The organism is Micromonospora sp. NPDC004551 (assembly GCF_040609975.1).
Taxonomy (GTDB): Bacteria; Actinomycetota; Actinomycetes; order Mycobacteriales; family Micromonosporaceae; genus Micromonospora.
Window position 1 is genome coordinate 1 of sequence record NZ_JBEXLM010000043.1, and the last position, 47,464, is coordinate 47,464.

The 47,464-nt window shown below is 72.8% G+C and carries 39 protein-coding genes; 21 read left to right on the forward strand and 18 right to left on the reverse strand.

The genetic code is table 11. From position 1 onward, the window contains the following. Positions 1-188: 188 nt before the first annotated feature. Positions 189-722 carry a sigma-70 family RNA polymerase sigma factor gene (locus ABZW14_RS31335; protein ID WP_355353823.1) on the reverse strand — a complete coding sequence of 178 codons (534 nt, stop codon included), beginning with the start codon at positions 720-722 and terminating at the stop codon, positions 189-191. 467 nt (positions 723-1,189) lie between these two features. Between ABZW14_RS31335 and ABZW14_RS31340 the strand changes: the two genes are divergently transcribed. Next, the gene (locus ABZW14_RS31340; protein ID WP_355353826.1) at positions 1,190-1,753 is read left to right on the forward strand and encodes a helix-turn-helix domain-containing protein; all 564 of its coding nucleotides are present in this window, start codon (positions 1,190-1,192) and stop codon (positions 1,751-1,753) included. Between the two features lie 32 nt (positions 1,754-1,785). Here ABZW14_RS31340 and ABZW14_RS31345 read toward each other — a convergent pair whose 3' ends face one another. The 3 genes from ABZW14_RS31345 to ABZW14_RS31355 all read right to left on the reverse strand — a co-directional run bounded on the left by ABZW14_RS31345 (position 1,786) and on the right by ABZW14_RS31355 (position 7,468). After that, the gene (locus ABZW14_RS31345; RefSeq protein WP_355353829.1) at positions 1,786-5,058 is read right to left on the reverse strand and encodes a lamin tail domain-containing protein; all 3,273 of its coding nucleotides are present in this window, start codon (positions 5,056-5,058) and stop codon (positions 1,786-1,788) included. Positions 5,059-5,152: 94 nt separating this feature from the next. Then, positions 5,153-6,169: a GNAT family N-acetyltransferase gene (locus ABZW14_RS31350; protein WP_355353920.1), complete on the reverse strand. Its 1,017-nt coding sequence runs from the start codon at positions 6,167-6,169 to the stop codon at positions 5,153-5,155. Positions 6,170-6,241: 72 nt separating this feature from the next. Next, positions 6,242-7,468: a lytic murein transglycosylase gene (locus tag ABZW14_RS31355; RefSeq protein WP_355353922.1), complete on the reverse strand. Its 1,227-nt coding sequence runs from the start codon at positions 7,466-7,468 to the stop codon at positions 6,242-6,244. 56 nt (positions 7,469-7,524) lie between these two features. Between ABZW14_RS31355 and ABZW14_RS31360 the strand changes: the two genes are divergently transcribed. Beyond that, on the forward strand, positions 7,525-7,746 hold the full coding sequence (locus tag ABZW14_RS31360; protein ID WP_355353832.1) for a zinc ribbon domain-containing protein: 222 nt from the start codon (positions 7,525-7,527) through the stop codon (positions 7,744-7,746). Between the two features lie 148 nt (positions 7,747-7,894). Then, a complete protein-coding gene (locus ABZW14_RS31365; RefSeq protein ID WP_355353835.1) occupies positions 7,895-10,693 on the forward strand; it encodes an adenylate/guanylate cyclase domain-containing protein in 2,799 nt (932 codons plus the stop codon). An 80-nt stretch (positions 10,694-10,773) separates the two neighbouring features. Here ABZW14_RS31365 and ABZW14_RS31370 read toward each other — a convergent pair whose 3' ends face one another. Continuing rightward, positions 10,774-11,313 carry a phospholipase gene (locus ABZW14_RS31370; protein WP_355353838.1) on the reverse strand — a complete coding sequence of 180 codons (540 nt, stop codon included), beginning with the start codon at positions 11,311-11,313 and terminating at the stop codon, positions 10,774-10,776. A 176-nt stretch (positions 11,314-11,489) separates the two neighbouring features. On the opposite strand from ABZW14_RS31370, the gene ABZW14_RS31375 reads away from it, so the two are divergent. Further along, positions 11,490-12,146 carry a PadR family transcriptional regulator gene (locus ABZW14_RS31375; protein WP_355353841.1) on the forward strand — a complete coding sequence of 219 codons (657 nt, stop codon included), beginning with the start codon at positions 11,490-11,492 and terminating at the stop codon, positions 12,144-12,146. Positions 12,147-12,312: 166 nt separating this feature from the next. Continuing rightward, positions 12,313-12,999, forward strand: coding sequence for a class I SAM-dependent methyltransferase (locus tag ABZW14_RS31380; protein WP_355353844.1), 687 nt, complete (start codon positions 12,313-12,315; stop codon positions 12,997-12,999). 51 nt (positions 13,000-13,050) lie between these two features. Here ABZW14_RS31380 and ABZW14_RS31385 read toward each other — a convergent pair whose 3' ends face one another. Then, entirely contained in the window at positions 13,051-14,706 is a 1,656-nt protein-coding gene (locus ABZW14_RS31385) for a family 10 glycosylhydrolase (protein WP_355353847.1), read from the reverse strand. 307 nt (positions 14,707-15,013) lie between these two features. Between ABZW14_RS31385 and ABZW14_RS31390 the strand changes: the two genes are divergently transcribed. After that, entirely contained in the window at positions 15,014-16,507 is a 1,494-nt protein-coding gene (locus tag ABZW14_RS31390) for an amino acid permease (RefSeq protein WP_355353850.1), read from the forward strand. A 47-nt stretch (positions 16,508-16,554) separates the two neighbouring features. Here the strand turns inward: ABZW14_RS31390 and ABZW14_RS31395 are convergent, their stop codons facing one another. Genes ABZW14_RS31395 through ABZW14_RS31415 form a run of 5 tightly spaced genes read right to left on the reverse strand, consistent with a single transcriptional unit; the run spans position 16,555 to position 22,250 of the window. Continuing rightward, positions 16,555-17,568 (reverse strand): glycoside hydrolase family 43 protein, encoded by a 1,014-nt coding sequence (locus ABZW14_RS31395; RefSeq protein ID WP_355353853.1) that lies wholly within the window; start codon positions 17,566-17,568, stop codon positions 16,555-16,557. Continuing rightward, positions 17,565-18,389, reverse strand: coding sequence for a carbohydrate ABC transporter permease (locus ABZW14_RS31400; RefSeq protein WP_355353856.1), 825 nt, complete (start codon positions 18,387-18,389; stop codon positions 17,565-17,567). The genes ABZW14_RS31395 and ABZW14_RS31400 overlap by 4 nt, the downstream gene beginning before the upstream one ends. A gap of 10 nt (positions 18,390-18,399) precedes the next feature. Next, entirely contained in the window at positions 18,400-19,362 is a 963-nt protein-coding gene (locus tag ABZW14_RS31405; protein WP_355353859.1) for a sugar ABC transporter permease, read from the reverse strand. A 6-nt stretch (positions 19,363-19,368) separates the two neighbouring features. Continuing rightward, a complete protein-coding gene (locus ABZW14_RS31410) occupies positions 19,369-20,700 on the reverse strand; it encodes an ABC transporter substrate-binding protein (RefSeq protein ID WP_355353862.1) in 1,332 nt (443 codons plus the stop codon). A 38-nt stretch (positions 20,701-20,738) separates the two neighbouring features. Continuing rightward, a complete protein-coding gene (locus ABZW14_RS31415) occupies positions 20,739-22,250 on the reverse strand; it encodes an alpha-N-arabinofuranosidase (protein ID WP_355353865.1) in 1,512 nt (503 codons plus the stop codon). 152 nt (positions 22,251-22,402) lie between these two features. Between ABZW14_RS31415 and ABZW14_RS31420 the strand changes: the two genes are divergently transcribed. After that, a complete protein-coding gene (locus tag ABZW14_RS31420) occupies positions 22,403-23,410 on the forward strand; it encodes a LacI family DNA-binding transcriptional regulator (protein ID WP_355353868.1) in 1,008 nt (335 codons plus the stop codon). A 72-nt stretch (positions 23,411-23,482) separates the two neighbouring features. Here the strand turns inward: ABZW14_RS31420 and ABZW14_RS31425 are convergent, their stop codons facing one another. The 3 genes from ABZW14_RS31425 to ABZW14_RS31435 all read right to left on the reverse strand — a co-directional run bounded on the left by ABZW14_RS31425 (position 23,483) and on the right by ABZW14_RS31435 (position 26,315). Next, on the reverse strand, positions 23,483-24,208 hold the full coding sequence (locus ABZW14_RS31425; RefSeq protein WP_355353871.1) for a methyltransferase domain-containing protein: 726 nt from the start codon (positions 24,206-24,208) through the stop codon (positions 23,483-23,485). A gap of 113 nt (positions 24,209-24,321) precedes the next feature. Continuing rightward, positions 24,322-24,639, reverse strand: a complete 318-nt coding sequence (locus tag ABZW14_RS31430; RefSeq protein WP_091317692.1) for a hypothetical protein — start codon at positions 24,637-24,639, stop codon at positions 24,322-24,324. 38 nt (positions 24,640-24,677) lie between these two features. Beyond that, the gene (locus tag ABZW14_RS31435) at positions 24,678-26,315 is read right to left on the reverse strand and encodes an ABC-F family ATP-binding cassette domain-containing protein (protein ID WP_355353874.1); all 1,638 of its coding nucleotides are present in this window, start codon (positions 26,313-26,315) and stop codon (positions 24,678-24,680) included. 79 nt (positions 26,316-26,394) lie between these two features. Here ABZW14_RS31435 and ABZW14_RS31440 point away from each other — a divergent pair, with 79 nt between their 5' ends. From ABZW14_RS31440 to ABZW14_RS31460, 5 genes are all read left to right on the forward strand, one after another. Beyond that, positions 26,395-27,165 (forward strand): ROK family protein, encoded by a 771-nt coding sequence (locus tag ABZW14_RS31440; RefSeq protein ID WP_355353877.1) that lies wholly within the window; start codon positions 26,395-26,397, stop codon positions 27,163-27,165. A gap of 91 nt (positions 27,166-27,256) precedes the next feature. Further along, the gene (locus ABZW14_RS31445) at positions 27,257-27,622 is read left to right on the forward strand and encodes a tetratricopeptide repeat protein (RefSeq protein WP_091262954.1); all 366 of its coding nucleotides are present in this window, start codon (positions 27,257-27,259) and stop codon (positions 27,620-27,622) included. Positions 27,623-27,681: 59 nt separating this feature from the next. Next, positions 27,682-27,936: a Smr/MutS family protein gene (locus ABZW14_RS31450; protein ID WP_212831464.1), complete on the forward strand. Its 255-nt coding sequence runs from the start codon at positions 27,682-27,684 to the stop codon at positions 27,934-27,936. A gap of 61 nt (positions 27,937-27,997) precedes the next feature. Further along, positions 27,998-28,873, forward strand: a complete 876-nt coding sequence (locus ABZW14_RS31455) for an alpha/beta hydrolase (RefSeq protein ID WP_355353881.1) — start codon at positions 27,998-28,000, stop codon at positions 28,871-28,873. Between the two features lie 117 nt (positions 28,874-28,990). Continuing rightward, positions 28,991-30,166, forward strand: a complete 1,176-nt coding sequence (locus ABZW14_RS31460; RefSeq protein WP_355353884.1) for a low temperature requirement protein A — start codon at positions 28,991-28,993, stop codon at positions 30,164-30,166. Between the two features lie 26 nt (positions 30,167-30,192). On the opposite strand, the gene ABZW14_RS31465 is transcribed toward ABZW14_RS31460, so the two are convergent. Together ABZW14_RS31465 and ABZW14_RS31470 are read right to left on the reverse strand one after the other, a co-directional pair. Beyond that, positions 30,193-30,795, reverse strand: coding sequence for a dihydrofolate reductase family protein (locus tag ABZW14_RS31465; RefSeq protein ID WP_355353887.1), 603 nt, complete (start codon positions 30,793-30,795; stop codon positions 30,193-30,195). A 95-nt stretch (positions 30,796-30,890) separates the two neighbouring features. Further along, positions 30,891-33,305: a M28 family peptidase gene (locus ABZW14_RS31470; RefSeq protein ID WP_355353890.1), complete on the reverse strand. Its 2,415-nt coding sequence runs from the start codon at positions 33,303-33,305 to the stop codon at positions 30,891-30,893. 268 nt (positions 33,306-33,573) lie between these two features. On the opposite strand from ABZW14_RS31470, the gene ABZW14_RS31475 reads away from it, so the two are divergent. The 7 genes from ABZW14_RS31475 (at position 33,574) to ABZW14_RS31505 (ending at position 42,436) form a co-directional block, all read left to right on the forward strand. Next, positions 33,574-34,812, forward strand: coding sequence for a fused response regulator/phosphatase (locus ABZW14_RS31475; protein ID WP_355353893.1), 1,239 nt, complete (start codon positions 33,574-33,576; stop codon positions 34,810-34,812). A gap of 114 nt (positions 34,813-34,926) precedes the next feature. Continuing rightward, a complete protein-coding gene (locus ABZW14_RS31480; protein ID WP_355353896.1) occupies positions 34,927-36,672 on the forward strand; it encodes an ATP-binding protein in 1,746 nt (581 codons plus the stop codon). Further along, complete coding sequence (locus ABZW14_RS31485; protein ID WP_091262935.1) at positions 36,669-37,121, forward strand: response regulator; 453 nt, start codon at positions 36,669-36,671, stop codon at positions 37,119-37,121. The genes ABZW14_RS31480 and ABZW14_RS31485 overlap by 4 nt, the downstream gene beginning before the upstream one ends. Then, positions 37,114-37,923 carry an inositol monophosphatase family protein gene (locus tag ABZW14_RS31490; protein WP_355353899.1) on the forward strand — a complete coding sequence of 270 codons (810 nt, stop codon included), beginning with the start codon at positions 37,114-37,116 and terminating at the stop codon, positions 37,921-37,923. Before ABZW14_RS31485 ends, ABZW14_RS31490 begins: the two co-directional genes overlap by 8 nt. A gap of 191 nt (positions 37,924-38,114) precedes the next feature. Next, positions 38,115-39,155 carry a hypothetical protein gene (locus ABZW14_RS31495; protein ID WP_355353902.1) on the forward strand — a complete coding sequence of 347 codons (1,041 nt, stop codon included), beginning with the start codon at positions 38,115-38,117 and terminating at the stop codon, positions 39,153-39,155. Positions 39,156-39,191: 36 nt separating this feature from the next. Then, positions 39,192-40,745, forward strand: a complete 1,554-nt coding sequence (locus ABZW14_RS31500) for a fused MFS/spermidine synthase (RefSeq protein WP_355353905.1) — start codon at positions 39,192-39,194, stop codon at positions 40,743-40,745. A 71-nt stretch (positions 40,746-40,816) separates the two neighbouring features. Continuing rightward, positions 40,817-42,436, forward strand: a complete 1,620-nt coding sequence (locus ABZW14_RS31505) for a serine/threonine-protein kinase (protein WP_355353908.1) — start codon at positions 40,817-40,819, stop codon at positions 42,434-42,436. 50 nt (positions 42,437-42,486) lie between these two features. Here ABZW14_RS31505 and ABZW14_RS31510 read toward each other — a convergent pair whose 3' ends face one another. Together ABZW14_RS31510 and ABZW14_RS31515 are read right to left on the reverse strand one after the other, a co-directional pair. Next, a complete protein-coding gene (locus ABZW14_RS31510; protein WP_355353911.1) occupies positions 42,487-43,155 on the reverse strand; it encodes a TrkA family potassium uptake protein in 669 nt (222 codons plus the stop codon). After that, positions 43,145-44,479 (reverse strand): potassium transporter TrkG, encoded by a 1,335-nt coding sequence (locus ABZW14_RS31515; RefSeq protein WP_355353913.1) that lies wholly within the window; start codon positions 44,477-44,479, stop codon positions 43,145-43,147. Before ABZW14_RS31515 ends, ABZW14_RS31510 begins: the two co-directional genes overlap by 11 nt. Positions 44,480-44,585: 106 nt before the next feature. Here ABZW14_RS31515 and ABZW14_RS31520 point away from each other — a divergent pair, with 106 nt between their 5' ends. After that, complete coding sequence (locus ABZW14_RS31520; protein WP_355353916.1) at positions 44,586-45,701, forward strand: glycerophosphodiester phosphodiesterase; 1,116 nt, start codon at positions 44,586-44,588, stop codon at positions 45,699-45,701. A gap of 586 nt (positions 45,702-46,287) precedes the next feature. Then, positions 46,288-47,367: an LPXTG cell wall anchor domain-containing protein gene (locus tag ABZW14_RS31525; RefSeq protein WP_355353918.1), complete on the forward strand. Its 1,080-nt coding sequence runs from the start codon at positions 46,288-46,290 to the stop codon at positions 47,365-47,367. Positions 47,368-47,464 lie beyond the last annotated feature (97 nt).

Genomic DNA, 47,464 nt, shown 5'->3' on the forward strand with positions numbered 1-47,464 from the left:
CCCCGGGCAACCACCCCTCTTCCCCACCCCCCCCCTCTCCCTACCCCCCCCCGGGCCCGGCGGGGCCGGTGGGCCCCGCCGGGCCCGGGCCCGGCGGCGCAACGCCGGCAGATCCGCCGGGTACGGTGCGGTCGCGCGTGCGGCGCGGTGGACCAGTTCGGCCAGACCGTCGGGTACGACGTCCACGGTCACTCCTCCTCGGCGAGCACGGCCCGCAGTTCGGCCAGTCCTCGCGAGAGGCGGCTCCGGACGGTGCCTTCGGTCAGGTCCAGCACGGCGGCGGTCTCGGCGGTGGAGAGGTCCAGCAGCACCCGGCAGATGATCACGGTGCGCTGGCCGGTGGGCAGCCGCTCCAGGGCCGACCGGGCGGCCATCCCGGCCGGGTCGGGTGCGGCCGTCGCCGGGTGCCGGTCGTCGGCCGGTGGCCGCTCCCGGCGCACCTTCCGCCACCAGGAGGTGGCCCAGTTCAGCCCGACCCGGAACACCCAGCCGCCCGGGTTGTCCAGACGGCGCACCCGGTCCCAGCGGGCGTACGCCCGGGCCATTGCCTCGTCGGTCGCCTCCCGGGCCACCGCGGTGTCCCCGACGGCCAGCGCGAGCGCACGGTGGATGCGATCCACGTGGTCCCGGTAGAACTGCTCGAACGGCAGGTGCGAGGACGTGGCGCGGTCGCGCGGCAGCACGTCCGGCGGACCGGGCGGTGCCGACGGGTGGCTTCCCATGTCCGGTACACGTTCCGGAGGCGGGTTTCGTTCCCGTGTAATCGCGGTGATGGAACGGCTGGCGCTCAGAGTCACTCTGCGTCCCGAGTATTCATGACCCCGACCCTTACCCACGCACGCTTTGCTCTGCAGCCACCGGCGCAGCGGCAACCTTCCGTGTCCGGTGCCCATGTGGCTGCAGAGCAAAGCGGGGTGGAGAGGGGTGAGGGCGCCCGGGCGAGCGTGCCTCCTCTGTCCCGATACAGGGACTTCGTTGGCGGGAATCGCCCTGACGGGCAGTCAAGCCGAGCCACGCTGAGTGACGCCCCGCCCCTTTCCTGCTCGGTCACGGTCTCCGGCCTCGGGACTCGGGACCGGGGGTGCCGCAGCTCATCGGAAAGCGGTGCACTGTCCACAGGCACCTCGGTCGTCCACAGCCGGAACGGCCGGGGTTGCCGCGTTCGGGTGCGTGAGAAGAGCGTGGGCTCATGAGCACCCCGTTGACTCCTGACGAGCCGGCCGATGAACCTGTCGAGCCGCGCACGATGCTCACCGAGCCATTCGACATCCCCTGGCCCGCCCCGGGCATCGTCCGCGCGGTCCGCCGCCGGGCCGACGTCAGCCAGCGGGAACTCGCCCGAGTCGCCCGAGTCCATCCGACGACCATCGGGAGGATCGAGGCCGGCACGCTCACCCCGAGCATCGCCATGCTGCGTCGCATCATCGGCGTGGCCGGGTTCCGTCTCGCCGTGGTCGACGAGTTCGGCCGTGTCCTCGCGCCGATGCGGGACCGCGACGACCTGCGCGACGGCGCCGAGCGCCGATACCCGTCCCACCTGGACGTGATCGCCGATCCGGAGCCGGGGGAGTGGTGGGCCGATCTTTACGGGCTGGCCCGCCCGCCGGAGACCTTCTACCGGGACCGGGCATACCGCGACGCCCTCCGCCGGCGCAGCCAGTGGGAGGTGCGGGTGGCCAAGTACCGGGGCGTGCCTCCGCCGCCCGACCCTCAGCGGTGCGGATATCGCAACGGCCCGCCGCTCGGCTGGTGAGCCGGGCGGCGGGCCGCTTCGCGGTACCGCTGTCAGTCGTCGTTGCGGATGGTGCCGATGCCGGTCACGTCGGCGAGCCGGAGGCCCGGCACGCCCGCCACGTAGAGCGTGAGCTGCTCGTCCGCCTCGCGCTTCCGGTCACCGCGTACGGTCACCGGGAAGGTCAGCGAGGTCTGGCCGGCGGCCAGGGTCTTGCAGCCCACGTACGGGTCGTAGTCCGACCCGGCCTGCGCCGTGGTGCCGTAGGTGGTGGCGCAGATCAGGGCCGGCGCCGAGAGCGGCCGGGAGACGGTCACCGTGAACGTCATGGTGGTGTCGCCCTTGTCGCCCTCGTCCACCGCCGCGTCGGAGACGCTCAGCGACGCGCGGGAGCGGAACCTCGCCACCTGCGGGTCGTGGTCGCTGGCCCCTCGGTCACCCAGGCCCTCGGCGTCGGTGGGGTAGTCGGCGTTGATGTGCGCCGTGCGTACCTGCACCAGGTCCTCGTGCATCGGGTCGTTGACGAAGAGGTTGTCCAGCGTCTGCGCCTGGCCGTCGTAGGTGTACGAGTACGCCGCCGCCGGCACGTCCGCCACCAGGTCGTCCCAGAGGTTGTGCAGGCCGGCCTGGTACAGCGGGGCGAGCTGGTCCGACGGCGTCGGGTTCGCGGCCGTGGCGATCGGGTCATCCGGGCGCGGGAACACGTTCAGGTCGCCGCCGTAGACCACCCGGGCGTTCGGGTCGGCCGCCTCGACGGCCTGCACCAGCGCCGCCCCGTACGCGGCCTGCTCCCGCCGCTGCCCGACTCGGGTGTCCGGGCCGGACGAGAAGTGGTTGGTGGCCGCCCACAGCGTGAAGTGCTCCGGCGAGCCGGGCGCCGCCGCCACGGTGAACTTGGCCAGCTGGACGGCCCGGGTGTAGACGTTGCTGCCGTCCACCCCGGTCGAGCGGTCCACGTCGGCCGGCAGCACGGCGTTGAACCCCTTCGGGTTCTGCACGTCCGCGTTCGACGGCAGGGCCGCCGAGCGGTACTGCACGGTCGGCGTCGAACCCAGCACCGGGTCGGCGGCGCTCGCCTCAGCCAGCGTCAGCCGGTCGGTGCGGTAGAGGAACGCCGAGGCGATGCCCCGGGCGTCCGCGCCGGTCCGGTCGTACGCCGCCGCGTAGGCGGGACCGCCGGCGGCTGCGATGGCCAGCGCCAGCTCCTGCACGGTGTCCGGCGCGCCGTCGGCGTTGTTCGTGTCGCCGCAGACCAGCTTCCCGTCGGCCACCGTGCAGATGTCCTGGTCCTCGGCCTCCTGCACGAGCACCAGGTCCGGGCTGTGCAGGGCGCCGGTGATCTGCCGCGCCTGCACGCCCAGCTTCTCCGTGTACGCCGCCTCGCTGGCCGGCACGTAGTCGAACGGCGGGCTCACGCCCGGGCAGCCCGAGTTGCCGGTGAAGTCGCAGCCGTCGAACGGGTCGTCCCGGTAGTCGTACAGGTTCTCCACGTTGTAGGTGGCGACCGCGACCTCGCCGCTCCGGTCGGCCGGCTGCGGCGGGTTGTTCTCCGCCGGGTCCGCGCCGCCGGTCAGCGTGAGCTGCTCGGGCTGCACGCTGTACTTGCTGAACGCGTACGAGATGGCGCCGAAGGCGTCCTCGGTCAGCGTGTCGAAGGTGCGGGCCTCGGGCAGCAGCGCGGTCGAGTCCGCGGCGGTCGCCTTCACGCCACCGGCGCCCAGCAGGATGCGCTGGTAGTTGCCGTTGTCGAAGAGCGTGCCCGGGATGTCGTCCAGCGGGTGCGCGTCCCGGAACACCCGGCGGGCGTACGGGTCGGACCGCTTCATGATCGGGTCCTCCCGGTCCAGCACGTAGACCTCGGAGTCCAGGGTGGACGCGAAGATGTGCCGCGGGGCGGAGACCCCGCTGCCGGAGCGGACCCGCATCCGCTCGCCCTCGTGCCGCTCCCAGAACAGGCCGGCCGCGGCGGCGTCGGCCGGCGGCAGCGCGTCGTCCACCCGGACGGCGGTGTCCACGTTCAGCCCGGAGTCGAGCTTGCGCACGAGGGAGGCGCTGGAGAGCTGGGTCTGGTTGAAGTACTCGGAGACCCGGCCGCGCAGCACCACCTCGTCACCGACGGTCGGGGCGTAGCCGCCGATCAGCGTGGTGAACGAGCCCATGAAGACGAAGATGCCGTCCGAGGTGAGCGCGTCGCCGTCCTCGGTGCCGGTGCGGCTCTGGAGGTAGAAGCCCCACTGGTCGGCGCCGGCCGAGGTGCGGGTCAGCGACTTCTGGGTGATCACGCCGCGCACGTCGTAGAGCATCGAGCTGGTGCCGTTGCCGCTGGCCGGGGCGAACGGCGACCGGTCGGTGCGGCCGTCCTCGTCGTCAGCGGTGCGGCCCTGCACCTCACCCACCGACAGCACGGCGGTGGCCTGCACGGTCAGCGTGCAGGTCGCGGTGCCGCCCTCGGCGTCGGTCGAGGTCACGGTGACCGAGTAGGCGCCGGCCGGCAGGCCGGTGGCGGTCAGCGTGGCGGTGGCCGTGCCGCCGGCCGCGGTGGCCGGGGTGAACGCGGTACGGCTGATCGAGCCGCTGGCCGGCGCCGGAGTGACCGCGGTGACCGCGAGGTCGGTGACGGTGTCGTCGGCGTCGGTGGCGGTGACCTGGCGGGTCGCGGTGGCGCCCGCCTCGACGGTCAGCGTGCCGCCGCAGGTCAGCGTCGGCGCCTGGTCGACCGGGCCGCCGTCGTCGATGCGGTGGCTGCCCAGCCCGTCGAAGGTGTCGGTGGCGAAGCCCTCCCACTGCACGGCCGGGTCGAAGGCGTTCGTCGGGTCGGTGTCACCGGCGCTCACCGAGGGGAGCCGGCGCAGCGTGTTGTCGGCCGTGCTGGTGAGCCCGGTGCCCCACTCGGTGCCCGGGTCGACGCCGACCTGGCCGATCGAGTCGATGACCGTCGTGCCCTTGCGCAGCACGATCGCGTCGTCGCCGTTGTAGAGCGAGCCGCCGTAGGTCTGGTCGGCCTGCGCGAGGATCGCCGGCGCGGCCGTCGAGGCGGCGAAGACGAAGACGTCACCGGTGGCGACCGTGCCGGTCAGCGGCACGTTCGTCGAGGTGGTGGCGCCGTTGAAGAAGAGCTGGAGCTGGTAGCCGGCGGCGGCCAGGTCGATCGGCGCGCCGGTGCCGTTGAAGAGCTCGACGGCCTTGTTGTTGGACGAGCCCTCGACGTACTCGGAGATGAACAGGTCGGTGGGCGCGGCGCTGGCCGCGGGGGGTGCGATACCGATGGCCGTGACGGAGACAGCGGCGGTGGTCGCGAGCGCGGCGAAGGTGCGGCGCGTGCGCATGGAGCCTCCACGATGGGTGGACAGGAACTAACGCACGTTAAGTGGCGTTCCGGTCCGCCGTCCATCCCCCGGGCAGCCGTTTGATGAATATCCGTCAGCGCTGGCTGTCGAGCCGGTGCACCAGCTCGGCCACGTCCACGCCGTATTCGCACCAGTCCCGGTCGGGCCGGTAGCCCAGCTCCGCGTTGACCTTCAGCATCGCCTCGTTGGCCTGCGCGTTCCAGGTCTGCACCTCGGCCAGCTCCGGCTCGGCGGAGCGCAGCTCCAGCAGCATCCGGGCCTTGATGGCCCGGTCGATGCCGTAGCCCCGGTGGTCGCGGACCACGATGGTGTCGTACTGGTCGGCCCGGGTCGGGTGCTGCGCCGGCACCACCACCTCGGTCAGCCCGGCCACCTCCCCGGTCTGCTCGTGCAGGGCCAGCACGATGTACGGCTTCATGCCCCGCCGGTGCAGCGTGTCGAGGCTGTCCCGCAGCCGCTCCGGGTCGTAGGAGCTGGGCCGCAGCTCGCCGTCGTCCACGTCGCGCACCTCGGCCTTGGCCCGCGCGTACGCCTCGATGAGGTCGTCGGGCGGCCCGCCGGGGCAGAACTCGACGTGGTAGCCGGCGCCCACCTCGGTGGCCATCTCGGCGAGCACCGGCCACTCGACCGCGCCCAGGTCGAGCACGCTGCGGGTCTCGACGTATTCCCTCGTGAAGCCGAGCGCCTCGTAGAACGCCACGGCCGGGGTGTCGCCGACCACCTCCACGCCGATCGACTGGAAGCCCTCGTCCCAGACCCGGCGGGCGGCCACCCGGACCAGCTCGCGGCCGAGGCGGCTGCGCCGGGCCGTGGGGTGCACCAGCACCTCGAGCACGCCGATGCCGCCGAGCAGCAGCACGTTCACGTGGCCGAGGATCGGGCCCGGCGTGCCGTCGGGGGCCGGGTCGGCCTGGGCGACCCAGGAGATCCGGCGCTCACCCGGCATGACCTCGGAGAGGTATTCCCGCAGGGAACTCTCCCGCCAGGGCGGATCCTGCGGCAGGTCGGCCGCCAGCACCGCGTTCAGCGTGTCCAGCAGCGACGCGATCTCGGCGGACGACGCGGTCCGAGGGTCCCACTCGCGCACCATCACCTGTCTAGCTTGCCGTCAACAGCAGCCCGGGGGAAGGGTCAAGTCCGCGAATGTATGCAACCGGTCACGTCACGTGCCGCTCAAGCGTCCGTATTCGTCGGCCTTGTCGAAGACGTCCTGTGCGTAGCGGCGTACATCGTTGTAGGAGAGGATGGCGCCCCACCAGTCGCCCGGGATGCTCATGTTCCGGCCGCCCTGGCAGAGGTAGCGGCCGGCGGCCAGGGCCGCGTCGTCGATGTCGTGGGGATTCTTGACGCCGTCGTTGTCGGCGTCCGCACCGATCTGCTGCCAGGTGCTCGGGATGAACTGCATCGGGCCGAGCGCCTTGTCGTAGACCGGGTCGTGGTCGAGCTGCCCCTGGTCGGTGTCGAGGATCCGGGAGCGGCCGCCCTGCCCGTCCAGCGGCGCGCCGAGGATCTCCGGCACGGCCACGCCGTCCGGCCGAAGGGTGGCGTTGTCGTACGACCCGTGGCGGGACTCGACGTAGCCGATCGCGGCCAGCGTGGTCCAGCTCAGCTGGCAGCTGCGGTTGGTCTGGGCGAGCACCAGCTCGGCGTAGCCGTACGCCTGCAGGGCGACCGGCGGGATGCGGGTGGTGGCGCTGATCCGCTGCGCCCAGCCGGCGAGCGCGTCGGCCGGGCGCCCGGGGACTCCCGGGCCGGCGACCGGGCCGGTCGGCGTGTTGCCGCCTGGGGTGGCCGTGCCGGTCGGGCCGAGGGTGCCCGGCAGCCCGGTCGCGCCGGGGACCACCGGCCCGCTGGTCGCCCCGGGCACCGCGCCGGTCTGGGGCACGCCATGGACCGGGGCGTTCGTGGTGGCGTCGACGGCAACCGGCTGCGGCTTGCGGACCGCCGCGGGCACCAGCAGCGCGCCGGCGGCAGCGGTGGCCGCGACCAGGGCGAGCAGGAAGAGCCCGGGCACGGTGGTACGCCCGCTGGGACGGCGCGACCAGGCGCGGGTGGCCCGGGCCGCGCCGGCGGCGAGCTGCCGCGGCGGCATCCGGACCGCGTGCGCGAAGGGCACCCGCCGCCGACGACCGGCCTGCGCACCGCCCGGCTCCGCCGTCGCCTCGACGGGCTCCGCCTCGGCACCCCCCGGCTCCGCCTTCGCGTCGCCCGGCTTCGGATCCGCCGGCTCCACCTTCGAGCGTGCTGACTCCGCCGGGGAGCCGATCGGCCCGGTGGCCGGGTCGCTCGCGGCGTCGCGGCGAGGGCGGGGGACGGGGCCGGAGCCACCGTCGGGCGGCGCGGCCGGTCGCAGGGGTCGAACCGTCGATCGCTGCTCGCCGTCCACCACCCGTCGAGTATCACCCATGACTGCCGGGGCGTCAGGTCCGGCCGTACGCTGATGGCATGCCCCGCTACGAGTTCCGCTGCCGCGCCTGCGGCGACACCTTCGAGGTCAACCGCCCGATGGCCGAGGCCGGCCAGCCGGCCTCCTGCCCTCAGGGACACGCCGACACCGTGAAGCTGCTCTCCACCGTCGCCGTCACCGGCCGGGGCGGGTCCGGCCCCGTCGGCGGGGCGTCCGCCCCGAGCGGGGGCGGCTGCTGCGGCGGTGCCTGCGGCTGCTGACCGCCCTCGGCCCGGCGGCCGATCCGGCCTGCCGGCCGTGTGATCCTTTGGCACCTTGAGTCGGGATCTGCCCGGCCGTTCTCACGATGCGTGACCGCGTGACCATAGGGCAGCATGAAGCCGACGTCACGGGGCGGAGGTTCCACGCATGTCGCCACGGATCGACCTCCCGAGCGGTTGGGTGACCTTCGTCTTCACCGACATCGAGGGCTCCACGCGACTGGCCCAGCTGCTCGGTCCGGGCTACCGCCCGGTGCTGCGGGAACACCGCCGGCTGCTGCGCCACACGCTGGCCGGCACGGACGGGGCGGAGCTGCTGACCGAGGGCGACTCGTTCTTCCTCGCCTTCCCGGACGCGGCCGCGGCGGTGCACGCCTGCCTCACCGCGCAACGCGCGCTGGCCGGCCACGACTGGCCCACCCCGGAGGCCGCGCCCCGGGTGCGGATGGGGCTGCACACCGGCTACGCCGAACCCCGCGACGGCGAGTACGCCAGCCCCGAGGTGCACCGGGCCGCCCGGGTGGCCGCCGCCGCCCACGGTGGACAGGTGCTCTGCTCGGCCGCGACCGCCCGGCACGCCGATCCGCTGCCCGACGGGGCGTCCCTTCTGGACCTCGGCCTGCACCGGCTGCGCGGCTTCGACGACCGGGAACGGCTGTTCCAGCTCGTCGCGCCCGGCCTGGAGCGCAGTTTCCCGCGGCCGCGTACCGCCGACGCGGTGGCGCACAACCTGCCCACCCAGGTCACCTCGTTCGTCGGCCGGCAGGCCGAGCGGGCCGAGCTGCGGCGGCTGGTCGAGACGTACCGGCTGGTGACCGTGCTGGGCGCGGGCGGTGCCGGCAAGACGCGGCTGGCCGTGGAGCTGGCCTCCGGCGTGGTCGAGGCGTACCCGGACGGGGTGTGGTTCGTCGACGTCGCCGCGGTGACCGATCCGGGGCTGGTCGCGTTCGAGATCGCCGCCGTGCTCGGGCTCCGCCCGGAGCCCGGCCGCCCCATGGTGGACACCCTCGTCGAGTACGCGGCGGCCCGGCGGATGCTGGTCGTGCTGGACACCTGCGACGCGCAGCCGGCCGCCTCGGCCGAGGTCATCTCCCGGCTGCTGGCCGGTGGCCGGGGCGTGCGGGTGCTGGCCACCAGCCGCGAGTCGTTCGGCGTGCCCGGCGAGGTGGTGTGGCGCATCCCGCCGCTCTCGGTGGACCCGGGCCCGGACGGCGGGGCGAGCGATGCGGTGGCCCTCCTGCTGGCCCGCACCACGGCGGCCCGGGGCGGCCGGACGCCGGAGCCCGCCGAGCAGGCCGACCTGCGCCGGGTGGTCCGCCGGCTGGACGGGCTGCCGCTCGCCATCGAGCTGGCCGCCGCACGGCTGCGGGTCCTCTCCGCCGGGCAGCTCGCCGAGCGCCTCGACGACATGCTGGGCACGCTGGACGCCGGGCGGGAGGAGCTGGAGCCGCCCGCCGTGGAGGCCGGCTGGACCGGCAACCAGCAGGACACGGTCGACCTGGTGGCCGCCGCGACCGGGGCCGCTCCGGCCACCCCGACCAGCCGGGCGGTGCAGCGCTCGGCGAGCGAGCGGCACCTGACCATGCAGGCCACGGTCACCTGGTCGTACCGGACGCTGGGTGCGCGCTCGGCCCGGCTGCTGCGCTGGCTGGCCGTCTTCGCCGGCCCGGTGGACCTGCCGACCGTGCAGTGGCTGCTCGACGACGACCCGCTCGACCCGCTGTCGGTGCTGGTGGACAAGTCGATGGTGCTGGCCGAGCCGCACGCCTCGGGCAGCACCTACCGGATGCTGGACCCGATCCGGGCGTACGCGGCCCGGCGGCTCATCGGGGCCGGTGAGGAGCAGACCGCCCGGGACCGGCACGTCGCCTGGTCCCGGCACGCACTGGAACGCGCCCACCTGGGCCCGGACGGCCGCCCGGTCACCCTCTCCCTGTACGCGCTCGACCCGCTCGCCGGGGAGTTGCGGGCCGCGCTGCGGTGGTGCGCCACCGGTGGCAGCGCCCGCTCCGGTCTGCGGCTGGCGGGCGGGCTGGACCAGTGGTGGCGGGAGCGGGGGCTGGCCCGGGAGGGGCGCCTCTGGCTGTTCCGGCTCTACGGGCGGATCGCCGAGACGGGGGAGCCCATCCCGGAGGCCGAGCTGGCGGCGGCGTACCACATGCACTCGTTGCACGCCGGGGCCGACGGCGAGTTCGCCGAGGAGCTGCGCTACTCGCAGCGGGCCGAGGCGGCCGCCCGGCAGGCCGGCGACCTGGGGTTGCTCGCCCGGGTGCTGGCGGGCCGGGCCGCACCGCTGGTCGACATGGGACAGTTCGTCGAGGCGGAACGGGTCTGCCGGGAGGTCATCGACTGGGCGTACGACCAGGACGTGGTCTCCGACGCGCTGCTCGCCGTGTACAACCTGGCCGAGCTGCTCTGGCGGCGGGGCGCGCTGGACGAGGCGGCCGAGGTGCTCGGCGCGGCCCGCCCGGTGGAGGCGGCCCGCCCGGTGGAGCGGGGCCGCCGCTCGGTCGACATGCTGCTGGGCCTGGTGGCGCTGGCCCGGGGCGACCTGGTCGCCGCGCACGAGCACCTGCTGGTGGCGCTCCGCTCACGGATGAGCCACGGCTACCTGGGCCGGGCGTGCGACACGGTGAACGCGATCGCGGTGCGCTGCGCGCTGGGCGGTGAGCCGGTGACGGCGGCCCGGCTCTTCGGCGCGGCCCAGGCCACCCGGGCCAGCCTGCGGGCCACCCCGGGCATCTACGGCCCCTACTGGCTGGCCCGCCAGACGGATCTGCGGCGCGCCCTCGGCGACTCGGCGTTCGACACCGCCTACGGCACCGGTGCCGCCCTCCGTCTGGAGGAGGCCGCCGCCCTGGCTCTGGATCTCGAACACCCCGACCTGAGCGCTCCCGACTCGCCCCGCTTCACCACGCCCGCCCCGCGCCGCTCCACGGCGAGTTGACCAAGAGGTTCGCGTCGTGATCCGGGCCTCCGGCGACGCGAACCTCTTGGTCGACGTGGGGACGAACGAGGGGGCGGGGGTCAGTGCCGGGCGGCGGCGCGTTCGGCGCTCGCCTTCATGCGGGCGGCGCGGTCCAGGTCGGCCTGTTGCACCGCGGCGACCGAGCCGAAGACGCTGACCGCCTGGTAGTAGGTCCAGGCGAGGCTGTAGCAGGCGGGCCGCACGATCGAGTTGTAGGTGGCGCAGACCCGCTTCAGGTCCTCGTAGAAGGCGCTGTCCAGGCGGGACTTGTTGGCCGAGAAGCGGCCCATCGCCTTGTAGTTGCGGTAGCCGAAGTCGTGCCGGTAGCAGGAGAGGCTGAAGTTGAACCCGAGCGGGTTGTCGGGGCTGGACGAGCAGTAGTCGGTCGACCAGTCGAAGGCGTACTCGGTCCAGGCGGCCTTGTTCAGCCGGCCGGCGTTCCAGGCGTTGTAACTGGTGGCGCTGGTTTGGGTCCAGCTGGAAAGCACGGCGAGCTTCTGTTCGGTGCTCACCGCGGCGGCGGCGGGGGTGGCCACGCCGATGGCGGTGAGCAGGGCGATCGTGCCGGCGGCGAGCAGGGTGGTGAGTCGTCGGGACACCGGTACCTCCCCGGGGGGTGTGGGTCAGATGTCGATGATTTTCGATCAACTGGGGATCCGTGAGCGATGCCGCGGGCGACGTGTTGGTGACATGCGTCGAAACAGACGAATGCCTTGGTCGGTGACGCCCTCGGCCGTATACTCGCCTACGAGTAATCGGTGACGAGGAGGCGGCGGTGGCGAAGCGACGCCCGGTCGGCAACCTGCTGGCCCTCGCCGTGCTCGCGGCGCTGGTCGAGCGGCCCCGCCACCCCTACGAGATCGCCGCCGTGCTGCGCGCCCGCGGCAAGGACCAGGACATGCCGATCAAGTGGGGCTCGCTCTACACGGTGGTGGCGAACCTCGAGCGGCACGGCCTCGTGGCGGCGGTGGAGAGCGCCCGGCAGGGGCGGCGCCCGGAGCGGACCGTCTACCGCATCACCGAGGCCGGGCGCGCGGAGCTCGTCGACTGGACGCGGGAGCTGGTCGCCGTCCCGGAGCGGGAGCAGCCCCGGTTCGAGGCCGGCCTCTCGGTGCTCGGCGTCCTGGCGCCCGACGAGGCTCTCGACCTGCTGCGGCTGCGCCTCGACCGGCTGGAGGGTCAGCTCGCAGCGCAGCGGGCGGCGCTGGCCGGGCACGCCCGCGAGGTGCCCCGGGTCTTCCTCATCGAGGCCGAGTACGACCTGGCCGTCCGGCAGGCCGAGGCGACCTGGGTGCGCGGCCTGCTCGACGAGTTGACCACCGGCGCGCTGCCGGGGCTGGCCGAGTGGCGGGCCTGGCACGAGACCGGCGCGGTGCCGCCGGAGTGGGCGGACCTGGCGGACCTGACGGAAAGGGGGACCGAGCCGCACTGACAGCGGACCCCGGCGGGGGTGCGGGAACACCGCCGCCGGGGTCCTGACCTCTCGAACCGAGACCGCGGGAACGGCAACCCGGCCGCAAGGTGGCAACCGCAACGATAACCGGGCTCCCGTCCCCGGGCCGGTTCGTGCCCGACACGACCCGAGACCGGAGGAAGAGATGAGCACGAAGGACCTGCGCGCGCCCAAGCGCAAGCTGCTGCCCGAGATGGAGGGGCGGACCGCCCGCTGGTACGCCCGGAATCGCGGCTCCGCCGCACAACTGGCCGAGTACCGGCGGCAGGCCGCCCGGCTGGCCGAGGGACTGCCCGCCGGGGCGGCGGTGCTGGAGGTGGCGCCCGGCCCGGGCTACCTGGCGATCGAGCTGGCCCGGCTGGGGGCGTACCGGATCACCGGGCTGGACGTCAGCCGTACGTTCGTGGAGCTGGCGGGGGAGGCGGCCCGGCGCGCCGGCGTCGAGGTGACCTTCCGCCAGGGTGACGTGCACGAGCTGCCGTTCCCGGCGGGCTCGTTCGACCTGGTGGTCTGCCAGGCCGCGTTCAAGAACTTCGTCCGCCCGGTACGGGCGCTGGACGAGGTGCACCGGGTGCTCCGGCCGGGCGGCCGGGCGGTGATCCACGACCTGCGCGCCGACGTCGCACCGGAGGACATCGAGCGGGAGGTGGCCCGGATGGGGCTGGGCGGGCTGGACGCCTTCTGGACCCGCTCGGCGCTGCGGATGCTGCGGCGGCGGGCGGTCACCGCCGACGTGTTCGCCCGGCTCGCCGCGGAGAGCGCCTTCGGCGGCGCCGAGGTGGACCGGGAGGGGCTGGTCGGGCTGGAGGTGCGGCTGCACAGGGCGGCCTGAGAACGCCGGGACGCCCGGGGCACGAGCCCCGGGCGTCCCTTGTCGTGCGGGTCAGCGCACGAAGCGCGGCGGGCTCGCCGGGCTCTCGTTCCAGACCCGGTCCAGCGCGGTCACGTAGTAGGTGTGCGCGCCGTCCGTCGCCGTGGTGTCCACCCAGGACTGCACGTCGCCGTCCGCACGGACGGTGGCGACCAGGTGGGACGCGTCGGCGAAGTCGCAGCGGTCGGCCAGGCCGGCGCCGTCGAACCGGTAGATCGCGTACGACGTGGCCGTGCCGAACGGGCCCTTGCCGTCGGCCGGCTGCCGCCAGGTCAGCCGCACGCCGTCGGCCTGCCGGTCGGCGCCGATCACCACCGGGGAGAGCAGCGGCTTGGAGGGGAGCTGCGACATGGCCGGCACCAGCGAAGGCCGGGAGTAGTGCTCGGCCGCGTAGATGTCGGTGGCGCCGAGCCGGTTCGCCCGCACCTGCACCGCGGAGAAGTGCACGTTGCCGAGCACCTCCGGGTACGACCGGTTGAGCGTCAGGTGGTTCGACAGCTCCTGCGGGTTCATCCAGAACGAGCCGTACGCCGGGTCACCGCTCTTGTAGTCGGCCTGCCCGATGTAGAGCTGGACGTCGGTGCCCCGCACGGTCTCCGCCCACCACGGCACGAGCCGGGCGTAGTCGGCGGCCGGGTACTGGCCGATGTACCAGTAGAGCTGCGGCACGATGTAGTCGATCCACTCCTCCTTGACCCACTTGCGGGTGTCGGCGGAGATGATGTCGTACGACTGCGAGCCCGTGGTGTCCGAGCCGTTCGGGTCGGCCGACTTGTTGCGCCAGATGCCGAACGGGCTGACGCCGAACTTCACCCACGGCTTGACCGACTTGATCTTGGCGTTCATCTCCTGGATCAGCAGGTTGATGTTGTCCCGCCGCCAGTCGGCCTTGTCCGTGAAGCCCCGGTTGTACTGGGCGAAGGTGGCGTCGTCCGGGTACTGGTACGTGCCGCTCGGGTACGGGTAGAAGTAGTCGTCGAAGTGCACGCCGTCGATGTCGTACCGCTTGACCGCGTCCATCATCGCGGTCTGCACGAACTCGCGGACCGCGGGGATGCCGGGGTTGTAGTAGAGCCGGCTGCCGGCGACCCCGGCGGGCGGGTAGGCGAACACCCAGTCCGGGTGCTGGCGCACCGGGTGGTTCGGGGCGAGCTTCGAGATGTCGGCGCCCGCGCCGCCGGGAGCCGGCATGGAGACCCGGTACGGGTTCATCCAGGCGTGGAACTCCAGGTTCCGCTTGTGCGACTCCTCGACGAGGAAGGCCAGCGGGTCCCAGCCCGGATTCTGGCCACGGACGCCGGTCAGGTACTCCGACCAGGGCTCGACCTCGGAGGGCCAGAACGCGTCGGCGGTCGGGCGGACCTGGACCACGACGGCGTTGTGGTTGAGCTTCTGTGCCAGGTCGAGCCAGGCCAGGTATTCGGCCTTCTGCTTGGCGACCTGGTCCGGCGCGGTCCAGGAGTCCTTGCTGGGCCAGTCGATGTTCGTCACCGAGGCGATCCACATGGCCCGGAACTGCCGCTTCGGGACGGCCGGGTCGGTGACGCAGGTGGTCGCGGTGGAGTCGGTCGCCGTGCTGCTCTCCGCGGCGCTCGCGGGTGTGCCGGCGACGAGCGCGCCGAGCAGGGCCACGGCCAGCCCGGCGGCTCCGAGCCGAGTTGCCTTCATGCGGTGCGGTCCCTTCGTTGGGGCTCACAGGGGGCGGTGTCGGATTGGCGGCGGACGTGCGGCGCATCCGGCAAGATTCGCCGCACAGTAACTGTCCCCGGTAGAAAACTTTCATCAATCCGGACACCGCGCAAGACCTGGGGGCGGATCGATGCGCAGGTGGGGCCGAACGTCCGAGGGTGAACCGGGCCACAGTCCGGTGAGTGACCCGTCCGACACCACGCGTATCGGATTGGCCGGTGAAGCGCCTGGGTAGCTTGCCCGGTCACGGACCGCCACCGTGGTGGTCGCTCGGTGGGAGGTGATCATGTCCGTCCTGCGGACGAAACCGATCCGGGACGTGCTCGCCCAGGGTGACGCCGACGGCGAGGACGGCCGGCCCGGGCTGCGTCGCCGCCTCGGCGCGATCGACCTCATGGGCTTCGGCATCGGCATCGTGATCGGCACCGGCATCTTCACGCTCACCGGTATCGAGGCGAAGAACCACGCCGGCCCCGGTGTGGTGATCTCGTTCGCGATCGCCGGCGTGGTCGCGCTGCTCGCCGCCCTCTGCTACGCCGAGCTGGCGTCCAGCGTGCCGACCGCCGGCAGCGCCTACACCTACGCGTACGCGACCATGGGCGAGATCGTCGCCTGGATCATCGGATGGGACCTGCTGCTGGAGTTCGCGCTCGGCTCGGCGGTGGTGGCCCGCGGCTGGTCCGGCTACCTCGCCCAGCTCTTCGGCCTGCCCAGCGCCTGGTTCGCCGAGGAGGGCAGCGTGGTCAACCTCGGCGCGATCGCCATCGTGCTGATCCTCGGCGCCATCGGCATCGTCGGCATCCGCGAGTCCGCCCGGGTGACCAACCTGCTGGTCCTCGTGAAGGTCGCCATCTGCGTCTTCATCGTGGTCGCCGGGCTGTTCTTCGTGAAGGCCGCCAACCTCAGCCCGTTCGTCCCGACCGCCGAGCCGGCCGGGGGTGGCGAGGACGGCATCCGGCAGCCGGTCACCCAGGCCCTCTTCGGGCTGGAGCCGTCCGTCTTCGGCTTCGCCGGGGTGCTGACCGCCGCCGCGGTGGTGTTCTTCGCGTACACCGGTTTCGAGGCCGTGGCGAACCTCGGCGAGGAGACCCGCAAGCCCCGCCGCGACCTGCCGCTGGGCCTGCTCGGCACGCTGGGCATCTCCACCGTGCTGTACATCGGCGTCTCGCTCGTCCTGGTCGGCATGGTGCGCTACACCGACATCGACGAGGGCGCCCCGATCGCCTCCGCCTTCGAGGCGGTCGGCGCCAACTGGGCCGCCGTCCTGGTCTCCATCGCCGCCGTCGCGGGCCTGACCAGCGTGATCCTGGTCGACCTGGTCGCCATGGGCCGGATCGGCTTCGCCATCGGCCGGGACGGGCTCATCCCGCCGTCGATCGCCAAGATCCACCCGCGCTGGGGCACCCCGTACCGGATCTCGGCGATCATGACGATCGGCGTGGCCCTGCTGGCCGGCTTCCTGCCGCTCTCCGCGCTGGCCGACCTGGTCAGCATCGGCGCGCTCTGCGCGTTCGTGCTGGTCTCGATCGCGGTACCGATCCTGCGCCGGCGGCGCCCGGACCTCACGCGGCCGTTCAAGGTGCCGTTCTCGCCGGTGCTGCCGGTCGTGTCCGCGCTGGCCTGCCTCTACCTGATGTTGAACCTGTCGGTGGAGACCTGGATCCGGTTCCTCGCCTGGATGCTGCTCGGCGCGCTCATCTACTTCGGCTACGGCTACCGGAAGAACCGCCTGGCCCGCCGCGAGGCGGCCACGGAGGAACCGGCGCCCGCCGTCCGCTGACCCGCGCGAAGGAGGGATACCGGCGGGAGGGGGCCCCTCCTTCGCGCTCACGGGCGCGGCTGGGGCTCCGCGGTCGGGCCCTTCACCACCGGGCGGCCGTCGGTCCAGACCACCTCGTCGAGCCAGACCTGGCGGCCCGGGTCGGTGCTGCCCTCCTGGCCGGGCGGCCAGGCGTGGTACAGCAGCCAGGTGCGGCCGTCCTTCTCGACCATCGACGCGTGGCCCGGGCCGGAGGCCACCGCGTTCGACGCGAGGATCGGGTTCTCCGCGGCCTTCACGCACGGCCCGGTGGGGCCCTCGCAGACCGCGTAGCCCTCGGCGTAGGTGGCCCGGTCGTAGGCGTTGGCGGCGAAGAAGAGCAGCAGCTTCCCGTCGTGCCGGTGGAAGAACGGGCCCTCGATCAGCGTGCCCTCCCAGGGCTCGGTCTGCTTGAGCAGCTTCGTCGGCGCGCCGACCAGCCGCAGCCCGTCGGGCGAGAGGCGCTGCGACCAGAGCCAGGTGTCCACCCCGATGGCGTTGCCGTCGTTCTTCCAGAGCAGCCAGAGGCTCCCGTCGGTGTCCCGGTACGGGCTGGCGTCGATCGAGCCACCCAGCTCCGCCTGGCAGACCAGTGGCCCCGCCGCGTCGTCCCGGTACGGCCCGAGCGGGGTGCTCGCCACCGCCCGGCCGAGGCACTGCCGGCCGGAGTCCCGGTCGGCCACCGTGTAGTAGAGGGCGAAGCGGGCCGGGGCGAGCTGGATGACCTCCGGCGCCCAGGTCTTCCCGGCGTCGGCCCAGGGCGGCAGCGCGGGCAGGGCGTCACCGGCGTCGGTCCACTCGACCAGGTCGGGCGAGGTGAGCACCGGGACGTTCCGGCCGCCGGAGTTGGTGTGGAACAGGTACCAGGTGTCCGCGACCCGGATCGCCTGCGGGTCGGGGGCATCGGTCCGAATGACCGGGTTGGTGTACACGTGTGCGCCCTCCGGCGTACTCGACGGGGTTCCTCCGCTGCCGCAACCGGCGACGAGCAGCGCGGCGGCCACGGCCGCCGCGCCGCGTCGCCGTATCCGCCGGTCGGTCATCCCTTCAGGCCGCTGCGGGACACGCCCTGGATGATGTGCCGCTGGGCGAGCACGAAGAGGATCAGCACCGGCACGCTGGCCAGCACCGCCCCCGCCATGATCACCGGATAGTCGGTCACGTAGGCGCCCTGAAGCAGGCCCAGGCCGGCCGGCAGGGTCAGCCGCTCCGGGCTGAACAGCACGTAGACCGGCCACAGGAAGTCGTTCCAGTTGGTCAGGAACGACAGCACCGCCAGGGTGGCCAGCGCCGGCTTCGACAGCGGCAGCAGCACCCGGGAGAAGACCTGCCAGTGGTTCGCCCCGTCCAGCACGGCCGCCTCCTCCAGCTCGGCCGGGATGGAGAGGAAGAACTGGCGCAGGAAGAAGACCCCGAACGCGCTGGCGGCGCCCGGCACGACGATCACCGTGAGGGTGTCGAGCCAGCCCAGCCGGTCGGCGATCACGAAGTTCGGGATGATCAACGAGGTCGGGGGCAGGAACAGCGTCCCGACGATCAGCGCGAAGCTCACCCTCCGCCCCCGGAACCGCAGCCGGGCCAGGGCGTACGCGGCCATCGACGCGGTCACCAGCACCAGCAGCGTGTGTAGGCCGGCGGCGAGCATGCTGTTGAGGAACCAGCGCAGCACCGGGTTGGCGGTGTTGCCGAGGATCTGGTCGTAGCCGTAGGTGGAGAACGGGTTCGGCAGCCAGCTCGGCGGGTCCTGCTGCGCGTCGTCGTACGTCTTCAGCGAGGTCAGGGCCATCCAGACCAGCGGGGTCACGAACACCGCGGTGATCAGGAGCAGCGTGGCGTAGCGCACCGCCCGGCGCACGTTCGTCATGGTCGCCCCCTCAGTCTTCCCGGTAGCGGAACAGCCGGAAGTTGACGATGCTGACGACCGCCAGCAGCAGCGCGAAGAGCACGCTCATCGCGGACGCCTGACCGACGTCGTAGTTGCGCAGCCCCTCGTCGACGATCCGCCAGACCACGGTCCGGGTCTGCTCGCCCGGCGCGCCCTGCGTGATGAGGAAGGACTGCCCGAAGACGTTCGCCGAGGCGAGGATCGTCGTGGTGAGCACGAAGAGCAGCACCGGGCGCAGCCCGGGAAGGGTGACGTGGCGGAACCGGTCCCAGGCGTTCGCGCCGTCGACCTTCGCCGCCTCGTACAGCTCGGCCGGGATGTCCTGGAGGCCGGCCAGGTAGATCACCGCGTTGAAGCCGCAGGTCCACCAGACCGTCACGCCGACCAGGGAGACCCAGGCCCACGGCACGTCGGTCACCCAGGGGGTGTCCGCGGGCAGCCCGACCGCGCCCAGCAGCCGGTTGACCAGGCCCAGGTTCGCGTCCAGCAGGAAGCGCCAGAGCAGGCCGATGACCGCGACGCCGAGCACGTACGGGGCGAAGAAGGCGGCCCGGAAGAACGTCCGGCCGGGGAACTTCTCGTTCAGCAGCAGGGCCAGGCCCAGCGGGACGACCACCAGCAGCGGCACCGACAGCACGGTGAAGATCGCGGTCGCCCGGACGCTGGACCACCAGTCCGCGTAGTCGGCCGAGTCGCTGGAGAACAGGTCGCGGTAGTTCTCCAGCCCGACGAACGGCCGGTTCGGCAGCTGCAGGTCCCACTGGTGCAGGCTGATCCAGACGCCGAACACGATCGGCGCCAGCCCGAAGACCAGGAAGAGAACCAGGTACGGCGCGAGGAAGAGGTAGGGCGTCGCCCGGTGCCCCCGTTCCGTCGCGCCCCGGCGGCGGGGGCGGCCCGCCGGGGGCGGCGCGTCATCACGCGCCGCCCCGACCTCGATCACGTCCGCCACGGCGGATCAGCTCCCGTACTTCTTGCGGTTGTCCTCGAGCTGCTTGTTCGCCTTTGCCACGCCGTCGTCCATCGCCTGCTTCGGCGACTTCTTGCCGAGCGCCGCCTCGTTGAAGGCGTTGTAGAAGGTGGTCATGACCTCACCGAGGCCCGGCGCGGCCGGCGGGAAGGCGGCGTACTCCAGCTCGGGCGCGAGCGAGCTGATCTCCGGCAGGGCCTTGAACTCGGCGCCCTCGCGGACCGCCTTGCGGGCCGGGATCTGGCCGCCCTTGGCCCAGTCGAGGGAGTGCTGGCTGAGCCAGTTGATGAAGACCTTCGCCCCGGAGACCTTGTTGTTGTCGGCGCTGCGCTGCTTGACGATCGTGAAGTTGTGCGAGTTCGCCCAGGCGGCCTTCTGGCTGCCGATCTGCGGCAGCGGGGCGACGCCCCACTGCACCGAGGGGCTCTTCTTCAGGTCGTTGATCTGCCAGATGCCGTTCCAGTTGAAGGCGTTCTTGCCGCTCTTGAGCGCCAGGTAGTCGGCGTCCTGGCCGACGTTGGCGGGGGAGAAGCCCTGCTTGATCATGTCGACCAGCCAGGTGCACGCCTCGACGGCCGGGTCCGAGTTGAAGGTCGCCTTCGCCACCTCACCGTCGAACAGCGTCCCGCCCCACTGGTGCAGCAGGCTGTAGAAGGTCATGCCGCCGGTGAACTGGAACGGGCTGACCCAGAAGCCCTGGATGCCCGACTTCTTCAGCTCGGTGAGCGCGGCCGTGTATTCGTCCTTCGTGGTCGGCGGCTTGTTCGGGTCCAGCCCGGCCTTCTGCATGACCCCCTTGTTGTAGTAGAGGCCCAGCGGGTGCATGTCCAGCGGGATGCCGTACCGCTTGTCGTGGTAGATGCCGCCCTTCCAGACGGTCGGCGCGAAGTCGCCCTCGCTCAGCTCCAGGGCCTTGGCCACGTCGTCGAGCTCGGTGATCACGCCGCGGGCGGCGAAGGTGGCGAGCTGGTCCATGTGCATGACCGCGATGTCCGGGCCGTTGCCGCTGGTGACCGCACCGGGCAGCTTGCTGTAGTAGTCCTGCCACTCGTACGTGATGACGCTGACGGCGATGTTCTGGTGCTCGCTGTTGAACTGCTCGACCAGCTTCTTGAAGATGTCGCCGTCGCCGCCGGTGAAACCGTTCCAGAGCTTCAGGTCGACCTTCGGGCCGGTGTAGTCCTTGCCGCCGTTGCCGGCCGCCGTGGACCCCTTGGTGCTGCTGCCGCCGCCGCAGCCGGCCAGCGTCAGCGTGGCCGCCGCGCCGAGCCCGACGCCGAGGCCGAGCAGGCGACGCCGGCTCATCTCGTTCTGGATCATGCGTACTCCTTGGGGGGACGGGATGCAGTATTGCCTGGTCACGGCTGAGGCGTGAAGCGCAGCAGGTTCCAGGAGCAGGCGGGCAGCGCCACAGAGCACCGGCCGCCGTCGAGGGTGGGGGTGGTGACCTCCCGAGGCGTCACCCGCTCGGGCTCCGCCTCGGTGTTCGTGGCGGCCGGATCGGCGCCGGCCGCGAGGGTGGTGTGTCCGGCGGCTCGCAGGCCGGGCAGCCCGCGCAGGTCCAGGTCGAGCGGGAGCTCGTTCGGGCCGCGGTTGACCGCGAAGACGGCCAGCTCACCGCTCTCCTCGTCGTGCACGGCCACGGTGTCCAGCACCGGCACCTCGCCGTACCGCTTCGTCTCGTACGTCGGGCCGACCGGCTCGGTGCGCAGCACGGTGCCCCGCGCGTGCCGGGCGGTCAGGGCGAACGGGTGGAAGATGCTCTGCCGCCAGGCCGGCCCGCCGTTGCGGGTGCGGATCGGCGCGATCACGTTGGCGAGCTGCGCCTGGCAGGCCACCCCGACCCGGTCGGCGTGCCGGAGCAGGGTGATCAGCAGATCGCCCACCACCACGGCGTCGACGGCGTTGTAGTCGTCCTCGATGAGGGCCGGGGCCTCGACCCAGCCGCGCCGGTCCAGGTCGGCCTGGAGGCGGGACTGGTACCAGACGTTCCACTCGTCGAAGGAGATCTTCAGCTTGCGCTTCTGCCGCTGCTTGGCGGCCACGTGGTCGGCGGTGGCGACCACCTCGCGGATGAAGTTGTCCATGTCCACGGCCGAGGCCAGGATGCTGGCCCGGTCGCCGTCGGACGGGTCGTAGTAGGTGTGGGCCGAGATGTAGTCGACGTGCTCGTAGGTGTGCTCCAGCACGGTCGCCTCCCAGGAGGCGAAGGTCGGCATCCCCCGGTTGGAGCTGCCGCAGGCGACCAGGCTGATCGAGGGGTCGATCATCTTCATGGCGCGGGCGGTCTCGGCGGCGAGCCGGCCGTACTCGTCGGCCGTCTTGTGGCCGACCTGCCACGGGCCGTCCAGCTCGTTGCCGAGGCACCAGAGCCGGACCCCGTACGGTTCCTCGGCGCCGTGCTTGCGGCGCAGGTCGGACAGCTGGGTGCCGCCCGGGTGGTTGGCGTACTCCAGCAGGTCGCATGCCTCCTGGACGCCGCGGGTGCCGAGGTTGACCGCCATCATCGGCTCGACGCCGGCCTCGGCCGCCCAGGTCATGAACTCGTTCAGCCCGAACGCGTTGGTCTCGATGGTCTTCCAGGCCAGGTCGAGCCGGCGGGGACGGTCCCCGACCGGGCCCACGCCGTCCTCCCAGCGGTAGCCGGAGACGAAGTTGCCGCCCGGGTAGCGGACCACCGAGACGCCCAGCTCGCGGGTCAGCTCCAGCACGTCCCGCCGGAAGCCGCGCGGGTCGGCGTTCGGATGGCCGGGCTCATAGACGCCGCCGTAGACGCAGCGACCCATGTGCTCGACGAACGAACCGAAGAGGCGGCGGTCGGCCGCGCCGACGGTGAAGGTCGGGTCGATCGTGAGCTGCGCGTTCGGCACGGGTGCCACCCTTTCCTCAGTGCTGTCCCCGGGTGACCTCGGTCACTCGTGTCCCTGGTTTGTACAACGTTGTAAGCAGCGATGTAAAGGGATCGTTACGGCGTCGTGACGCGGTAGAGTGCGCCCGAGCAGTCACCCGGGAGGGAAGTCCAGTGCGGCACAGGCTCAAGGACGTCGCGGAACGGGCCGGCGTGTCGGTGAAGACCGTCTCCAACGTGGTCAACGGCTACCAGCACGTCCGAGCGGACACTCGCGCGCGGGTCGAGGCGGCCATCGCCGAGCTCAACTACCGCCCCAACCTCTCGGCCCGCAACCTGCGCAAGGGGCGCACCGGGGTGATCGCCCTGGCCGTGCCCGAGCTGGACATCCCCTACTTCGCCGAACTGGCCCGGCACGTGGTCTCCGCCGCCGCCGGTCACGGCTGGACGGTGCTGATCGACCAGACCGGCGGCGGCCCGGAGCAGGAACGCAAGGCCGCCAGCGGTATCGGCGACCACATGATCGACGGTCTGATCTTCAGCCCGCTCGCGCTCACCGCCGACGACCTCGCCGGCCTCGACGGCATGCCCATGGTGCTGCTCGGCGAGCGCGTCGACCACGGCCCCGCCGACCACGTCGTGGTCGACAACGTGGCCGCCGCCCGGGAGATCACCGCCCACCTGGTCGGGCTCGGTCGCCGCCGGATCGCCGCCATCGGCTCGCAGCGCACGCCCGAGGGGGCCAGCGCCCGGCTCCGCTTGGCCGGCTACACCGCCGCGCTGGCCGACGCCGGCATCGCCTACGACGACCGCCTGGTGGCGCCCGCGCCGGCCTGGCACCGCGCGGACGGCGCGGCCGCCATGCGGCACCTGCTCTCCACCGGGGTACGCCCCGACGCCGTCTTCTGCTTCAACGACACCCTGGCCCTCGGTGCGCTGCGCGCCCTGCACGAGGCCGGCCTGCGGGTGCCCGACGACGTTGCGGTGGCCGGCTTCGACGACATCGAGGACGGCCGCTTCTCCATCCCCACCCTGAGCACGGTGGCCCCCGACAAGGAGCGCATCGCCCGCCTGGCGGTCGAGCTCCTGGCCAACCGCCTGACCTCCGACCCGGACGCCCCGCCCCGGGAACTGGTGGCCCCCCACCGCCTGGCCCTCCGCGAGTCCGCCCCACAAGGTTGATCATGGGGCTGGCGGCGAAGTCGATCTCCTGAAGTGCCGCAAACCTCATGATCAACAGGGAGGGCGCGCGGGTCAGTCGAAGAAGCGGGCCAGGTGGGAAGATGCCGGGGCGGGGGCGTCGGGCGGGAGAGGGGTCAGGTCGGCGAAGATCGAGGCGCCGTCGCAGCCCACGTGCAGCGGGTACCAGCGCGGGGTGCCGGGCGGGCGCTGACCGCAGATGCCCTTGAAGGTCTGTACGTCCAGCAGGCGCACGTGGGTCGGGTCGGCGACCGCGTTCACGTGCCGCCACCACGGGCTCATCACGTGCAGCACGCCGCCCGGGCGCAGCGCCCGGTGGCACTCGTCCAGCAGCGGCAGGAAGTCGATCAGGTGCTCCAGGATGTGCACCGCGAAGAGCACGTCCACCGAGTCGTCGGCCAGCGGCAGCGAGGCCGACAGGTCGGCCACCGCGTTCACTCCGGGCGCCGGGTAGATGTCCAGACCCAGGTTTCCCGGCCACTGCTTGGTCGCCCCGCAGCCCAGGTCCACCACCACCGGCGCCCGGCCGGCGACGCTCACCCGACACCAGACGCCCAGCACCCCGTCGAGCCGGCCCACGAGGTCCCGGACCAGCCGCAGCTGGGCCGGGTCGGAGACCGCGCCGTCGAGGTGGGCGACGCCCCGGTCGAAGCGCACCTCCACGGTCAGCCCGCGCAGCCGCTCGTCGTGCCGGGCCTGATCGGCCCACGCCTCGGCGAGGAAGCCGTCGACCTCCCGCAGCCGCTCGCCGGAGAGTGCGGATTGCCCCACCGCCACCATGCGCCCACCTCCCGGGCGGCGCGATACCCGCATCACCGCCCGATATGCCTCACGAGCCCGAGCCCGAGCCCGAGCCCGAGCCCGGCCGCCGGTTCGCTGCGCTGGTGCGGGGGTCAGCCGGCGATCGTGCGGCGGGCGGTGCGGGAGCCGCGCATCCGCTGGCGCGGCTGCGGGGCGGCCGCCTTCGGCCGTTTCAGGTGGTAGCGGTGCAACTCGTTGTTGCCGGGCAGGGACGGGTCCTCGCTCATCGCGACCAGTTCCCAGCCCTGGTCGCCGGCCCGGTTCAGGTGGGCCAGCGCGGTGTCGCCGTACGGCGTGACGTCGATCATGGAGCCGTCCGGGCCGTACCAGATGAAGACGACCTCCCACCCGATGTCGGTGGTGGCGGCCTGGCGGCGGCGGACCAGCAGCGCGTACTCCCACTTGAGCATGGGGTCATTCTCACCCCGCGCGACCGGGTCGGCACGGATCAGTCTTCGGCGATCCGTCCGTCCGCTACGCGGAGCCGCCGGTTCACGCTCACCGCGTCCAGCATCCGCCGGTCGTGGGTCACCAGCAGCAGGGTTCCCGGGTAGCCGGCCAGGGCCGATTCGAGCTGCTCGATCGCCGGCAGGTCCAGGTGGTTGGTCGGCTCGTCGAGCACCAGCAGGTTCACCCCGCGCCCCTGGAGCAGGGCCAGCGCGGCCCGCGTGCGCTCGCCGGGGGAGAGGGTGGCCGCGGGCCGCAGCACATGGTCGGCCCGGAGGCCGAACTTGGCCAGCAGCGTCCGCACGTCCGCCGGGCTCAGCTCGGGTACGGCGGCGCCGAACGCGTCCAGCAGGGGCTGGTCGCCGAGGAAGAGCCCCCGGGCCTGGTCCACCTCGCCCACCACCACACCCGGGCCGAGCGCGGCGTGCCCCTCGTCGAGCGGCAGCCGGCCGAGCAGCGCGGCCAGCAGGGTGCTCTTGCCGGAGCCGTTCGCCCCGGTGATCGCCACCCGGTCGGCCCAGTCGATCTGGAGGTCCACCGGGCCGAGGGCGAAGTCGCCGCGGCGTACCACGGCGCCCCGGAGCGCGGCCACGACGGCGCCGGCGCGGGGCGCGGCGGCGATCTCCATCCGCAGCTCCCACTCCTTGCGCGGCTCCTCGACCACCTCCAGCCGCTCGATCAACCGCTCGGTCTGCCGGGCCTTGGCGGCCTGCTTCTCGCTGGACTCGGACCGGAACTTGCGGCCGATCTTGTCGTTGTCGGTGGCCTTGCGGCGGGCGTTCTTCACGCCCTTCTCCATCCAGGACCGCTGGGTCCGGGCCCGCGCCTCCAGTTGCGCCCGGGTGCCGGCGTACTCCTCGTACTCCTCGCGGGCGTGCCGCCGGGCCACCTCGCGCTCCTCCAGGTAGGCCGCGTAGCCGCCGCCGAAGTGGTTGACCTGGCCCTGGTGCAGGTCCAGCTCCACGATCCGGGTGACCGTGCGGGTGAGGAACTCCCGGTCGTGGCTGACCAGCACCGTGCCGGCGCGCAGCCCGGTGACGAAGCGTTCCAGCCGGTCCAGGCCGGCCAGGTCCAGGTCGTTGGTGGGCTCGTCGAGCAGGAAGACGTCGTACCGGCTGAGCAGCAGCGAGGCCAGCCCGGCCCGGGCCGCCTGACCGCCGGAGAGGCCCGTCATCGGGTGGTCCAGGTCGACGTGGAGACCCAGCTCGGCGGCCACCTGCTCGGCCCGCTCGTCCAGGTCGGCCCCGCCCAGGTCCAGCCACCGCTCCAGCGCCGTGCCGTAGGCGTCGTCCGCGCCCGGGGCCCCGGCGGTCAGCGCCTCGGTGGCGGCGTCCAGCGCCGCCTGCGCCGTGGTCACGCCGGTGCGGCGGGCCAGGAAGTGGCGAACCGTCTCGCCCGGCCGGCGCTCCGGCTCCTGCGGCAGGTAGCCGACGGTGGCGGTGGGCGGATTCAACGCCACCGAGCCCTGCTCCAGCGGCTGGAGGCCGGCGAGGGTACGCAACAGCGTGGACTTGCCGGCACCGTTGACCCCGACCAGCCCGACCACGTCGCCCGGTGCGACCACCAGGTCCAGGTCGGTGAAGAGGAGACGGTCGCCGTGCCCGGCGGTGAGGTCCTTGGCGATCAATGTGGCGCTCATGAGGGGATCGAGCCTACCGGCGCGGCGAATCGGATGACCCGCGCTCGGGGCCCGGCCGGGGTGAGGGAGACTCACAGCCGTGGTGACCACTCTGGCGATCGACTGCGGGGGCGGTGGGATCAAGGCCTCCGTGCTGGACGCGGCGGGGACCATGCGGGCCCGGCCGCTGCGCGTCCCCACCCCGTACCCGCTGCCGCCCGCCCTGTTCGTCAAGACGCTGCTGGATCTCGGCGGCCGGCTGCCCCCGGCGGACCGGCTCACCGTCGGCATGCCCGGCATGATCCGGCACGGCGTCGTGGTGGCCACCCCGCACTACGTGACCCGCTCCGGCCCCCGCAGCCGCGTCGACCCCGACCTGGTCGCCCAGTGGTCCGGGTACGACGCGCGCACCGCCCTGGCCGAAGCGTTCGGCATTCCGGCGCTGGTGCTCAACGACGCCGAGGTGCACGGCGCGGGCGTGGTCGCCGGGGCCGGCTGCGAGCTGGTGCTGACCCTCGGCACCGGGCTGGGCAGCGCGCTCTTCGACGGCGGGGTGCTCGCCCCGCACCTGGAGCTGTCGCACGCCCCGGTGCGCTGGAACACCACCTACGACACGTACGTCGGGGAGCCGGAACGGCGGCGCCTCGGCGACGCGTTCTGGTCGCGGCGGATCCGCCAGGTGGTGGACGGCCTGCGGCCGGTCTTCCGCTGGGACCGGCTCTACCTGGGCGGTGGCAACTCCCGCCTGATCCGGCCGGAGCAGCTGGCCCGGATGGGGGACGATGTCGTGGTCGTCCCGAACACGGCCGGAATCGTCGGTGGTGTCCGGGCCTGGGAGCTGGTCGGGGACCGGTACGACCCGACCTCCTGAGCGCGATCTTCCCCGAAGGAACACTCGCGGTACGGCTGGTGTTGTGCCAGCGTCGGAGAAAGGGCTGGCGCGACACGAGGAGGTGGGTCGAGTGGATCTTCTGGCGGAGTACCGGCGGGCGACCATGTTCTTCGAAGCGGGTGACCCGACCGGAGCGGCCCGGCTGCTCGAACCGATCGTCGAGGCCGAGCCCGGCAACTCCTCGGTACGGCAGCTGCTGGCCCGCGCGTACTTCCAGTCGGCCCAGCTCAACCGGGCCGAGGAACAGCTGCGCGAGCTGGTCGACCGGGACCCCAGCGACCACTACGCGCACCACGTGCTCGGCCGGACGCTGGAGCGGATGAACCGCCCCGCGGACGCGCTGCGGCACCTGCGTATCGCCGCGGCCATGTACTCGACCAACGCCGACTACACGGCGGCCCTGCGCCGGGTGGAGGGCAAGGTCGGCGGCCGCTGACGGTTGACGCCGAAGGGCAGCCCTCCCGGGCTGCCCTTCGGCGTACCTAGGATGGACCGGTGAAGCTCAAGCTCGATCTCCACGACATCTACAACCGGGGCTACGAGATCGACCGCGCCCTGCGGGACATCATGAACGAGGCGGTGGCCAAGAAGGCCAGCATGGTGGAGATCATCCCGGGCAAGGGCTCCGGCCAGCTGAAGAAGAAGGTGCTGCGCTTCCTCGACCAGAAGGACGTCAAGCAGCTCTATCACCGCGTCGAGAAGGACTCGAAGAACTTCGGCCGCCTCTTCGTCCACTTCCGCTGGAAGTGAGAGCCCCGGCTCCCTGAGCTGTTAGCGTCGGATCGCCAGGGGAGCTGCGGGGGTTCCGGCTGTGTTCGACGGGTTCGAAGAGTTCGACATTCCCACGTCCGGTGCGACCATCCACGGGCGTCGCGGCGGAAGCGGTCCGCCCGTTCTGCTCCTGCACGGCATTCCGGAGACGCACCTCATGTGGCATCGCGTGGCGCCGCGGCTCGCCGAGAACTACACGGTGGTCGCCACCGACCTGCGGGGCTGGGGCGACAGCGGCAAGCCGCCGAGCAGCGCCGACCACGAGCCGTACAGCATGCGGGCCATCGCCCGCGACCAGATCGAGGTCATGCGGAGCCTGGGCCACGAGCGGTTCCACCTCGTCGGCCACGATCGCGGTGCCCGGTGCGCCTACCGTCTCGCGCTCGACGCACCGGACGTCGTCACCCGGCTGGCCGTCCTGGACGTCGTTCCCATCGGCGACGTCTACGACCGTGCCGACCGGGCCTTCAGCCTCTCCTACTGGGTCTGGTCCTTCCTGGCGGCGCCGGCGCCGGTGCCGGAGCGGTTCATCGAGGCGGCGCCCGCCGTGCTCGTCGACTACATGCTCGACAACTGGCCCGAGGTGCCGGACGCGTTCCCGGCCGAGGTGCGCGCCGCGTACGTCCGGCAGTTCACCGACCCGGCCACGGTCCACGCGGTCTGCGAAGAGTTCCGCGCGGCCGCGACGGTGGACTACCAGCAGGACGAGGCGGACCGGGGCAACCGGAAGATCGGGTGCCCGGTGCTGTTCCTGTGGAGCGAACGGGGTCAGGTGGCGAAGCTCTACGACGACCCGCTCGGGATCTGGCGGGACTGGTCGGATGACGTGCGTGGCGGCCCCGTCCCGGTCGGGCACTTCATTCCGGAGGAGGCCCCCGAGGAGACCACGCGGCAGCTCCTGGAGTTCCTGGGCTAGCGCCCGGCCGGCCCGGCCGGCGCCGATCCGGGGACGCACCGCCCCGTCGGGGCCGATAATCCTGGCGGACGCAGCGTCGCCCGCGACCTGTCGTCGACGGGCGGCGGGAGGCCGGGCATGACGACCGGAGGCAGCAGCGAGCTGGTGCGCCCGCCGAACGGGTCGACCCGCGCCACCCTGCTGGAGCTGCTCTTCGACGTCGTCTTCGTGGCGGCGCTGGCGCTGGTCTCGATGCTGCTCGCGGAACGCGCCTCGTGGGCCGGCGTCGTGCCGGTCGTGATCATGCTGATGGCGGTCTGGTGGACCTGGTCGATCACCTCGACGACCACCGACTTCTACGACCCGGACCAGCTACCCATCCAGGCCATCCTGATGGTGACCATGTTCGGCGCCGTGGTGACGGCGGCGGGGCTGGCCGTCGACTCGCACGCGCTGGTCTTCGCGATCGGCTACGTGACCCCGCACCTGGTGCGCGGGGTGGTGCTGGTGACCGTGCTGCACCCGCGCCAGCGCATGGCCGAGCAGCGGGCCGCCCGCTTCCTCTTCTGGTTCGTGGTCTCCGGCTTCTTCTGGGTCGGCGGGGCGCTGCTGCCGGGCGGGTGGCCGCTGGCGCTCTGGGCCGTCGCCGTGACGATCGACTACGTCTCGGCCGGCGCCCGCTACCCGACGCCCGGTCTCGGCCGGGTGCCGCTCGGCCAGTACGAGAAGACGACCGAGCACCTGGGCGAGCGCTACCAGCAGTTCGTGATCCTGGCGCTCGGCGACGTCATCCTGGTGCCGACCCTGGAGATCAGCCGGGCCGACTTCACCCCGGCCCGGTCGGCCGCCTTCGTGACCGCCTTCGCCGCGATGCTGCTGCTCTGGCAGATCTACGTCCTGGGTGCGGGCGACATCGTGCGGGCCAACGCCCCGCGGGTGCTCCGGCGGGCGACCCGGCTGGCGCCGTACACCCACCTGGTCATGCTGGCCGGCATCGTCTGCACCGCCGCCGCCTTCGACCTGGTCGTCGAGCGGCCCACCGGCGACACGCCGCGGCGGTGGATCGCGTTGATCCTCGGCGGGCCCGCCCTCTTCCTGCTCGGCCGCACCCTGTTCACCTGGCGGATCGTCGGCACGATCCCGTGGCACCGGGTGTTCTGGCTGCTGATCCTGCTGGTCGCGATGCCGTGGGTGGGCGAGTGGCCGCCGGTGCTGGTCACCACCCTCGTCGTGTTGATGCTGGCGGGGGTGGTGACCGGCGACGCGATGGGCGGGCGGTTGACCCGTCGCCTGCTGCGGGGGCGTCCCGGCTGACCCGGGGACGGGCGCGGCGGCGAGCGTCAGCCCTCCCTGCGGACCCGGTAGGCGAGGTGGGTGACCTCCTTGCCCTGGACGACCCGGGTGGGTCCCTCCAGCTGGACCGGGGCGATCCGCAGGCCGGCGAAGAACGGGATGCCGTCGCCGAGCAGGACCGGTACGAGATCGACGTGGACCTCGTCGAGCAGGCCGGCCTCCAGCACCTGGGTCGCGATGGTGCCGCCGTTGACGCCGACCTCCTTGTCGCCGGCGAGGGTTTTCGCCCGCTCGATCGCGGCCTCGATGCCGTCGGTCACGAAGACGAACGAGTCGCCCTCCCGGTCCCAGCCCTCCGGCACCTGGTGCGTGACCACGACCACGGGCACGTCCATGGGGTGCCGTCCGCCCCAGCCGTTCGTCATATCGAACAGCCGCCGGCCGACGACGAGCGCGCCGGTCCGTCCGGTCAGCTCGCGCAGGTGTTCCGCGCTCGCCGCCGACGTGCGGAAGGTCATGTCGGGGGTGGCGGTCGCCGTCTCCACGTCGCCGTTGCCGTACCACTGGAAGAGGTGTTCGAACCCACCGTGGGACGCGTCGGCGATGTAGCCGTCCAGCGACATGGTGGCTCCGGTCGTCACCTTCGTCATCGATCTGCTCCTCGGGATCGTGGGCCTGCCTTCACCCGGGAGTAGAAGCTGGGACGCTCCTCTCGACATCCGTCCCGGAACTTCTTCAGAGGGGATCAGAGGGGATACGTCCGGGCCACCGCCAGCATCTCGGAGCTGTGTGAACCGACCACGCCGACGTCGGCGGGCCGGGGCCGGAACCCGGGCAGGCCGCTCAGCCCGTCGCTGGCGTCCATGGCCCGCAGGTTCACCTGCCCCGCCTTCGGCACCAGGGTCAGCGTGACCTCGACACCCTCCGGCGGCGGGGCGTGGAAGACGACGCCGAAGCCCCACCGTCCGCCGCGGGCCTTGACCGGCACGTCCCGCCCGGCCACGCTCGCCGAGCGCACCTGCGCCGTGGACGTGTCCACGTGCAGGGAGAGCAGCCGGACCGGTCGCTGCGGCAGCACCCGGACCCGCAGCACCCGCTGATCGCCCGAGCGGGTGTCGGAGAGGGTCTCCAGCTTCGGGGCGGGCAGGTTCGCGGCCTGGGCCGCGCCGGCCCGCAGCTCCGCGTCACCCAGCCCGGGGAAGTCGTCGGCCACGGAGACGGCGCGGTCCACGTACCCGTCGGTCCAGGGCTGGGGGTCCTCCTCGTGACTGAGCCACTGCGCCTTGCCGGTGCCCGCGTCGAGGGCGTACATGAGGTGGGTCGGCACGGGGTGCGCGGCGTCGAAGCGGTCGACGGCCAGGCCGACCCCGGCGAGCACCACGGCCGCGAGCGCGGCGGCGCCGGCGGGCAGCGTGCCGAGCCGGCGGGCCCGGAGCGCGAGCAGGCCCCGCTGGCCGCCGGCCTGCGGGTGCAGCAGGTCCACGACGGGCAGCGCGGCCAGGCCGAGCAGCACCGCGAAGAGCGCCGCCACGCCACCCATGCCCATGCCGAGCGCCGGGAAGAGCAGCACCACCGTGGGCAGCAGGATCACCACGGCGACCGCGCCGGCCAGGGTCACGGCGACCACCGGCAAGGGACCGTCGCGCCGGGTGGCCAGCGCCGCCAGGCCGGCCAGCGCGCCGGCCAGGGCGGGCAGGGTCGTCAGGTACGCGCCGCCGGGCACCAGCACGGCGAGGAGCACCCCGAACAGTGCCAGCCAGACCAGCCCACCGAAGGCCAGGGCGGCCGGGCCGGCCCAGCGGCGGGTCAGTGCGTACCAGGCGAAGAGGATCGCGGCGGCGAGCGCCACCACGGCGAGCCGGTACCAGACCGGCCGGTACGGGTCGAGCAGTTCGGCGTAGCCGGGCCGGACGGTGGTGACCGCGGTCCAGAGCAGCCACGCGCCCAGCGGCGCGGCGACGACCGGCACGAGGGCCAGCCCGACGCCGGCCACGAGCCGCCCGCTGGTGGCCCGGCCGTGCCGGCGCAGCAGTGCACCGAGCACGCCGACCGCGAGGAGGGCGGCCACGGCCAGCGGCAGGGTCAGCCAGCCGGGGTAGCGGACCAGCCCGCCGGGCACCGGGAAGTAGGTGTCGTCGTGGCCGGAGCGCAGGTCGCGCAGGTCGGTCCGGCCGAACTCGCGGGCCAGCCCGAGCGCGTTGTCACCGTGCATCTGGAGGCTGCCCCGGTTCATCGCCGCCGGCACGTCGAGCGGGGTGTGGTAGACCGCGCCCCCGTCGATGTACGCGGAGTTCAGCCCGACGAACCGGTGGTCGAGGAAGGCGGTGAAGTCGGTGTCGTTGGGCAGCGCCCGGTAGATCTCCACCGCGAAGGAGGTGCCCACCGGGTGCGGGGCGGCCCGGCCGAACGCCTCCACGAGCTTCGCGTTGTTCCGAGAGGTCTCGAACATGATCACCGGGCCGGTGGAGCCGCGCGCCTCCAGGTTGAGCACCACCCCACCGTCGGCGGCCAGGGGGTGGTCGGCGGCGAAGCCGGCGGCCCCGCACAGGCACGCCTCCTCGGCGTCGGTGAGCACCAGCACCACGTCGTTGCGCGGACGGGGGCCGGCGGCCAGCGCCCGGGCCACCTCCAGGATGGTGGACGTGCCCGCGGCGTCGTCGTTGCCACCCGGCCCGGACTGCACCGAGTCGTAGTGGGCCACCAGGAAGACCCGCCCGGTGGAGTCGGTGCCGGGCAGCCGGGCCACCACGTTGCGGACCCGGGCCAGCGTCGCGCCGCCGGCCGCCCCGCTGAGCTGCCCGGCCTCCGGTGCGACGGTGTCCTGCACCTCGGTCTCCAGGCCCAGCCCGCGCAGCACGCCCACGACGTGCTCCCGGACCCGGTCGTTAGCGGCGCTGCCCGCCACGTGCGGCCGCGCCGCGATGACCTTGACCTGCTGGTACGCCCGCTCGGCGCTGAACGCGTCCGCGGGCGCGTCGGCGGGGCGGGGCGCCGGGGTGGACAGGTCGACCAGGACGCCGGCGCCGACGGCGAGCAGCGCGGCCAGCGCGGCCAGCGCGGCGAGCAGCCGTCGGCGCGGCCGGGCCAGCGCCCGATCGGCCGGTCGGGCGCGGAACGGGCCCGGCCGGGCCGGCACGGGGCGGGTGCGGGATACGCCCACGGATGACTCCTCGGGGTGCTTCGGGGGTGGGCATCATCCTGCACCCCCGCGGCCTGCGGCGGCACTCCCACCGGCCGGTGCGCTCCGGGCCGGACGCCGGTCGCGGCGTAACATCGGGCGTTGGCCGAGCCGCTGTTGGTCGGGTGGGCCCGCTCGCCCGCCCACACCGACTCCGGTCGTGTTGTGTGCGACCGTTGTCTGATACAGGATCAGCAGGGCATTCGGAAGGAGCCCCGACATCACCAGCGAACTCCCGCGTCTCGCGGCGGTGACCCGGCCGCACCGGGGGACCGGTCTGCCCGGCGCCCCCGTCGCGCCGCAGGCCGGGCTCGGGCACCACTTCAGCGTGCCGCCCGGCGAGCGGCTGCGGGTCCTGCTGGTCGAGGACGACGAGGGTGACGCCTTCCTGGTCGGCGAGCTGCTCGCCGAGACCAACTCGATGATCGACCTGCTGGTCGCCACCAGTCTCAGCGAGGCCCGGCAGCGGGTGATGGGGGTCGACTGCGTCCTGCTCGACCTGGGCCTGCCCGACGCGCAGGGCCTGGACGGGCTGCGCCGGGTGCTGGAGATGGCCAGCGGTGCGGCCGTCTGCGTGCTCACCGGCCGCTCCGACGAGCACCTGGGCATCGTCGCGGTCGCCGAGGGCGCGCAGGACTACCTGGTCAAGGGCCAGGTCGACGGCGTCCTGCTGACCCGGGCGCTGCGTTACGCGGTGGAGCGCAAGCGCGCCGACGAGAACGCCCGCCGGCTGCGCGAGGTGGAGCTGCGCCAGGCCGAGTCGGCCCGCCTGGAGCGCGGCCTGCTGCCCCAGCCGCTCATGACCACCGACCAGGTGGCGGTGCACACCTTCTACCGCCCCGGCCGGCACGCCGCGCTGATCGGCGGTGACTTCTACGACGTGGTGCAGACCCGGCCGGACCGGATCGACCTGATCGTCGGCGACGTCTGCGGCCACGGGGTGGACGAGGCCGCCCTCGGCGTCGAGCTGCGGGTCGCCTGGCGGGCCCTGGTCCTGGCCGGGGTGCCGGACGACGAGGTGCTGCCCGCGCTGGAGCAGGTGCTCATGAGCGAGCGCCGGCTCCAGGAGATCTTCGCCACGGTGGCCACCGCCCGCCTCGACCTGGCGGCCAACCGGGCCACCGTTCGACTCGCCGGTCATCCGCCGCCGCTGCTGCTCAGCGGGGGTAAGGTCGCCCCGGTGCCGGCCCGGGGCGGTCTGCTGCTCGGCGTACGGCCGCGCCGGCCCGTTGCCTTCGACTTGGAGTTCGACACCGATGACTGGTCTCTGCTGATGTACACCGACGGCCTCATCGAGGGTCGGGTGGGCACCGGTGACGACCGGCTGGACGTGCCGGGGCTGACCGACCTGCTCGCCGACCCCGCCAACCGCGCGGTGCCCCTGGCCGAGCTGCCCGCCTGGCTGGTCGGCCGGGCCGAGCAGCTCAACGGCGGCCCGCTCGCCGACGACGTCGCGATGCTGCTGGTCACCCGCGGCGGTGGCCGGTGAGCGCGAGGAGTGAGCCGGGTCTGCGAGCCCCGCAGTCGCGAACGGAGACGGTTCGGTGAGCGCGAGGAGTGAGCCGGGTCTGCGAGCCCCGCAGTCGCGAACGGAGACGTTGCTGTGAAGGCGTACCAGCAGGGGTGGACCCTGCGACGGCGCGTCGTCGCGCTGCTCGGTGTGGTGCTGGTGCTGCTGCTCGGGCTGGCCGCGGCCGAGGCGACCCTCGCCGCGAAGAACCGGCAGAACATCGATGACGTGCTGCTCAAGACCGGCCCGTTGCGGGTCCAGGCGCAGGAGCTGATGAGCGCCCTGCTCGACCAGGAGACGGCCGTCCGGGGCTACGCGGTGAACGCCGACCGTAACGACCTGGCGCCCTACCAGGAGGGCCTGCGCCGGGAGCAGGACACCGTCGCCGAGATGCGCAAGCTGGCCGTCGACTATCCGGACGTGCTGCGCGAGGTGGCCGTCGTGGAGCAGCGGGCGGCGCAGTGGCGGTCCGCCGTCGCCGAGCCGGTGATCGCCACCACCGAGCGCAGCGGCCCGGCCGCCGGCCGGGCATTGATCACCGACCAGACCCGGCAGCAGTTCGACGGCATCCGGGCGGCGGTGAACGGCCTCCAGGACGAGATCCTGGAGGTCCGGCAGAAGACCGCCGACAAGGTCAACTCGACCAGCAACGTGCTGGTCGTTCTCCTGATCATCGCGGCCCTGGTGGTGGCGGTGGCCGGCGCGGTCCTGCTGCTCTCGCTCGACCGGATCCTGATCCGGCCGCTGGCCGGCCTGGTCAACCAGGTACGCGAGGTGGCCGAGGGCGACTACCGGCACCACATCGAGGGGTCCGGCCCGCCCGAGTTCCGCCTCCTGGCCGACGACATCGACCTCATGCGGCAGAAGATCGCCCGGGAGCTGGACGAGGTACGCGAGGCGCGGGAGCGCATCGAGTGGGTCAACAGCCAGCTCCAGAAGCAGGCCGAGGAGCTCACCCGGTCCAACCGTGACCTGGAGCAGTTCGCGTACGTCGCCTCGCACGACCTACAGGAGCCGCTGCGCAAGGTGGCCAGCTTCTGCCAGCTCCTCCAGCGGCGCTACGCCGGCCAGCTCGACGAGCGGGCCGACCAGTACATCGCGTTCGCGGTCGACGGGGCGCAGCGGATGCAGCGCCTCATCAACGACCTGCTCGCGTTCTCCCGGATCGGCCGGCTCACCACCGGCTTCACCGAGGTCGACCTCAACAAGGTGATGGGCGACGTGGCCGGGCAGACCGAGGCGGCCCGGCAGTACGCCGACGCCGAGCTGACCTGGGACCGGCTGCCGGTGATCCGCGGCGAGGAGCCGCTGCTGACCAACCTGCTGGCCAACCTGGTCAGCAACTCGATCAAGTTCCGCCGGCCGGACGTGCCGCCGAAGGTGCACGTCTCGGCGCGGCTGGTCGACGACGAGTGGGAGATCAGCTGCCGGGACAACGGCATCGGGATCGAGCCGGAGTTCGCCGACAAGATCTTCGTGATCTTCCAGCGGCTGCACTCGAAGGACGCCTACCCGGGCACCGGCATCGGGCTGGCCATCGTCAAGAAGATCGTGGAGTACCACGGCGGCCGGGTCTGGGTGGACACCGACAGCACGGAGGGCACCACGATCCGATTCACCCTCCCGGCCCTGCCCGAGGACGTCGCGGCGGCGCGGGCGGCGGAGCCGGACGCGGTCGAGGAGCCGGCCGGGGACGCCGAGGCGACCGGGGACGGGGACGGTGCCGAGGACGCCGCGGTGAGCGTGGCGCGGCAGCCGGACGGCCCGGCACGGGAAGAGACGCCCGAGGGGGCGGCCCCAGACGGTACAACGGGTGGCATGAAGGAGACGGTGGGATGACCGCGCCGGCGGACGGCAAGAGCCCGATCGAGGTCCTGCTCGTCGAGGACGACCCGGGCGACGTGCTGATGACCCAGGAGGCGTTCGAGGAGCACAAGCTCCGCAACCGCCTCACGGTCGTCTCGGACGGCGCCGAGGCGCTGGCCTACCTGCGCCGCGAGGGCCAGTACGGCGACGCCGTGACCCCCGACCTGATCCTGCTCGACCTGAACCTGCCCCGCCGGGACGGCCGGGAGGTGCTGGAGGAGATCAAGAAGGACGAGCAGCTCTGCCGGATCCCGGTCGTGGTGCTCACCACCTCCCAGGCCGACGAGGACATCCTGCGCAGCTACCAGCTGCACGCCAACGCCTACGTGACCAAGCCGGTGGACTTCGAGCGCTTCATCTCGGTGGTCCGCCAGATCGACGAGTTCTTCGTCAGCGTGGTCAAGCTGCCGCCGCGTGGCTGAGCCGCTGCTGGAGGAGGTCGGCGCGCTGCTGCGGGAGGCCGCGGCCGACATCGTGGTGCCGCTGTTCCGCCGCCTCGACGACGCCGACATCTCCGAGAAGGCTCCCGGCGAGGTGGTCACCGTCGCCGACCGGAAGGCCGAGGCGCTGATCTCCGCCGGGCTGCGGGCGCTGCGCCCCGGCTCGGTGGTGGTCGGTGAGGAGGCGGTCGCCGAGGACCCGGCCCTGCTGCGGCACCTGCGCGGCGGCGGTGACGTCTGGCTGGTCGACCCGGTGGACGGTACCTCCAACTTCGCCGCCGGCCGCCGTCCGTTCGCCCTGATGGTGGCGCTGCTGACCGACGGGGCGCCGGCCGCCTCCTGGGTCTACGATCCGCTCGACGGCACGCTGGCCACCTGCCGGGTGGGCGACGGCACCCGGCTGGACGGCACGCCGGTGCGCACCGCCGGGCGGGAGCCGGAGGTGGGCGCGCTCCGCGGCACCGCGATGACGCGCTTCCTGCCCCCGGACTTCCGGCGGAGAGTGGAGGCGGGCGGCGAGCGGCTCGGCGAGCTGCTGCCCGGCCAGCACTGCGCCGGCCGGGAATACCTGGACATCCTCACGGGCGCGCAGCAGTTCGTGCTCTTCTGGCGCACCCTGCCCTGGGACCACGCCCCCGGCACCCTGCTGGTGCGGGAGGCCGGCGGGGTGGCCCGTCGCTTCGACGGCACCGACTACCACCCGGCCGACGAGGGCCGGGGCCTGCTGGTCGCGGCCAGCGAGGAGACCTGGGAAGAGGTCCGGGCCGCCCTGCTGGACGGCTGACCGAGCGGTCCGCGACCGCCGCGGCACGCTCCGTCGACGAACCGCGTCGTCCGAGGTCGGGGGCAATGCGCGGGGTCCGCGGTCCGGTATCGTGACCGGCGGTCTCCGCCAGCAGGCCGCCGCCCGGCGCCGGCGGAGCCGCCGCCGCGCAAGGTCGACTCGGGGGCCGGCGGTCGACGGAAGGACCTCACGTGCCCAGGACCAGGCTCACCCGCCGGCCCGTCCGCCGGTCGTTGCTCGCCCTGCTCGCCGCGATGGCCCTGCTGCTGGGCGCGGGCCTCGCCCCCGGCACGGCGGCCGCGGCCGCGCCCACCCCGAACGCCCCCGACGAGGGCGGCAGCAAGCAGCTCCGCGAGGCCCTGGAGGCGGCCGCGAAGGGGCACATCGAGGCCAAGAACCGGCTCGACAACTCCAAGCGTCGCCAGGTCGCGCTGGCCAACCAGCTCAAGCAGGTCGAGGTCCGCCTCGTCGAGCTGTCCGCGCAGGTCGGCGAGGTGGCCGCGCAGTCCTACCGGCTGGGCCGGCTGACCCCGGTGTCGATGCTGCTGGCCAGCTCCGACCCGAACGCCTTCCTCAAGCGGGCCGCCGAGCTGGATGTGATGGCCCAGCGGGACAGCAAGCGGCTGCACGACCTCAACGAGGCGAAGGCCCAGGCCGCCGAGGCGAAGGTGGCCATCGACACCGAGGTGCGGGAGCAGAAGAAGCAGCTCGCCGTGCTGGCCAAGAAGAAGCGGGACGCCGAGGTGGCCCTCGCCAAGGTCAGCTCCGGTGCCGGCTCCGGTTTCAGCGGCGGCTCGTCGTCGGCCAAGCCGGCGCCGCGCAACCCGGACGGCTCGTGGCCGTCGGAGTCCTGCTCGGTGAACGACCCGACGCCGGCCGACGGCTGCATCACCCCGCGCACGCTGCACATGCTCGAACAGGCCAAGGCGGCCGGTTACAAGCGCTACGCCTCCTGCCACCGCAGCGGTGGCGGTGGCGAGCACCCCAAGGGCCGGGCCTGCGACTTCGCCGCCGCCACCAACGGCTTCGAGGACGTCTCGGCCACCGGCGGCGACAAGGCGTACGGGGACAGCCTCGCCAGCTGGGCCAAGAACAACGCCAGCCGGCTCGGCATCATGTACGTCATCTGGTACCGGCAGATCTGGATGCCGAACACCGGCTGGCGGGCGTACAGCGGGGGCGGCAGTCCCGCCGCGGACCACACAAACCATGTTCACATCTCGATGTACTGACCTCTCGGTCGCGGAACGCTGCGTAGCATCGCCACGGTGAGCAGCACATCGTCCGACGTCGTTGCGGAGCCGGCGCCGAGCGCGCCGGTCCCGCCCCGGGCCCTGCCGAACGGGCTCGCCGCGTTCCTGGTCTTCCTCTCCAGCGGGGCGGTGCTGGTGCTGGAGACGGTCTCGCTCCGCCTGGTCGGCCCCTACGTCGGGGTCACCCTCCAGGTGACCAGCTCGGTGATCGGCATGGCACTGGGCGCCATCGCGTACGGGGCGTGGATGGGTGGCTGGCTGGCCGACCGGCGGGATCCGCGCACCCTGCTCGCCCCGGCCCTGGTGCTGGCCGGCATCGCCACCGCGGTCACCCTGTCGGTCGTCCGCTACGCCGGTGAGGCCCTGCGCGGCGGCGCGGCGAGCGCGGTCCTCCTGCTGACCGCGCTGGCGGTGCTGCTGCCGGCGGCGTTGCTGGCCGGGGTCACCCCGCTCGTGGTGAAGCTCCAGCTCGCCGACCTGCGCCGCACCGGGCAGGTGGTCGGCCGGCTGTCCGGCATCGGCACCCTGGGCGGCATCACGGCCACCCTGGTCACCGGCTTCGTACTGGTGGCGGCGCTGCCCAGCACGGTCATCGTGCTGGCGCTGGCCGGCGTGCTGGGGGTGACCGGGCTGGTGCTCGGGGCGTACCTGCGCCGGCAGGCCGGGGCGGCGCTGCCCGGTCCGGCCCGCGCCAAGGCGGCCCTGGCGGTGCTCGGCCTCGCCGCGGCCGGCCTCTCCGCGGTCGCCCCGAACCCGTGCGACGTGGAGACCGCCTACCACTGCGCCCGGGTCGAGGTGGACGGGCAGTGGGCGCAGGGGCGCACGCTCTACCTCAACTCCGCCGAGCACTCCTACGTCGACCTGGCCGACCCGACTCACCTGAAGTACGCGTACACCCAGTGGATCGGCCTGGTCGCGGACCTGGCGCGGCCGGCGAAGCAGCCGATGGACGCGCTGCACCTGGGCGGCGGCGGCTTCACCGTGCCGCGCTACCTGGCCGCGACCCGCCCGGGCAGCGACAACCTCGTCTTCGAGATCGACGGCGGCCTGGTCGACCTGGACCGGCGGGAGCTGGGCGTGCGCACCGGGCCGCAGCTGCGCGCCCGGGTGGGGGACGCCCGGGTGCTGCTCGGCGCCGAGCCCACGGACAGCCGTGACTTCATCGTCGGCGACGCCTTCGGCCACCTGGTGGTGCCCTGGCACCTGGCCACCCGGGAGATGGCCGCCGACATCCGCCGGGTGCTCCGCCCGGACGGGATCTACGTGCAGAACGTGATCGACTATCCGCCGGACCGGTTCATCCGGGCCGAGCTGGCCACCGTGGCGGCCGAGTTCCGCCACGTCGCGCTGATCGCCCCGCCTGGTGCCATCGCCGGGCAGCACGGTGCGAACTTCCTCATCGTGGCCTCGGACGCGCCGCTGCCGCTGGCCGACGTGCCGGCCCGGATGCGGCTCCTGCCGGAGCCGGCGAAGCTGCTGGACGGCCCGAAGGTGACCGCGTTCGTCGGTGACGCGCTGGTGCTCACCGACGACTACGCGCCGGTGGACCAGCTCCTCGCGACCGCCTGATCGGGTGACTTCCCTGACCGATTTCGACCGGTGAGGTGTACGAGGGCCACCCCCGGGCAACTGGACCGACCATGGGTGCAGCGGTCAGGAACGGCGCGCAGCTGCTCGGCGAGCGGTACCGGCTGGTCGAGCAGCTCGGCGCGGGGGGCATGTCGGTCGTCTGGCGCGGCTACGACGAGGTGCTGGGTCGGCAGGTGGCGATCAAGGTGCTGGCCTCGCGGCTGGCCAGTGACAAGGCGTTCCGGCACCGCATCCGGATAGAGGCGCAGGCCGCCGCGCGGCTCTGCCACCCCAACATCACCAACGTGTACGACTACGGGGAGTCCGAGCAGGTCGGGCTGACCGTCCCGTACGTCGTGATGGAGCTGGTCGACGGCGGGCCGCTGAGCAGCCGGCTCGGCCGGGGCGGGCAGCTGCCCTGGCGGGAGGCGATGACGATCGGCGCGGAGGTGGCGTCCGCGCTGGCCGCCGCGCACGCCCGGGGCGTCGTGCACCGGGACGTCACGCCCGGCAACGTCATGCTCACCTCGACCGGGGTGAAGGTCGTCGACTTCGGCATCTCGGCACTGGTGGGCGAGAGCGAGAAGGGCCCGGACGGCGCGCTGCTGGGCACGCCCGCCTACCTGGCTCCGGAGCGGCTCGACAACGGTCAGGTCTCCCCGGCCACCGACGTCTACGCGGTCGGCCTGCTGCTCTACCGGATGCTCACCGGCCGGCTGCCCTGGCAGGCGAACACCACCACGCAGATGCTCCGCGCCCACATGTACAACGAGCCGGACCCGATGCCGCCCGTGGTGGGACTCCCCGACGAGGTCGCCGAGCTGGTCCGGCGCTGCCTGGCCAAGCGCCCCGCGGACCGCCCGGCCACCGCCGAGGTGGCCCGTACGCTCGCCGACGCCGCCGGGATCGCGGCGATCGTGCCGGTCTCCCCGGCGCTCGGCCAGTTCGACCCGGCGCTGACGGAGAACGCCGGCACCACCATCCTGCCCTGGTCGTCGGCGACCGACGCGCTGCCCTTCTCGGCGATCCGCACGAAGACCCGCAGGGCCGCCGCCCGCCGGCGCAAGGTGGAGGCCGGGGTGGCCGCCGCGGGCCTGATCGCGGTCACCGCCACCCTGTGGGGAGTCACCTCGAAGAGCCCGGCCAGCGGCGGGGTGGAGCCGACCGAGGCCCGGATCGGGCTGCCCGAGCCGACCCCCTGCGCGGTCGACTATGCGCTGCGCCGCGACTCCGGCACGGACTTCACGGCGGACCTGACCCTCACCAACACCGGCAACCGCGAGCTGCGGGACTGGACCATGACCTTCACCTTCCCGGGCCGGCAGAAGGTCGGCACGGCCCAGCCGACCGTGCGCCAGCAGGGCAACGACGTGCTGCTCCGGCCGCCGGCCACCGGTGCCAGGCTGGCGCCCGGCGCCTCGACGAAGGTCTCGCTGACGGGCAGCTACACCGGGAGCAACCCGCTGCCGGTGGAGTTCAAGGTCGACGGGAGCACCTGCGGCGTGCAGGTGGCCGGCGTCGCCGGGTCCGCGCCGACCACGGCGCCGCCGGCGCCCGCCAGACCGCCTGCCAAGGCACCCGCCAAGGCACCTGCCAAGGCGCCGACGAAGGCCGCCGCGAAGACCTCCGGTAAGGCCAAGCCCGACAGGTCCGCCAAGGGCAAGGACGGTGGTAAGGGAAAAGGCAGGTAGACCGGCCGAAGGGCGGTGGGCACGGCGGTAAGGGCAAGAAGAGGTGACGGTCAACCGAGCGCGGCGAACTGCTGCACCCGGTCGATCGAACCTTCCACGATGAGCACGCTGTCCGCCTGGAGGACGGTGTCCGGGGCCGCGTAGCGGAACGGTTCGCCGGGGGGCTTCGCGCCGACCACCATCACCCCGAACCGGTCGGTCGGGGCCAGCTCGCTCAGCGACCGGCCGACCAGCGAGGCGGGCGTCCGGACCTTGGCGATCGCGAAGTCGTGGCCGAACTCCATGAAGTCGAGCATCCGGCTGACGATCAGGTGCGCCACCCGTTCGCCGGTCTCGGCCTCCGGGAAGATGACATGGTGCGCGCCCACCGAGTTCAGGATCTTCGCGTGCTTCTCCGAGGTGGCCCGCGCCCAGATCTGCGGGATGGCCAGCTCCGTGAGGGCCAGCACGGTGAGCACGCTCGCCTCGACCGACGCGCCGATGGCCACGACCACCCGGCGGAAGTCGGCGACGCCCAGTTGGCGCAGCACGCTCTCCTCGGTGGTGTCCGCCTGCACCACCCGGTCCAGCCGCGACGCCCAGTGCTGTACCCGGTCCTGTTCGTGGTCGATGGCGAGCACGTCCTGGTCGAGTTGCAGCAGCGAGCCGGCCAGCCGGGAGCCGAACCGGCCCAGGCCGATCACCACGACGCTGCTGTCGTCCGTCCTCCTAGCCGACAATGGGTTGCTCCTCCGGGTAGCGGTACAGGTGTCGCCGGGTGTTCAACGCGATCGCGGACCCGAGGGTGAGCGGCCCGACCCGGCCGATGAACATCAGCACGATGAGCACGTACTTGCCGGGTTGCGACAGCTCCGGGGCCAGGCCCGTGGAGAGCCCGGTGGTGCTGAACGCGGAGGTCACCTCGAAGACCGCGGCGAAGTTGCGCAGGTTCTCGGTGAACAGGATCAGCAGGACCGTGCCGAGGACCACCAGCGCCACGCTCAGCAGCGTCACGGTGAGCGCCTGGCGCTGGCTGGCCGTGGCGACCCTCCGGCCACCCACGTTCACGTCCGGCTCGCCCCGCAGTTCGGCCCAGATCACGAACCCGAGCAGGAAGAAGGTGGAGACCTTGATGCCGCCCGCGGTGCTCGCGCTGCCGCCGCCGATGAACATGAGCACGATGAGCAGCGGGTAGCTCTGGCTGCTGAGTCGGTCCACGTTGATCACGTCGAAGCCGCCAGTGCGGCTCAGCGCGATCTGGGTGAACGATGCCAGCACCTTGCCGGGGCCGTCGTACGCGCCGATGGTGGCCGGGTTGGCCCACTCGGCGAGCAGCAGGAAGACGAAGCCCAACGCGATCAGCACGACGCTGCCCCAGATGGTCAGCTTGGTGGCGACCGCCCAGCGGTCCGGCCTCCGCCACTCCCGGACGGCCTCGAACAGCGCCGGGAAGCCGAGGCCGCCGATGATCGCGCCGAGGCCCAGTGGGAGCGCGACCCATGGGTCGCGGGAGAAGGCGACCAGCCCGTCCGAGTAGAGGGTGAAGCCGCCGTTGTTGAACGCCTGGATCGCGTGGAAGGCGGCGAACCAGAGTGCCCGCCCCGGTGGATAGTCGTAGACCAGCCAGAGCCGTCCGGTGATCACCGCGGTCATCACCGCCTCGGTGGCGAAGACCGTCGCGACGATCCGGACCAGCAGCCAGCGGACGTCGCCGAGGCCGAATTCGGCGGTCTCCGCCTGCACCAGCAGCCGGTTGCGCAGGCCGAGCTGCCGGGAGACCACGAGGATCACCAGCGCCGCGACGGTCAGGATGCCCAGGCCGCCGAGCTGGGTGAGCACGGTGATCATGGCCAGGCCGAACTCGTTCCAGTAGTTCGGCGTGTCGTTGACCGCGAGGCCGGTGACCGAGACGGCCGAGGTCGAGGTGAACAGCGCCGTGACGAACGGGGTGTAGCGGCTCTCGCTGGTGGCCCAGGGCAGCATCAGCAGGCCGGTGCCGAGCAGGATCACCGCCAGGAACCCGAACGGCACCAGCCGTACGGGGTTCCGGAGCAGGCGGCGCACCAGGTCATCTTCCGTCCGGAGATTCACCGGCAGGTCAGGAACCGACCAACTGCCGGCCAACCGGACCCGGTCTGCTGTGCGTACCCCTCGACGACAGGAGACGGCGTTGCGACGTACCCTTTCCGCCCTCGGCGTGGCCGGCGCGCTTCTCGCGGCGGCCGTGGTGGCCCCGGCGGTGGCCGCCCAGGCCGATCCGGAACCTCGCGCCGAGCGTTCCCGCGCGGTCCAGCGGCCCATCGTGATCGGGCACCGGGGCGCCAGCGGCTACCGTCCCGAGCACACCCTTGAGGCCTACCGCCTGGCCATCCGTCAGGGCGCCGACTTCATCGAGCCGGACCTGGTCTCGACGAAGGACGGCGTGCTGGTCGCCCGGCACGAGAACGAGATATCGGGCACCACCGACGTGGCCGCCCACCCGGAGTTCGCCGCGCGGAAGGCGACGAAGACCATCGACGGCGTCGCGGTCACCGGCTGGTTCACCGAGGACTTCACCCTGGCCGAGCTGCGGACGCTGCGCGCCAAGGAGCGGCTGCCCCAGGTGCGGGTGACCAACGCCGCCTTCGACGGGAAGCTCCCGGTGCCGACCTTCCAGGAGGTCATCGACCTGGCCCGCGCCGAGTCGAAGGCCCGGGGCCGCACCATCGGCGTGTACCCGGAGACCAAGCACCCCAGCTACTTCGCCTCGATCGGGCTGGCGCTGGAGGAGCCGCTGGTCGCCACGCTCAAGGCCAACAAGCTGACCCACCGCGGGGACCCGGTCTTCGTGCAGAGCTTCGAGACCGCCAACCTGCGCAAGCTCGACCGGATGATCGACGTGCGGCTCGTGCAGCTCATGGACGCGACCGGCGCGCCCTACGACTTCACCGCCACCGGCGACCCGCGCCGCTACGCCGACCTGGCCACCGCCGCGGGCCTGGCCTGGGTGGCGGAGTACGCCGACGGCGTCGGCCTGAACAAGAACCTGATCGTCCCCCGCGACGCCGCCGGCAAGCTGCTCGCGCCCACCTCGGTGATCCAGGACGCGCACCGGGTGAAGCTGCTGGTGCACGCCTGGACCTTCCGCGCCGAGAACCAGTTCCTGCCGGTCGACTTCCGGATCGGCGCCGACCCGAACGCCCGCGGCGACATCACCGCCGAGTACGAGCTCTTCTACGGCCTGGGCCTCGACGGCGCCTTCGCCGACCAGCCCGACACGGCCGTGGCGGCGCGCGCGGGACTCTGACCGGCGTCCGCGCCGGGGCGGCTCGGGCCCCGGCGCGGCGCCTCCGTCTGCGTGCACCTTCGTCGCTGCCCTCCTGCTGCCCGGTTCCGTCCCGCGTCACGTCGGTGAGTGGAACGCCCGGGTGTCTCCACGGTCCGGACACACCCGTGGTGTTCCACCGACCGATCCGGCCCGGGTGTGGGTTCTCTCGCTGCGCTGGCGGGTGACGCCCGTCTTCACCAACCGGGGAGGTGGGTGTGGGCCGCTACGAACTTGATGACGTGGATGGATCGGACGGACCGCGAGATCCTGACCGTGCCGGTGTCGCCGGTGCCGGTTCTCAGGCCGGGGCGGGCACGGAAGGGGTGAGTGAGTCGTTCACGACATCAGGTTCGTAGCGGCTCGAGAGAGTGACAGCGCTCGCGAGGCCGTGTCCATGGGGACGCCGTAGGGCCCGGCGCTTCGCCCGTTCCATCGTCCGGGGGATTCGTGTCCGCTTTGCGTAACATGTCCCATTAATGGTCGTTTCGACCCGTGTCAAGGATTCACGACACGGGGGATGTACATGAGAAAGACCTCTGCGCCGAGCAGGCGAGCGAGCATCGGCGTGCGCCTGGGAGCTTTCGGCCTGCTGGCCGGCGCCCTGCTGCTGGGTGGCACGCCGGCCCTGGCCGCCCAGACGATCAGTATCGATCCGGACGACGTGCCGACGAGGGCGGCGGACGCCCCCCAGTTCTGCTATCCGGGCGGCGGGCCCTTCCCGGACGAGGAGACCTGGGTGTTCGACCTGTCCGGCGACCCGGAGACCAGCGGTGTCTTCCAGTCGCTGTCGACGACCTTCAGCACCCCCGGGGGCACCGTCACGCGGCCGATCCCCGGCTCGGCGAACAGCGAGATCGTCGACTTCGAGGGAGTGAGCCGGGCGTTCATCCGGCTGCCGGCCGACTGGACCCTCACCGGCGCCACCGCGGTGATCTCGGGGGCGGCCGAGAACTTCGTGCTCGCCCACACCTGCGCCGCCTCCGACGACCCAGGGGGTCCGGGGGACCCGGGTGATCCGGGCGATCCCGGGGATCCAGGCGACCCCGGCTACCCGGGCTACCCCGGCCACCCCGGGGAGCAGCAGGTCAGCCTGTCCATCGACAAGAAGGCGCGGGTCGAGTCGGACTGCCACGAGGAGTGCGCGAACGACGGCTTCGCGGCGAAGGGCGACAAGATCTTCTACACCTACCGCGTGGCCAACACCGGAACGGTGAAGATCACCGACGTCAAGGTGGACGACCCGACCGCCGGGTACGTGCACTGCAACGACACGACGCTGGCACCGGGCACCAGTACCGACTGCCACGCCGTCAAGCCGTATGTGGTGAGCTGGGCCGACGTGAAGGAGGGCAAGGTGGTGAACACCGCCCGGGCGAGCGGCCGGTACCGCGACCGGACCGTGGTGTCCGACCCGGCCACCGTCACGATCTGCATCCGCGACGGCAAGTTCGACCACCGCAAGCACGGCAAGGACGATGACAACGACCACAAGGGCGGCTGGGACGGCAAGGGTGGCAAGCCCGAGCTGCCGGTCACCGGAGACAGCGTGGCCCCGACCCTCTCCCTGGGCGGCGGCCTCCTGGCGGCCGGCGGCCTCCTGATCGGGCTCAGCCGGCTGCGCCGGAGGGCACGTCTCGAGGTCTGACCCGTACCCGATCGTGGCGGCCCGGCGGAGCGCTCGCGGGGAAGGCCGCCGGGCTGGCTGCCGCCGACACCGGGGTGCTGCTCGACGTGCGGGCCGC

Coding starts and splice junctions, on each gene's coding strand:
- ABZW14_RS31335 (WP_355353823.1), bottom strand. CDS start 722: ATGGGAAGCCACCCGTCGGCACCGCCCGGTCCGCCGGACGTGCTGCCG.
- ABZW14_RS31340 (WP_355353826.1), top strand. CDS start 1,190: ATGAGCACCCCGTTGACTCCTGACGAGCCGGCCGATGAACCTGTCGAG.
- ABZW14_RS31345 (WP_355353829.1), bottom strand. CDS start 5,058: ATGCGCACGCGCCGCACCTTCGCCGCGCTCGCGACCACCGCCGCTGTC.
- ABZW14_RS31350 (WP_355353920.1), bottom strand. CDS start 6,169: ATGGTGCGCGAGTGGGACCCTCGGACCGCGTCGTCCGCCGAGATCGCG.
- ABZW14_RS31360 (WP_355353832.1), top strand. CDS start 7,525: ATGCCCCGCTACGAGTTCCGCTGCCGCGCCTGCGGCGACACCTTCGAG.
- ABZW14_RS31365 (WP_355353835.1), top strand. CDS start 7,895: ATGTCGCCACGGATCGACCTCCCGAGCGGTTGGGTGACCTTCGTCTTC.
- ABZW14_RS31380 (WP_355353844.1), top strand. CDS start 12,313: ATGAGCACGAAGGACCTGCGCGCGCCCAAGCGCAAGCTGCTGCCCGAG.
- ABZW14_RS31385 (WP_355353847.1), bottom strand. CDS start 14,706: ATGAAGGCAACTCGGCTCGGAGCCGCCGGGCTGGCCGTGGCCCTGCTC.
- ABZW14_RS31390 (WP_355353850.1), top strand. CDS start 15,014: ATGTCCGTCCTGCGGACGAAACCGATCCGGGACGTGCTCGCCCAGGGT.
- ABZW14_RS31395 (WP_355353853.1), bottom strand. CDS start 17,568: ATGACCGACCGGCGGATACGGCGACGCGGCGCGGCGGCCGTGGCCGCC.
- ABZW14_RS31400 (WP_355353856.1), bottom strand. CDS start 18,389: ATGACGAACGTGCGCCGGGCGGTGCGCTACGCCACGCTGCTCCTGATC.
- ABZW14_RS31410 (WP_355353862.1), bottom strand. CDS start 20,700: ATGATCCAGAACGAGATGAGCCGGCGTCGCCTGCTCGGCCTCGGCGTC.
- ABZW14_RS31425 (WP_355353871.1), bottom strand. CDS start 24,208: ATGGTGGCGGTGGGGCAATCCGCACTCTCCGGCGAGCGGCTGCGGGAG.
- ABZW14_RS31430 (WP_091317692.1), bottom strand. CDS start 24,639: ATGCTCAAGTGGGAGTACGCGCTGCTGGTCCGCCGCCGCCAGGCCGCC.
- ABZW14_RS31435 (WP_355353874.1), bottom strand. CDS start 26,315: ATGAGCGCCACATTGATCGCCAAGGACCTCACCGCCGGGCACGGCGAC.
- ABZW14_RS31460 (WP_355353884.1), top strand. CDS start 28,991: ATGACGACCGGAGGCAGCAGCGAGCTGGTGCGCCCGCCGAACGGGTCG.
- ABZW14_RS31465 (WP_355353887.1), bottom strand. CDS start 30,795: ATGACGAAGGTGACGACCGGAGCCACCATGTCGCTGGACGGCTACATC.
- ABZW14_RS31485 (WP_091262935.1), top strand. CDS start 36,669: ATGACCGCGCCGGCGGACGGCAAGAGCCCGATCGAGGTCCTGCTCGTC.
- ABZW14_RS31505 (WP_355353908.1), top strand. CDS start 40,817: ATGGGTGCAGCGGTCAGGAACGGCGCGCAGCTGCTCGGCGAGCGGTAC.